General features: G+C 41.8%; 50 protein-coding genes and 1 pseudogene (2 of these 51 cut by a window edge). 26 read left to right on the top strand and 25 right to left on the bottom strand.

Features of this window, described 5'->3' with window-relative positions; genetic code table 11:
• The 7 genes from RMY00_RS05115 to purC form a co-directional block, all read right to left on the bottom strand.
• Positions 1-1,192 carry the 5' portion of a DNA cytosine methyltransferase gene (locus RMY00_RS05115; RefSeq protein ID WP_322646511.1) on the bottom strand. It extends 62 nt beyond the left edge of the window, so only the first 1,192 of its 1,254 coding nucleotides appear in the window; its start codon is at positions 1,190-1,192; its stop codon lies beyond the left edge, outside the window.
• A 110-nt stretch (positions 1,193-1,302) separates the two neighbouring features.
• Entirely contained in the window at positions 1,303-2,472 is a 1,170-nt protein-coding gene (gene lpxB, locus RMY00_RS05110) for a lipid-A-disaccharide synthase (protein ID WP_322646510.1), read from the bottom strand.
• Positions 2,473-2,573: 101 nt separating this feature from the next.
• Positions 2,574-3,392, bottom strand: a complete 819-nt coding sequence (lpxA, locus tag RMY00_RS05105) for an acyl-ACP--UDP-N-acetylglucosamine O-acyltransferase (protein ID WP_322646509.1) — start codon at positions 3,390-3,392, stop codon at positions 2,574-2,576.
• A gap of 314 nt (positions 3,393-3,706) precedes the next feature.
• A complete protein-coding gene (gene fabZ / locus RMY00_RS05100; protein ID WP_322646508.1) occupies positions 3,707-4,228 on the bottom strand; it encodes a 3-hydroxyacyl-ACP dehydratase FabZ in 522 nt (173 codons plus the stop codon).
• 99 nt (positions 4,229-4,327) lie between these two features.
• Positions 4,328-5,173 carry a UDP-3-O-acyl-N-acetylglucosamine deacetylase gene (lpxC, locus tag RMY00_RS05095; protein ID WP_322646507.1) on the bottom strand — a complete coding sequence of 282 codons (846 nt, stop codon included), beginning with the start codon at positions 5,171-5,173 and terminating at the stop codon, positions 4,328-4,330.
• A gap of 240 nt (positions 5,174-5,413) precedes the next feature.
• Positions 5,414-7,987 carry a BamA/TamA family outer membrane protein gene (locus RMY00_RS05090; RefSeq protein WP_322646506.1) on the bottom strand — a complete coding sequence of 858 codons (2,574 nt, stop codon included), beginning with the start codon at positions 7,985-7,987 and terminating at the stop codon, positions 5,414-5,416.
• 180 nt (positions 7,988-8,167) lie between these two features.
• Complete coding sequence (gene purC / locus RMY00_RS05085; RefSeq protein ID WP_322646505.1) at positions 8,168-8,905, bottom strand: phosphoribosylaminoimidazolesuccinocarboxamide synthase; 738 nt, start codon at positions 8,903-8,905, stop codon at positions 8,168-8,170.
• A gap of 1,010 nt (positions 8,906-9,915) precedes the next feature.
• On the opposite strand from purC, the gene RMY00_RS05080 reads away from it, so the two are divergent.
• A complete protein-coding gene (locus RMY00_RS05080; protein WP_322646797.1) occupies positions 9,916-10,191 on the top strand; it encodes a hypothetical protein in 276 nt (91 codons plus the stop codon).
• A gap of 138 nt (positions 10,192-10,329) precedes the next feature.
• Here RMY00_RS05080 and RMY00_RS05075 read toward each other — a convergent pair whose 3' ends face one another.
• From RMY00_RS05075 to RMY00_RS05060, 4 genes are all read right to left on the bottom strand, one after another.
• Positions 10,330-12,951 (bottom strand): GAF domain-containing protein, encoded by a 2,622-nt coding sequence (locus RMY00_RS05075; RefSeq protein WP_322646504.1) that lies wholly within the window; start codon positions 12,949-12,951, stop codon positions 10,330-10,332.
• Between the two features lie 92 nt (positions 12,952-13,043).
• The gene (locus RMY00_RS05070) at positions 13,044-14,189 is read right to left on the bottom strand and encodes a glycosyltransferase family 1 protein (RefSeq protein WP_322646503.1); all 1,146 of its coding nucleotides are present in this window, start codon (positions 14,187-14,189) and stop codon (positions 13,044-13,046) included.
• 230 nt (positions 14,190-14,419) lie between these two features.
• Entirely contained in the window at positions 14,420-15,574 is a 1,155-nt protein-coding gene (locus tag RMY00_RS05065; protein WP_322646796.1) for an NAD-dependent epimerase/dehydratase family protein, read from the bottom strand.
• A 175-nt stretch (positions 15,575-15,749) separates the two neighbouring features.
• Positions 15,750-16,268: a hypothetical protein gene (locus tag RMY00_RS05060; protein WP_322646502.1), complete on the bottom strand. Its 519-nt coding sequence runs from the start codon at positions 16,266-16,268 to the stop codon at positions 15,750-15,752.
• Between the two features lie 222 nt (positions 16,269-16,490).
• Here RMY00_RS05060 and RMY00_RS05055 point away from each other — a divergent pair, with 222 nt between their 5' ends.
• The 4 genes from RMY00_RS05055 to RMY00_RS05040 all read left to right on the top strand — a co-directional run bounded on the left by RMY00_RS05055 (position 16,491) and on the right by RMY00_RS05040 (position 19,983).
• A complete protein-coding gene (locus RMY00_RS05055; protein WP_322646501.1) occupies positions 16,491-17,300 on the top strand; it encodes an FHA domain-containing protein in 810 nt (269 codons plus the stop codon).
• 226 nt (positions 17,301-17,526) lie between these two features.
• Entirely contained in the window at positions 17,527-17,880 is a 354-nt protein-coding gene (locus RMY00_RS05050) for a hypothetical protein (RefSeq protein ID WP_322646500.1), read from the top strand.
• Between the two features lie 100 nt (positions 17,881-17,980).
• Positions 17,981-19,492 carry an AAA family ATPase gene (locus tag RMY00_RS05045; RefSeq protein ID WP_322646499.1) on the top strand — a complete coding sequence of 504 codons (1,512 nt, stop codon included), beginning with the start codon at positions 17,981-17,983 and terminating at the stop codon, positions 19,490-19,492.
• A gap of 140 nt (positions 19,493-19,632) precedes the next feature.
• The gene (locus RMY00_RS05040; protein WP_015136553.1) at positions 19,633-19,983 is read left to right on the top strand and encodes a DUF1257 domain-containing protein; all 351 of its coding nucleotides are present in this window, start codon (positions 19,633-19,635) and stop codon (positions 19,981-19,983) included.
• A 139-nt stretch (positions 19,984-20,122) separates the two neighbouring features.
• Here the strand turns inward: RMY00_RS05040 and RMY00_RS05035 are convergent, their stop codons facing one another.
• Positions 20,123-20,941, bottom strand: coding sequence for a GIY-YIG nuclease family protein (locus RMY00_RS05035; RefSeq protein WP_322646498.1), 819 nt, complete (start codon positions 20,939-20,941; stop codon positions 20,123-20,125).
• Positions 20,942-21,128: 187 nt separating this feature from the next.
• On the opposite strand from RMY00_RS05035, the gene RMY00_RS05030 reads away from it, so the two are divergent.
• Positions 21,129-21,515: a hypothetical protein gene (locus RMY00_RS05030; RefSeq protein WP_322646497.1), complete on the top strand. Its 387-nt coding sequence runs from the start codon at positions 21,129-21,131 to the stop codon at positions 21,513-21,515.
• Between the two features lie 61 nt (positions 21,516-21,576).
• On the opposite strand, the gene RMY00_RS05025 is transcribed toward RMY00_RS05030, so the two are convergent.
• The 3 genes from RMY00_RS05025 to RMY00_RS05015 are packed head-to-tail and all read right to left on the bottom strand — an operon-like array spanning position 21,577 to position 22,968.
• On the bottom strand, positions 21,577-21,912 hold the full coding sequence (locus RMY00_RS05025) for a XisI protein (RefSeq protein ID WP_190913376.1): 336 nt from the start codon (positions 21,910-21,912) through the stop codon (positions 21,577-21,579).
• Complete coding sequence (locus tag RMY00_RS05020; protein WP_100899418.1) at positions 21,900-22,316, bottom strand: XisH family protein; 417 nt, start codon at positions 22,314-22,316, stop codon at positions 21,900-21,902. The genes RMY00_RS05025 and RMY00_RS05020 overlap by 13 nt, the downstream gene beginning before the upstream one ends.
• Positions 22,317-22,362: 46 nt before the next feature.
• Positions 22,363-22,968 carry a Uma2 family endonuclease gene (locus tag RMY00_RS05015; protein ID WP_322646496.1) on the bottom strand — a complete coding sequence of 202 codons (606 nt, stop codon included), beginning with the start codon at positions 22,966-22,968 and terminating at the stop codon, positions 22,363-22,365.
• Positions 22,969-23,041: 73 nt separating this feature from the next.
• Here RMY00_RS05015 and RMY00_RS05010 point away from each other — a divergent pair, with 73 nt between their 5' ends.
• The 5 genes and pseudogenes from RMY00_RS05010 (at position 23,042) to RMY00_RS04990 (ending at position 26,299) form a co-directional block, all read left to right on the top strand.
• Positions 23,042-23,722: an NADPH-dependent F420 reductase gene (locus tag RMY00_RS05010; protein WP_322646495.1), complete on the top strand. Its 681-nt coding sequence runs from the start codon at positions 23,042-23,044 to the stop codon at positions 23,720-23,722.
• A 101-nt stretch (positions 23,723-23,823) separates the two neighbouring features.
• On the top strand, positions 23,824-24,321 hold the full coding sequence (locus tag RMY00_RS05005) for an SDR family NAD(P)-dependent oxidoreductase (RefSeq protein ID WP_322646494.1): 498 nt from the start codon (positions 23,824-23,826) through the stop codon (positions 24,319-24,321).
• Positions 24,322-24,429: 108 nt separating this feature from the next.
• Positions 24,430-24,735, top strand: coding sequence for an SDR family NAD(P)-dependent oxidoreductase (locus RMY00_RS05000; RefSeq protein ID WP_416212036.1), 306 nt, complete (start codon positions 24,430-24,432; stop codon positions 24,733-24,735).
• Positions 24,736-24,741: 6 nt separating this feature from the next.
• Positions 24,742-25,680 carry a gluconolactonase gene (locus RMY00_RS04995; protein WP_322646493.1) on the top strand — a complete coding sequence of 313 codons (939 nt, stop codon included), beginning with the start codon at positions 24,742-24,744 and terminating at the stop codon, positions 25,678-25,680.
• A gap of 64 nt (positions 25,681-25,744) precedes the next feature.
• A pseudogene (locus RMY00_RS04990) lies at positions 25,745-26,299 on the top strand (antibiotic biosynthesis monooxygenase).
• A 113-nt stretch (positions 26,300-26,412) separates the two neighbouring features.
• Here the strand turns inward: RMY00_RS04990 and RMY00_RS04985 are convergent.
• The 3 genes from RMY00_RS04985 to thrB form a co-directional block, all read right to left on the bottom strand.
• Positions 26,413-28,026: an NAD(P)H-quinone oxidoreductase subunit 4 gene (locus RMY00_RS04985; RefSeq protein ID WP_322646492.1), complete on the bottom strand. Its 1,614-nt coding sequence runs from the start codon at positions 28,024-28,026 to the stop codon at positions 26,413-26,415.
• A gap of 362 nt (positions 28,027-28,388) precedes the next feature.
• On the bottom strand, positions 28,389-28,898 hold the full coding sequence (locus RMY00_RS04980) for a hypothetical protein (protein ID WP_322646491.1): 510 nt from the start codon (positions 28,896-28,898) through the stop codon (positions 28,389-28,391).
• A 42-nt stretch (positions 28,899-28,940) separates the two neighbouring features.
• Entirely contained in the window at positions 28,941-29,852 is a 912-nt protein-coding gene (gene thrB / locus RMY00_RS04975) for a homoserine kinase (RefSeq protein ID WP_322646490.1), read from the bottom strand.
• Between the two features lie 220 nt (positions 29,853-30,072).
• Here thrB and RMY00_RS04970 point away from each other — a divergent pair, with 220 nt between their 5' ends.
• The gene (locus RMY00_RS04970; RefSeq protein ID WP_322646489.1) at positions 30,073-30,312 is read left to right on the top strand and encodes a hypothetical protein; all 240 of its coding nucleotides are present in this window, start codon (positions 30,073-30,075) and stop codon (positions 30,310-30,312) included.
• Positions 30,313-30,424: 112 nt separating this feature from the next.
• Here the strand turns inward: RMY00_RS04970 and RMY00_RS04965 are convergent, their stop codons facing one another.
• Complete coding sequence (locus RMY00_RS04965; RefSeq protein ID WP_322646488.1) at positions 30,425-32,113, bottom strand: NAD(P)H-quinone oxidoreductase subunit 4; 1,689 nt, start codon at positions 32,111-32,113, stop codon at positions 30,425-30,427.
• A gap of 125 nt (positions 32,114-32,238) precedes the next feature.
• Positions 32,239-32,958 (bottom strand): response regulator transcription factor, encoded by a 720-nt coding sequence (locus RMY00_RS04960; protein WP_322646487.1) that lies wholly within the window; start codon positions 32,956-32,958, stop codon positions 32,239-32,241.
• Between the two features lie 578 nt (positions 32,959-33,536).
• On the opposite strand from RMY00_RS04960, the gene RMY00_RS04955 reads away from it, so the two are divergent.
• Positions 33,537-34,631 (top strand): hybrid sensor histidine kinase/response regulator, encoded by a 1,095-nt coding sequence (locus RMY00_RS04955; RefSeq protein ID WP_322646486.1) that lies wholly within the window; start codon positions 33,537-33,539, stop codon positions 34,629-34,631.
• A 370-nt stretch (positions 34,632-35,001) separates the two neighbouring features.
• On the opposite strand, the gene RMY00_RS04950 is transcribed toward RMY00_RS04955, so the two are convergent.
• Positions 35,002-35,184 carry a CsbD family protein gene (locus tag RMY00_RS04950; RefSeq protein WP_322646485.1) on the bottom strand — a complete coding sequence of 61 codons (183 nt, stop codon included), beginning with the start codon at positions 35,182-35,184 and terminating at the stop codon, positions 35,002-35,004.
• Between the two features lie 524 nt (positions 35,185-35,708).
• Between RMY00_RS04950 and RMY00_RS04945 the strand changes: the two genes are divergently transcribed.
• From RMY00_RS04945 to RMY00_RS04920, 6 genes are all read left to right on the top strand, one after another.
• Positions 35,709-37,346 (top strand): hypothetical protein, encoded by a 1,638-nt coding sequence (locus RMY00_RS04945; RefSeq protein WP_322646484.1) that lies wholly within the window; start codon positions 35,709-35,711, stop codon positions 37,344-37,346.
• Positions 37,347-37,540: 194 nt separating this feature from the next.
• Entirely contained in the window at positions 37,541-37,714 is a 174-nt protein-coding gene (locus RMY00_RS04940) for a hypothetical protein (RefSeq protein WP_322646483.1), read from the top strand.
• A gap of 179 nt (positions 37,715-37,893) precedes the next feature.
• Positions 37,894-38,217 carry an RNA recognition motif domain-containing protein gene (locus tag RMY00_RS04935; protein WP_109006946.1) on the top strand — a complete coding sequence of 108 codons (324 nt, stop codon included), beginning with the start codon at positions 37,894-37,896 and terminating at the stop codon, positions 38,215-38,217.
• A gap of 117 nt (positions 38,218-38,334) precedes the next feature.
• A complete protein-coding gene (gene rpsU, locus RMY00_RS04930) occupies positions 38,335-38,523 on the top strand; it encodes a 30S ribosomal protein S21 (RefSeq protein WP_012407716.1) in 189 nt (62 codons plus the stop codon).
• Between the two features lie 298 nt (positions 38,524-38,821).
• Complete coding sequence (locus RMY00_RS04925) at positions 38,822-40,582, top strand: serine/threonine protein kinase (protein ID WP_322646482.1); 1,761 nt, start codon at positions 38,822-38,824, stop codon at positions 40,580-40,582.
• A 304-nt stretch (positions 40,583-40,886) separates the two neighbouring features.
• The gene (locus RMY00_RS04920; protein WP_322646481.1) at positions 40,887-41,501 is read left to right on the top strand and encodes a PEP-CTERM sorting domain-containing protein; all 615 of its coding nucleotides are present in this window, start codon (positions 40,887-40,889) and stop codon (positions 41,499-41,501) included.
• Positions 41,502-41,509: 8 nt separating this feature from the next.
• Here RMY00_RS04920 and RMY00_RS04915 read toward each other — a convergent pair whose 3' ends face one another.
• Positions 41,510-42,574: an acyltransferase family protein gene (locus tag RMY00_RS04915; RefSeq protein WP_322646480.1), complete on the bottom strand. Its 1,065-nt coding sequence runs from the start codon at positions 42,572-42,574 to the stop codon at positions 41,510-41,512.
• Positions 42,575-42,925: 351 nt separating this feature from the next.
• Between RMY00_RS04915 and glp the strand changes: the two genes are divergently transcribed.
• Positions 42,926-44,188: a gephyrin-like molybdotransferase Glp gene (gene glp, locus RMY00_RS04910; protein ID WP_322646479.1), complete on the top strand. Its 1,263-nt coding sequence runs from the start codon at positions 42,926-42,928 to the stop codon at positions 44,186-44,188.
• Here glp and RMY00_RS04905 read toward each other — a convergent pair.
• Positions 44,185-45,417, bottom strand: a complete 1,233-nt coding sequence (locus tag RMY00_RS04905; RefSeq protein WP_322646478.1) for a cysteine desulfurase-like protein — start codon at positions 45,415-45,417, stop codon at positions 44,185-44,187. The two genes, glp and RMY00_RS04905, sit on opposite strands and share 4 nt — an antisense overlap.
• A 456-nt stretch (positions 45,418-45,873) precedes the next feature.
• Between RMY00_RS04905 and RMY00_RS04900 the strand changes: the two genes are divergently transcribed.
• Positions 45,874-46,095, top strand: coding sequence for a DUF4327 family protein (locus RMY00_RS04900; RefSeq protein WP_322646477.1), 222 nt, complete (start codon positions 45,874-45,876; stop codon positions 46,093-46,095).
• A 411-nt stretch (positions 46,096-46,506) separates the two neighbouring features.
• Here the strand turns inward: RMY00_RS04900 and RMY00_RS04895 are convergent, their stop codons facing one another.
• The gene (locus RMY00_RS04895; protein WP_322646476.1) at positions 46,507-46,758 is read right to left on the bottom strand and encodes a hypothetical protein; all 252 of its coding nucleotides are present in this window, start codon (positions 46,756-46,758) and stop codon (positions 46,507-46,509) included.
• A gap of 412 nt (positions 46,759-47,170) precedes the next feature.
• A complete protein-coding gene (locus RMY00_RS04890; RefSeq protein ID WP_322646475.1) occupies positions 47,171-47,293 on the bottom strand; it encodes a hypothetical protein in 123 nt (40 codons plus the stop codon).
• A 170-nt stretch (positions 47,294-47,463) separates the two neighbouring features.
• Between RMY00_RS04890 and RMY00_RS04885 the strand changes: the two genes are divergently transcribed.
• The 5 genes from RMY00_RS04885 to pgmB form a co-directional block, all read left to right on the top strand.
• Entirely contained in the window at positions 47,464-51,345 is a 3,882-nt protein-coding gene (locus RMY00_RS04885) for a PAS domain S-box protein (RefSeq protein WP_322646474.1), read from the top strand.
• A 47-nt stretch (positions 51,346-51,392) separates the two neighbouring features.
• Positions 51,393-51,902, top strand: a complete 510-nt coding sequence (locus RMY00_RS04880) for a beta-lactamase hydrolase domain-containing protein (protein ID WP_322646473.1) — start codon at positions 51,393-51,395, stop codon at positions 51,900-51,902.
• A 393-nt stretch (positions 51,903-52,295) separates the two neighbouring features.
• Positions 52,296-54,707 (top strand): sucrose synthase, encoded by a 2,412-nt coding sequence (locus tag RMY00_RS04875; protein WP_322646472.1) that lies wholly within the window; start codon positions 52,296-52,298, stop codon positions 54,705-54,707.
• Positions 54,704-55,027: a hypothetical protein gene (locus RMY00_RS04870; RefSeq protein ID WP_322646471.1), complete on the top strand. Its 324-nt coding sequence runs from the start codon at positions 54,704-54,706 to the stop codon at positions 55,025-55,027. Before RMY00_RS04875 ends, RMY00_RS04870 begins: the two co-directional genes overlap by 4 nt.
• Positions 54,976-57,671: the 5' portion of a beta-phosphoglucomutase gene (gene pgmB / locus RMY00_RS04865; protein WP_322646470.1), read on the top strand. Its footprint extends 340 nt past the window's final position; the window shows 2,696 of its 3,036 coding nt (coding positions 1-2,696); its start codon is at positions 54,976-54,978; its stop codon lies off the right edge, out of view. Before RMY00_RS04870 ends, pgmB begins: the two co-directional genes overlap by 52 nt.

Here is a 57,671-nt window from a genome sequence, read left to right as displayed (position 1 = left end):
CCAACTTGTATCCAAAACTCGGTTTAAGAGGCGAAATATTCAAATTGCGAATAATTTCTGCCGCCACAGCCTTTGCTAGTAACGGTGGTACAGAGTTTCCAACCTGCCGAAATCCGTGCCATTTGGTTACATGAAATCTAAACCAATCTGGGTAAGAATGCAATCGCGCCGCTTCCCTAACTGTAATACAGCGCGGCGTAATTGGATGAATCGGTCTAGGAGATGTAAAAGAACCTCTATACTTGTCTGTTCCTGCTCTTAAAGTATTACAGACACCAGCAGGATGTAGCTTATAAAAACGACTAATTTTTTCTCTCTCGCCTTGTTGAGTATCCTGAAAACGTTGAATAGTTTCCGCAGAATGTTTTGTCCTTAAACTTGAATAAAGTATTCGCAAATCATATTCTCGTTTATAAGAATAATCATCATCTAAACATTTGATACCGCGAAGTACAAGAGCATAGTTACTAGGCTTTTCGTATTCTGCTAAAACCCAATCTCTTGTTAATAATTCTGAATATTTTTCTATTTCAGGCAAATCTCCAATTGCATCCAATACTGTAGGACTCAATGGAATATCAGATATTTTTTTAGAAGTTAAATTATTTGGTAATGCTTGTTTAGTAATCGGCTGAGGGTATTTTGGTAACTCTACATCTTCTCTTGCACCTATGAGAAATAATCTCTCACGGAACTGTGGTACTCCGTAATGTGCAGCGTTGAGAACTTGATAGTTTTCTTCTACTTTATAGCCGTGAATTCTAAACTCGTTAATTAAGGATTGGAGAATTTGTTTATGTTCGCCAACTGTAATCCCCCGAACATTTTCCATTACAAATAACTTTGGTTTTAGCTCAAAAACCAGCCGATGAAAGTGAAACACTAAAGAGTTTCGAGGATCATCAATAGCCCGTTTCCCAATTAGAGAAAACCCTTGACATGGTGAGCCACAAATTACCACATCAATTTCGCGATCGCCTATCTCAGACCGACTCCTAATTTCGTCCCCGGTTGTATCCACAACACTTTTACATAACACTGAGCAATAAGGGAAGTTAAACTCATGTGTTGCACAGTGGATCGGGTCAATTTCCACAGAGGCTAGCACATCAAAGCCAGCTTGTTCAAAGCCAAGAGTCATACCTCCCGCACCGGCGAATAAGTCAACAGCGATCGCTCTTTGTTTTTTCATCTCATAAGCCATGACACCTCTAAAGAGATTGGGATTGGGTATCACGTATTAAATATACAAAATTTTCCCTACTCCCCACTTTGTACAGACGCGATTAATTGCGTCTCTCCCTACTTCCCAGCCCCCGCCACCATTTGCAAAATTTCTTGAGCAACGCGATCGCAAACCCCAACTTCTCCTAAATTCTGCCGCATTTCTTGATAATCCGCCAAAGTTTGCGCTCTGCGACTAGGATTGAGTAGTAGTTCCATCGCTGCTTGGATAACATTCTCTGGTGTGGCTTGCTCTTGTAAAAATTCTGGCACAATCGGCTTCATTACCACTAAATTAGGTGGTGATGCAAAGGTTACAGAACCTTTGAGGATTTTACGAGCTATCCAAGCAGTCAGGGAACTTAAACGGTAAACTACAACTTGCGGCACATTTAACAGAGCAAGTTCTAGGTTGACAGTACCAGATTTACTAATGGCTAAATCAGCAGCAGCAAAAACTTCCATTTGTTGACCTGATATAATTGTCGCCCGTAAACCGTAACGCTCAATAGCCTGCTCAATTGGCTGTCTATAAACTTCCAGCGACAGAGGAATCCAAAAATGAACTTCAGGTAATTTCGCTTGAATAGTTTGGGCAGCTTGAAAAATTACTGGTAAAAGATATTTTAGTTCTTGGCGGCGAGAGGCGGGGAGAAGTGCGATCGCAATTTGTTCTGGTGCAATTCCCAATGTTGCACGGGCTGCTTCCCTACTAGGAGCGTCTTGGATTCGGTCAACCAAAGGATGCCCTACCCAAGTAACTTCTGCCCCTTTCTCACGAAAGTAACGGGCTTCTTGTGGAAAAATTGCCAACAGCTTATCTGTAAAACCAACAATCCGGTTAGTTCTACGCAAACTTATTGACCAAGCCCACTCTTGGGGAGCAATGTAATATACCACAGGCACATCTGGTAATTGCTGTTTCATATAAGTCCCAATTTCCAGATTGGGAGTCATATAATCGATCAGCACCACCAAGTCTGGTGGATTTTGTTTTAAGAAAGCGATCGCCTGACGCTGCACCTGGAGAGTTGGTAAAAGATAAGGCAAACCTTCTAATATACCCATTGAGCCAATACTACTGGTATTTCCCAACAGAATTGCCCCAGCCTCCAGCATTTTTTCGCCACCCAGCGCCACAATCTCTAATTCCAACCCAATCGCCACAGCTTGACGCTTCAGCGCTGTAATTAGTAGTGATCCTTGTAAATCACCAGATACTTCGCCAGTGCTGATAAATATCCGCATTTGATAATTGGTAATTAGTAAAAATTAAGAGTTAGGAACTATAAGTTAGGAGTTAAAAATTTGAGTTATCAACTCATAACTCCTAACTCCTAACTTATAATTCACGATTCATCACTCACGCCTTTTCTTCCTCTACCGGGAATTAAACCACGCCTTCCAGGCATCTGAGAAAGTAGCAGAAAACGTCGCAGATGCTGCAAATGTTCGCTATTCCCTAACAATTCCAACTCTTCTAAAGCATCCTTAAAGGGCAAATTAGAGCGGTAGAGAATGCGGAAGGCTTTTTTGAGCATTTGTAAATCTGTAGAGTCCATACCAGACCGTTTAAGTCCGACAAGGTTGAGGGTTCGTACCCGCGCCGGATTTCCCTCCACCAGCATATATGGGGCCACATCCCGGTCAATTCGTGCCATGCCTCCCACCATTGCCTGTCTACCAATATGCACAAATTGATGGACACCTAAAACCCCACTCAGCCTAGCGCGTGACTCTATATGGACATGACCTGCCAACGCTACAGAGTTAGCAATCACCACCTGGTCTTCAATCACGCAGTTATGAGCCACATGGGCATAAGCCATCAGTAAGTTACCATCACCAATCACTGTTGCTTCACCAGCACCAGTAGCGCGGTTAATGGTAACGTACTCACGAATCAAGTTGTTATCACCAATTTTGACCCAGGTTGGTTCTCCCACAAACTTAAGATCCTGGGGTTCCATACCGATGGCTGCACCTGTAAAAATCTGATTTTGCGCCCCAATTTCACAAGGCCCCTCTAACACGGCATGAGCACCGATTATTGTTTCAGGGCCCACTTTGACATGCGCTCCAATCACAGCATAGGCACCGACTTGCACTGTATGGTGGAGTTCCGATTTCGGATGAATTACAGCAGTTGGATGAATTAGCGTTTTCAAGGGTGAATCTCCAGAACTGTCTTGATAAGCCAGCGCCGGGTAGGGGTTTTAAAGCAGTGCGTTACCCTGGTTAAGAGAGTTATACTGACTGCCATCCCATTTGAGGCGACTGGCATTGTTGAGCGTTAAGTATTTCAGTGAACGAAAGTGTCGGGCAAAGCAAGTTAAGTGTGTTCGTGAGTGCGTCTCGTAAAGAGGGCGTCGAAAATCAATAAATTATTCAGATGCTGTTGTGGATTTTTTTTAACTGCGATCCTTTTTCAGGATTCAGTAAAGGCATTTCACGGCTATGCCAATACCACGAAAGCAAACTTTTAATTAACTAGAGAAAACATTAATTCCCCTTCACAGGCAAGTTGACCGTCAACTTCGGCACGACCTTGCATCTTACCGAAACGACGTTGTTTTACCCATAACAGTTCCACTGTCATTACTAGTTGATCCCCCGGTACAACCTGGCGGCGAAAACGAACTTTATCGATCCCAGCGAAGACAAACAGTGCGTCTTCTACCGGAGACATTTGAGTAAGAACAATGCCCCCAACTTGTGCCATTGCTTCGACAATTAGCACCCCTGGCATCAGTGGACGTCCTGGGAAATGTCCTGGAAAATGGGGTTCGTTGATAGTAACATTTTTAACTCCAACAGCTTTTTTACCTGGAACGTAGTCAATTATTTTGTCTACAAGTAAAAATGGGTAGCGGTGGGGTAGCAATTTCTGAATTTCTTCAGATGTAAAGGTTGTTTTAATCTCAGATATGATTGTAGTCTCATTTATAGCTTCTGATTCGGTAGATGTAGGTGTAATGGTATTCACTTCAGTAAGGATTGACATTGGCCGTATAGTTGATTTTTCATCTGAAAGTTGAGTAGACAAGCGTATGTCGAAAGCCTTAATAATCTTAAATTTTAAATTTTAGATTAAATCTAAAATCTAAAATCCAAAATCTAAAATTCTCTGAGCCAGTTGAATGTGTAAATTGTGGCTGGCTTTATACGCTAAGAAATGAGCAATAGGAAAAATTCCTAGTAAACTTAAATCTCCTACTAAATCCAAGATTTTATGACGGACTGGCTCATTTGCAAATCTTAATGGTGGATTTAACCACCCTTCTGGCCCACAAACGAGTGCATTATCCAAACTGCCACCTTTAATTAACCCTGTTTTTTGTAAGTGTTCAATTTGATGCAGTAACCCAAAAGTCCGGGCGGGAGCAATTTCTGTAGCAAAGCTAACAGAAGCTTTTTCTAGTTCAGTAGTTAGTGACCAACTGTACCATTGATTACCAATGGCGGGCAGATCAAAATCAATACCGTAACTAAAGCGGGTTTCTGGTGCTGGGATGGCACATACAAAGGCATCGCCTTGATAAACCCATATTGGTTCTGTAATAGCCTTGGGAACTTGGTTGTTGGGCTGTGATACTAAGCCAACTTGGGCAATATTAGCTGTCCATACACTTGCTGAACCATCTAAAAGTGGAACTTCTGGGCCATCAATTTCAATCCGGGCATTATCCACACCCATACCCGAAAGCGCAGCCAACAAATGTTCTACCGTACGGACGGCTACCTCACCCTTGCCCAACTGAGTTGAGAGAACAGTATGACTAACTGCTGCAACTTGGGCTGGAATGATCGGCAAATCCGGTAAATCTACCCGCACAAAGTAGCGTCCACTTCCCGCCTCAGTTGGTAGTATCCGCACTTGGGTACTAATACCGCTATGCAATCCCACGCCTATTTGGGTAATTTCCCCGCCTAGAGTGTGCTGTTGCATAGCCGAAAAGTCAGTATATTTCTTTTAGTATTGTTCATCGTCTGTTTTGGTAAAATCCCTGATATTTCCCAGAAAATGTGATTAATTCCTTTATCGGAATAGTATTGAGGTAAATGTAAAAATTAGCAAGCTAATCCAAAAAAGTTAATTGTCATTTGTCATTTGTCCTTTGTCCTTTGTGATTCACCAACGATCATTGTACAGACGCGATTAATCGCGTCTGTACTGACCAATGACAAATTAAAATCTTTCGCCAATACCAAAATTAATTCGGCTATCACCATCATCGTTGATACCGTAGTCAATCCGAATTGGCCCTAGTGGAGATTGGACGCGAACGCCAAGACCATAACCAAAGCCACTACCATTTTTATTCAAAACTTCAGCCGCCCTAGTACTAGTTCCTAGATCGCTACCGAGATCAAAAAATAGTGCGCCACTGACTACTGAAAAAACTGGAAACCGATACTCTACTGATGCTTGCACATAAGATCGTCCACTACCTAATACTCCTTCGTCATAACCTCGAACAGAGTTGCTACCCCCAAGGGTAAAAGCTTCGTAGGGAGGTAAGTCACCAAGGATGGTTCCTGCTTGCAGGTTAAATGCTAAAGTTTGTGCGCCTTTAGAGAGACTAATCAGCTTGATGGGTAAATATTGGCTGTAGCTTCCCCGAAATCTGGTGAGTAAGACGTTGCCTAGCCCGATGGGAACCGACTGATCGACTCCGAAGCGGAGATAAGAACCCTTAGTAGGTTGCAATGGGTTATTACGGAGATCGCGCTGTGCTCCCAGTTGCAACAGTAGTAAATCGTCTTGACCACCGCTAGATAAGGTTAGTGGAATTTCGTCACTGATGCGGTTGCCGTTATCATCAAATACGGCTCCTGTTTTTCTGAGATTGCCATCAGCATCACGCGCAGAAACTCGTTGATACTGTAAACCTGCTGAGGCAGTCCATACAGAACTTTTGTAAGGATTGGCAGAAAGAGGACGGGTAAAGGTAACACCACCACCTAGACGGAGAATCCGGGGGCGATCCTGAGCATCTGTATTAGTAGGATTACCTGGGTCAAACGTCCTAATATCTTGATCTTGACCATCAAATATCAACGAAATGGAACTGCGACGAAAAATATTGGTTGTGTAGGAAGTCCGGTAAGGATCTCCGGCAATCCAGGGGTCTGTAAACCGCAAGTCAAATAGCAGTTCCCGTTCTCCCACTTGTACTTCTGCTCCCAGTTTTTGGTTTCTACCGTTCAGGTTTTGCTGTTGATAGCTAACTGTTCCAAAAAGTCCGCTAGCAGAACTAATACCTGCCCCAGCCGCAATAGAACCACTGCTGCGTTCAGCTACATTCACTACTACATCCACCTTGCTGGGGTCAGTACCAGGGTCAAGGGAGACATTCACATCTTCAAACAGTCCTAGCCCATACACGCGCTGTAGGTCTTTTTGTACTGTGTTGCGATTGAATACTTGTCCTGGCTTCAACTCCAATTCTCGTGTAATGATGTAATCCTGTGTCCGCCCCCGAATTGGTTGCCCTTTCTCGTTTGTCTCTTGACCTTCTTTATTGCGGAACCGGACTCTAATATTTTCTACTACACCTTCTGCTATTTGCAAGGTAACAACTCCGTTTTCAGAGACTTGTGGCGCTCCAATCACGTTAGCTAGTACGTAACCTTGGTCTTGATACCGCTTGTTTAACTGCTTGATTCCTTCTTGCAAGTCACGCAAGTTAAGGATTTTGCCATACTGCTCCCGAAAGACTTCATCCACAGTATTCGCGGGGAGTACAGAAGCAACACCAGTGCCAGGATTGGCTTGCACTTCTACTTTGGTTAGGACGGGGTTAGGCTGTACAACAAAGCTCACCCGCACTCCCAAGGGGGTGTCTTCTGGCGATGCTTGCACGTTGGAGAAAAAACCAGTACCAAAGATGGCGTTAATATCTTCTTGCAGCTGGCTGCGGGTTGTCGTTCGTCCTGGTTGGGTACGAATTACTCTATAAACTTGGTCTTCCAGTCCTGCTGGTAGTTGCCCAGTCTGTGCTCTAACTACTACTTCCGACACCAGTACGCGAGGGTCATTAGCTTCTGGAGCTGTGTTGGGTTGAGTGTTTCCCGGAGTTGTCGGCGGGTTAACATTCTGCGGACTGGGAGTTGCATCTGGGTTTGGGGCAGGTGTGTTGGGTTGAATATTTCCCGGAGTTGTCGGCGGGTTAACATTCTGCGGACTAGGAATAGTGCCTGGGTTTGGAGCAGGTGTTCTTTGTTGACTACCTGGGAACGGAAGATCAGGAGTGGCAGATGGTTCTGGAGTTGTGGGTAATAAAGGCTGTGTTGTCGATGGGTTTACATTTTCTGGGACTGGAGTAGTCTCAGGAGTTGGGGAAGGCGTTGGTTGTTGAATTTCTGGCGGTGGAATGTCCGGAGCAGGAGATGGCTGTTGAGTAGAGTTAGGATCTATTGGAGGGGTTTGTGCAGTTTTTGGCGTTGTGGAGGTTGGCACGATTACCCCTGAAGTTGCGTAGACGTGGCCCGCCGCAAGCATCGTTTCTGGATTGACAAGGTAAACTGCGGCAATGTGGGGTTTATCCGCCTTCATAACCTTGGCGGGGTTAGGTCGAGATTTGAAACTTTTACTATCAACCTGATCTGTATTCTTTTCTGACTGCTGATTTGTTTCTAGTGTCAAAACTTTTGTTGTCTGTTTTGAACTGTTGGCGGTTTCTGCATTTGCACTCAATGATGAACCGCCCAAAGGGGCTGCAATTGCTACTGCTGCCAGCAACATGGGAGATAAACGCATTTTACTTATAATTCCTCTTCACGACCACACACACAAAAAGTCATTAGTCATTAGTCATCGGTCATTGGTCAGTAGAGACACGATTAATCGCGTCTGTACAATGATTGTTGGTGAATAACAAAGGACAACTGACAACTAGACTTTGGACAATCCACACGAGTTTAATTGATTTTTACCCACTTAATTATTACTCTCTACTGCTTTTAGCACTCTTTGTAAAACCTCCTGGTAGGCATTTTCTACATTTCCTAAGTCCCGGCGAAAGCGGTCTTTGTCCATTACCCGGCGGTTTGAGTCCTGTTCTGCGGTATCCCATAAACGGCAGGTATCGGGGCTAATTTCGTCTGCCAAGAGCAACTGCTGGTGTGAGTCCAAACCAAACTCTAGTTTGAAGTCTACTAGGGTAATGCCGCATCGTTGCCAAAAGTTCTTGAGAAATTCATTGATTTGCAATGCTAGATGTGTAATTGCATCTACTTGTTCCGCAGTAGCTAGTTCTAACAGGTACAGGCGATCGCGTGTCAGCAAAGGATCTCCTAACTGATCGTTTTTGTAATAAAACTCTACCATTGGCTGTTTTAGAATTGTACCCACTGGTAAGCCTGTTTGCTGAGACAAACTGCCAGCAGCAATATTTCTGATAACTACTTCTAAGGGTAAAATTTTTACTGCCTTCACCCGCATCTGATTTGGGGTAGGGTTGTCGATAAAGTGAGTTTTTATACCTTTTGCTTCCAACTGTTTAAAAAGCTGGCTGGAAATGCTACAGTTAATTTTTCCCTTCTCCTGAATACTGCCACGTTTTTGGGCGTTAAACGCCGTGGCGTCGTCCTTAAAATCGGCCAACAAGACTTCCGGATCGTCCGTTGTGTAGAGGATTTTGGCTTTGCCTTCGTATAACTTGGAATTAACAGACATGGTGGCAGGTAAAGTTCTAGGCGATGGACAAAAGTTGTCCTTTGAGGCTTCACCATTTTATCTTTAGTTATTAACTATTAGCCATTGGTAATTATTTAAGAGGGTAGGGGCACACGGTTAATTGTGCAGAGGTACATGGCAGGAACCCGTAAGGAACTTTCAATTAAAAAATAATCAATCGCTGTGTAGGCAGGGAGAAGGGGGCAGGGGGAAAAAATATCATCATAAATTGGGTAATTTATTCTCTGGAAGTCCGTAACATTAAGAAGAAGACAGATCGCCATAGAGAAAATTTTCCCATTCTGCTCTGCTTAACCTTTATACCAGTTCTCCAAAAGGAGGCAACAGATATAAATCACGAAAGTCTTACTGCATCTAAGTTGCTTAATTGCGTACAGCCCTGCGGGCATGAAAACAGCAAAGCGGGGCGTTAGTAAGAGTGCGAATTGCGTTAGTAAAGCGGGGCGTTCGCTTTTAGCGTCTCCAAGAGTTGCCCATTGCGAATTGCTATTACCTGTTTTTGATCACGCCCCAGCAGGAAGTTGCTAAAAATTCACAGATGAATCTCTAACTTTTAACAGACGATAATTTGCATTAAGCCATAGTATGTTTGCCTAAGTACTTTTACCCTACGAAAATCTGTCACTATTTTTGCAATAATGATAACTCATATATTATAATACTGGTATTTTTTAATATACTATGACTCAGGGTTTAAACTGAAGTTAATTACAGCCAGAAATTCATAAATTAAGATGAGATAAATTGACAACTGGGAGGTAAGTCAAATATTCTCTTTAGTCACTTTAGTAGAAAATTTTTTTGTAACTTTTACTGTAAAAGTATTTCAAGCTTTGTTTTCTAGTCTCAAAATCTAAATCAACCAATTTCCGCATCGTTAATTGGAAAAGGAGTTCGATGGTTCGATTTACCACAGTCTAACGACAGTAAAGATGGCGGTAGCTAATGATTCAGCTTTAGAGATTCAAACACAAGGAGAGTTAAATAAATTGGAGAACAAAATAGTGAACAAAGATGATTTTCTTTACCCTCGCGGCCGCTACTATGGCCAGGTAAAGCCAGAAAACTTGGTTTTTAATGCAAATCTACAAGAATTTGCCCAACGAGTAAGCTACATTTGCAACTTAGAAACAAATGGAAAACTGCCTCCAGGTGAAGCTTACGAACAAATCAAGGATCTATGGAAACAGTTGAAACGCTCAAAAAAAGAGCTAAGAATTGGCGAAGATCCGTTTCAGAATGACCAGGGGGAGGCTGAAGATTGAAGGGGATGAGGGAGCAGAGGGAGCAGAGGGGACAAGGGGACAAGGTGACAAAAGTTTAGAACTTCCAACAAGTCTTTCCCCTTGTCCCCAATTCTCAAGAGTCCCCAAGTCCTCTTTCCCATGCCCAATGCCCAATGACTATTTATTAAGCATTGTCCAAATACCATCCCAGGATTCTGGGGGTGGCGTTTGTTGGTAAGTACGCGCACGTTCTAGGTGGATATCAACAGCTTGGTCTTGGGGTTGGATGCATTTGGCGGCTTCAAAACAGGCGATCGCTTGTGAGAAGTTACGCGATAAATAAGCCGAGCGTCCAGTATGATATTGGAATAAAAACTCTTGAGTGTTGGCGTCTAGAGGGATGGTGCGATCGCCAATTAACTCGTAGATATTAACCGCCTGGTGTTTCCCTTTAACTCGAATTTTATCTAACTGGCGTACCCAAATGCGATCGCTGCAAAGCTGATAAGTAAATTCGCTTAAAATTATATCACAACCATAATCCTTAGTTACCGCTTCTAAACGCGAACTCAAATTTACGCCATCTCCAATTACGGTATAATCCATCCGTTTACGGGAACCAATATTACCCGAAACCACATCCCCAGAACTAATCCCAATGCCAATATGGATTTGTGGCTGCGCCTGGATAATTCGTCGCTGGTTAAATTCCTCTAACCGTTGTCGCATATCTAATGCTGACTGCACAGCCCTCCAAGCATGATTTTCTGTAAGTGGTAACGGCGCACCAAATACCGCCATTAAGGCATCACCAATAAATTTATCGAGAGTGCCTTCATGATTGAAAACCGCCTCTACCATTGTTTCAAAATACTGATTGAGCAGCAATACCACTTCAGCTGCACCAAGATTTTCTGTAAGTGTGGTGTAGCCTCGGATATCAGAAAACAAGATAGTTACTTCCTTGCGCTCACCCACCATTAAAGCATCTTCTCCCAAAGCCATAACTTGTTCGGCTACATGGGGTGTTAGGTAGCGGGACATAGTAGTTTTCATCCGTTTTTCCTGGCTGATGTCTTCCAACACTACCAAACCACCCCGGACACCGCCTTCGGGGTTAGTTAAGGGATTAACAGTGAGATTTGTGCTGCGTTCTAATTTTTGTACTTCATCAGCAGTGAGAAACTCAGATTGGGAAGTCAGGGGTAGATTCCAGGGAATAAACACATCGGGGTTAGTGCGATCGCGGACTGCTAAAATTGAATCCTGAGTCCTAAATTTTGATTCTTGAGTCTCACTTTTAACTTCTAACCCTTCGGCAGGCTCAGGGCGACGCTCTTCACTATTAACTTGAGAAATTCCTACTATCAAACTTTGCTCTGGCACATAATGTTTAGCCCCAGTTTTTAAACTATCTTCTAGTCGCATCTGGAGATTTTCAATTGGTACAACTTCCCAAACTAGGCGACCAATCAAATGTTGTTCCCACGAAAGTTTGTTATTCTTACTATTAGCATCTTTTATAGGACAGCCTAGCAACTCTAGCGCTGCATCATTTATCGTAACGATGCGTCCTGCCATATCGGTAGAAATCACTGCATCTGATAAACTTTGTAAAATATCTTTTTGATACTGTTTTTCTAACAGCACATTTTCAAATAGGCGAGCATTTTCTAAGGCAACTCCTGCCTGAATATTAAAAGCCCGCATAAACTCTTCATCAGAAGCAGTAAAACTGCTTTGTTGCTTATTAATTAATTGTGTAACGCCTATTAATTCATTTGCCGAATTAAATACTGGCAAACACAGGATATTGCGAGTTACATAGCCAGTTTTTCTATCTGTAGTCGGGTCAAAGCGGGGATCTTTATAAGCATCGGAAATATTTAAGGCTTCCCCAGTAGAAGCCACATAGCCAGCAATGCCACGGTTAGCGGGAATGCGGATTTCTATCAAGTTTGTGCCATCTGCCGCCGCCGCAACTTTCGTCCAGAGTTCGCTCATCTCTTTACGATATAAAAATAGTGTGCTGCGGTCTGCTTGCATTAAAATTCGAGCTTGCTCCATGACTATCTGCAAAGTTGCTTCTAAATCCAAACTTTGCCCTAGTGTCTGAGTTGCCCGCAACAAAGCCGTTGCGCCTCTTTGATTACGAGCGGCTACATAAAAAGATTGGCAGCTTTCCAGAATAATACCAATAGAAGCGGCGAAGTCTCGAAACCGTTCTTCATCATCAGAATTAAACGGAATATTCCCGGTTTTATTAGCCAGTTGCACTACTGCTACAGTCTGGTTTTTGCTACTGATAACAGGCATACATAAAATATTATGAATTTTGTAGCCCATTTGTTTTTCAAGTTCTGGGCTAAATAAGGGATGAGTAGAAGTTTCAGATATATTTAGATATTCACCTGTACTGGCAACATGACCGGGGATACCCACTGTGATGGGAGTCCGAATTTCTAAGAATTTTTGGGTATTATCTTGAGGAACTTTTGACCACAGTTGACCTTTGTCATAGTCAACTAAAAAAATAGCTGTGTGTTCTGCTTGCAGGATTTGACCAATTTTGAGTGTGATAGCTTCTAGTACCTTCTCCAACATAGTTTCTAGAGCTTCATTATTGATCAGTTCAATAGCTCTCAGAAATTGCTGGAACTCAGCAGTTATGAAGTCGAGTAAGCAAACAAATTCATTAACAGATAAGTCTTTGACACGACGCAATAGGGCGTGAGTACGATTAACTTGAGTCAGTTCAGTTAATGTAGCCAAGACGCTGCCAGAGTTGGGGAGTGTCACGTCGCTTTGCTCCGAATTCAAAAGTCAAAAGTCAAAAGTCAAAAGTCAATAATAGTTCTTCTTCTTCTGCTCCCCCTGCCTCCTCTGTCCCCCTACTCCCTACTCCCTGATTTTGCCAACTTTTCAGAAAATAATACCTTTTGATAGTAATCTAATAGCTGTCTAGTAGCAGATGGCCAACCCCAACTTTCTGCTTCTTGGCGAGCATTTTGACGGATAATGTCTCGTTGTTGTTTTTGTTCTAACAGGCGAACAGTAGCAGCGATGGCTCCTTGAACATCTGCTGTTGGCTCAAATAGATATCCATTTACCCCATCTGTGACAATATCAGGAATCCCTCCGGAACGGGCTGCTACCACGGGACAGCCGGCAGCCATCGCTTCTAGTAATACTAAACCTAGTGTTTCTGTACGAGAAGGAAAGATAAAGGCATCAGCACTCGCAAAGGCAGAACCCAATTCTTGCCCCATGAGATACCCAACAAAATAAGTGTTTGTGCCAGCAAAGTGTTTTTGCAATGCTTCACGGTGCGGGCCATCCCCAACCAATGCTAACCGCGCTTCGGGAATTGCTTCTAAAATTGGTTTGATGCGCTCAATTTCTTTTTCAGCAGAAAGCCGCCCTACATAAAGTAGCAATGGACTTTCTGGATGATTTTGTGATAGGCGCGATCGCATCTCTACACTAGCTAAATCGGGATGAAATAGTTCCGTATCCACCCCACGCTGCCATAAATCTACACGTTCAATACCATGTGCCGTCAGTTCCTCCACCATTGCTGTGGAAGTACACAGATTTAAAGCTGCTTGATTATGAGCGCCTTTGAGCAGTTCCCAAAGAAAACCCTCCAGCATCCCTAAGCCGTAATGTTGGAGATATTGGGGTAAATGCGTGTGATAAGACGCTACTAAGGGTATTTTGAGGATTTTGCTATAAAATATCCCAGACAAACCTAAAACGGCTGGATTCACGACATGAATAATATCTGGCTTAAACTCTTCCAAAGCGTACCCAATGGCTGGGCGGGGAAGTGCCATTTTCAATTCTGGATACAATGGCAGAGGAAAGCCAGTAACGCCGTAAACTTTAGCGCCTTTGTGTTCTGTGATGCCTCCATCAGGGGCAATTACCAGCACTTGATTACCACTGCGCTGTAGATGGTCAACAGTATGGCGTAGGCGCGTTACAATGCCGTCAACCTTGGGTAAAAAGGTTTCGGTGAATAGGGCAATTCTCATATAAAACTATTCAGTCCAGGCAGATAATCTCAGCTTAGAGTGCATTTTGCTATAAAACCAGAGTAAACTGTCTCGCGTGTTGTAATCAATTCTGCACAGTCAAAATAACTGTGGTAAACGCAAATTTAGTAATAGCTGGAGATACGCCTGATAAATAATAACTAATTGGTCGTCATATTGTGCTAAGACATGACGACCACTGTTAAACCCACGATTTACTGGGATTTATCCTAATTTCTGTGCCAAGAGACTTTGGGCAGAATTTGTTTGTGATCAACTCGCGTCTGATACTTGATGGCAAAGTTTAACAGAGAATCGAGTAAAGAATCAGAAAGCAAGTGAGGCTGTAAACCTAAATCGAGCAATTTAGTGTTTTTAGCGTTGAAGTAATGTTCTTCTTTCTCGACTCTGGGATTATCTAGGTGATTGATTTCTACATTCAATCCCATAGCGTTACCAGCTTTTTTCACCATCACTGCCAAGTCGCCGACGCTGAATTGTTCGGTAAATTGGTTAAATACGCGGAATTCACCAGCCTCGGCAGGGTTAGCGATCGCTAATTCTACACATCTGACTGTATCCCGAATATCCAAAAATCCGCGAGTTTGTCCACCTTTACCGTAGACAGTTAACGGATGTCCAATAGCTGCTTGAATACAAAAGCGGTTTAGTGCAGTACCAAACACACCATCGTAATCCAGCCGATTAATCAATAATTCGTCCATCCCCGTTTCTTCGGTTAAGACGCCATAAACTACACCCTGATTTAAATCAGTTGCCCGCAATCCCCAAATCCGGCAAGCAAAGTGGATGTTATGACTATCATGAACTTTGCTTAAATGGTACATAGAACCGGGCTGCTTGGGATAAGGTAGGGTATCCTTGCGTCCATTGTGTTCAATGGTGATATACCCTTCTTCGATGTCGATGTTGGGTGTACCATATTCGCCCATCGTCCCCAGCTTCACCAAATGACAGTCAGGGAAATCTTCCCGCATGGCGTACAACAAGTTCAACGTACCAACTACATTATTGACCTGGGTAACAACTGCATGTTCTCGGTCAATCATGGAAAATGGGGCCGAACGCTGTTCACCAAAATGCACCAGAGCATTTGGCTGAAATTGCTGTAATGTTTTATGGAGAAATTCGTAATTTGTAATATCGCCGATGAACAAATCGATAGATTTACCCGTCAAATCTTGCCAGCGCTGGAGACGTTGTTGAATTAGTGCGATCGGAGTGAGAGTTTCGACACCAAGTTCATTATCCCAATGCCGCCGCACCAAACTATCTAAAATTCCAACTTCATAACCTCGATTGGAAAGGTAAAGAGCAGTTGCCCAACCGCAATATCCATCACCACCAATAACCAGGACTTTCATCTTCACCAGTTTTTACTCGCTGATAGCTAAATCTATCAGGTTTCTGTCCCCTCTCAATCATCATTCTGAGAGAGATGTGGATTTTGGGAGCAAAGAACAGGGAAAAATGGTGGAAAATCAACGGAATTATTCTAACTTTTGTACAGACGCGATTAATCGCGTCTCTACTCCTCACTCAGGACTTCGGAATGCGATACTGCTGGGCAATGTAATAAAACAAACGATAATAATTTTGAAAATCTTGGCTTTTGCTTTGTCCCTGTAAACAGTATTTCACTTGACTCTGAGTTAGTGTCAGTGTCATCGAACCTATTTGTTGAGAAACTTCTACAACCAGCACCCCAGAGACTCCTTGGGCTGTCTGAAAGTTGGATTTTATCTTTTTCACCGACTCTCGATCATTTGGTAACTGCTGACTTGCCCACCCCCGAATTTCCACTGAGTTATCCTGGGGTGAAATAAACGCAATTCCATCATCATTTGCTGGCGCTGTTAAAGAAGTCCAGTTACTCGGATATGGAAATTCAAAGCCATAACGAGAGTTTTTATAAGTTTTCCAAGCGATCGCTCCAGCGTTAAAATCATTTGCAGTACAACCCCACAAAATTATTAACAGGGCAATAACTCCGCTAAGGCTGGCGACAAACCGATAAATTCTTCGCCCCAAACTACAGATTTTATTAGCAGTAGCCATTTACATTACACAATTTTGGCAAAGTCACTGATTTTATAAGAAGTGCCAGAAACTCAGATCAATACCTTCGCCAATTTACTAGCTATTATCAAATCCGTAAACTGCTGAAGAAACTGCACCAAAAGAGCGCTGGTTAAAAATTCAATAATATTCAGGATATTTACCATTCTCTTTTGAATTCTCAGTAGAGAAACTTATAAAGAGTGCTTTATCACACAATTTATGTACAGTGTATCTCAGACAGCCGAGCTAACTTTGGAACTTTTTCACTTCCAAACCAACACATCTTTGCAATTTCCAGCAAATCTTTCTGTAATTTCCATCGGTAAGCCAAACGAGCAAAAATCACCAGATATTGATATTTCTGGCTTACCAGATTCAGATGTGGCATCTCGCATCCACGCGCAAATTTGGATAAATGGGGATGAATACCATATCACCGATTTGGGCAGTTCTAATGGCACATACGTTAACGGTGCAAGACTTAAATCTCAAGTTTTTTTCCCACTGCATCCAGGAGATAGAATTTCCCTTGGGCAGGGAGACAAAATAACTTTCATGTTTAGAGTGCAGCAGCACTCTGCATCTGCCACAACAAATCCTTTGCCAAACTCTGCACCCACAAAAATTTCAGCGCCTACCATCGGCAAAGAAGAGGAACAAGTAATCCTTGCCAGCAAGCTCATTGGCTTAGGATTAATCCTCGCAGGCGTTACATTTTTAAGTACAAGTATTTATGTGAGCATCTACTTACGCAGCACGCCTGGTATTTTGCTGTGTATGGGAGGTATAGTAGCTCTAAATTGGGGTGGGCGCGATAATCGGATATTGGGATGGGTGCTGATTGGCATAGGAATTGCTTTATTCATCGCCAGTGGTGTTGTAATGGGTTCTGTGTCCCTTTTCTCTTTGCTGGTGTCATTTGCTGGCATATCTTGTGGATATCAGTTGTTTGCAACCGGAAAGGTGTTCAACTTTAATCCGCTTACGCTCCAAATAGTTAAAAAATCAACCAATTCAGGCAATCATTAAATTAGCGATCGCTAATTTTCATTCAGCCTTTAGGTTTTGAATACCTAAGTCCTGATTAATTCTCAGAGGTTTGTAATCAGCTATTTATCACTCAATAAACAGCATCTCAACCTCAAGTGTAAACAAATGTAACAATATTGGCGTCAAAACGTTTTACTGTCTTGACAACCAATAGAAGAACCGATAACTTGATATACATACCCGGGTAAGACCGTTAAAGAGTTATATGCAAACGCAAACTAAGCAAAAGGTTACTTTGTATTTATCGCCAGAGTTGCACAAAAAATTGAAGATTCGTTCAGCAGTCGATTCCGAACCAATGTCAGAGCTTGCAGAACGCGCCCTCGTTTTTTACCTATCTAATTCAGAATTGGTTGACGAGGTAGAAGATTCTTCTTATGGGCGGACTCATAGAGTTTATTCATGTCCAACTTGTGATAGCTCATTAGTATTACGTGATGGGGAACTAGTTGCTTTAGGCAATCAACCAGGAGTAGTTGGTCAACCACATCTTTCCATTGATGAAATGGAAGAAGATGAAACCAATCCCAAGGGTGAGGAAGAGTTAGTTCCTTGCTAGATAAATAGGAATCATGAATAGTAAATAATTCATAATTTCGATTGTCTTTACCAGAAGCAATGTCTCTACTGTCTCTATAAGGTCTCAAGTAGGTCGATGTATGAAAGAAGAGCTCAATATCCTAATTCAAGCTCAATACCCTTTAATCTACCTTGTGACCTCCGAGGAAGAGCGGGCCGAGCAAGCAGTTTCCACAATCGCCCAGTCGTTAAAGCCTCAACGTCGAGTATTTGTTTGGACAGTAACACACGGCATTGTGGAGTATGGTCAACCTCGGAATGTCACTCAACATAATACGGTGTCTCCAGAGGCGGCGATTGAGTGGATAATTCGCCAGAAAGAACCTAGTATATTTATTCTTAAAGATTTACATCCTTTTATTGATGCGCCTGCAACAAACAGATCGTTACGTGATGCGATCGCTAGCTTTAAAGGTACGCATAAAAACATCATTTTGATGTCACCGATGCAACAAGTACCTATAGAGTTAGAAAAAGAAGTTGTTGTTATAGATTTTACACTGCCAGATATGGCAGAATTGAATAAAGTACTAAGTCAGCACGTAGATCAAAATCGTGGTCGGCGCTTGACAACAGAAGCCAGAGAAAAGCTTCTTAGAGCAGCTTTAGGTCTAACTAAAGATGAAGCTGAGAAAGTCTACCGAAAGGCGCAGGTAACTACAGGGCGTTTGACGGAAGATGAAGTAGACATAGTTTTATCTGAGAAAAAGCAACTAATTCGGCGCAATGGAATCTTAGAATACATTGAAGAAGATGAAACCATTGATGCTGTAGGTGGCTTAGAAGAGTTAAAAAGATGGCTCAAGCAACGTTCTAACGCTTTTACAGAAAGAGCGAGAGAATATGGTTTGCCTCAACCAAAAGGGATGTTAATTCTCGGAGTTCCAGGTTGTGGTAAGTCATTAATTGCCAAAACTACTTCCAGGCTGTGGGGTTTACCACTGTTGCGGTTGGATATGGGGCGAGTCTACGACGGCTCAATGGTGGGACGAAGTGAAGCAAACTTGCGAAACGCCCTGAAAACAGCAGAATCTATTTCCCCAGCGATTTTGTTTATCGATGAATTGGATAAATCCTTTGCTGGTAGTGGAGGTTCCTCCGATTCCGATGGGGGGACTTCAAGTAGAATCTTCGGCTCCTTCCTTACATGGATGCAAGATAAGAAATCACCAGTGTTCGTGATGGCAACCGCCAATAGAGTAGAACGCTTACCTGGCGAGTTTCTGAGGAAAGGACGCTTTGATGAAATTTTCTTTGTGGATCTGCCAACACCAGAAGAACGGCAAGATATTTTCAATATCCACCTAACTAAGCGCCGTGAAGACATCTCTCGATTCGATCTTGAGCAACTAGCTAAGATGTCTGATGGCTTTTCTGGGGCAGAAGTTGAGCAAGCGATCGTTGCGGCAATGTATGAAGCTTTTGCCCAAGATCGGGAGTTCACCCAACTAGATATTATTGCTGCACTGAAGGCAACATTGCCGCTGTCTCGAACGATGCAAGAACAAGTAACGGCTCTGAGAGATTGGGCTAGACAGCGCGCACGCCCCGCAGCGTCCTCCGTAGCTGAATATCAGCGAATGGAGTTTTAAAAGCTTTCCTCTGCCATCCCAGGGGGAAAGGCTAGCTCCCAATGCTAGCAGTTTAAAAAAAAGCCGCATCCTGCTAACGCGGCTTCGCCCAAAACAAACCGTTGTCGTTTTTCTCAATCTTCTCATTGGAGGAAACCCAAATGTCTCACTTTAGCACCCTGCGTACCAAAATCACCGATGCCGAAATCCTCAAGGCTTCCTTGCGCGACCTTGGTATCAGCGTAAAGACTGAAGCTGATGTCCGTGGTTACAATGGTCAGCGTGTCCGTTCTGACATCGTTGCCGTATTGGAAGGCGAATATGACCTCGGCTGGTCTCGCAATAGCGATGGTTCTTTTGACCTAATCGCTGACCTGTGGGGCGTTGCTAAGAAGCACAACCAAACCGAGTTGATCAACTCCATCAACCAAAAGTATGCCGTTAACAAAACTTTGGCTGAAGTAAAACAGCGCGGTCTGCAAAATGCCAATGTGAAGTTGGTATTGCAATAACAATTTCTCTGCGCGTTCCCAAAGCTGCACGGGTTAACCATATAAATAGCGGTTAGCCCGCTTTTTTATCGGGACTGAGATGTATTTCTCAGTCCCTATTTTAATGCTTTATGTCATCATGGAAACACAAATATATAAGTTAAAGTAAATTGAATTCGCCTAAACGCAGCAATTCCTTGGCAAATGGGGAGCGCTCACAATTAGTAAATCCTAGTTTTAAATAGCTTCTTCTAAATTCATCAAATCCTGGTCTGTTGTTGAGGATTATATAAGGGTTGATAAAGACTTTGGATGTTGCCCCATAAACAACATAATTGTAATCGGGGCAGTCAGACTGATCTTCTTCATAAGGTACGAAACGACTTACAAGAAGATAAATTCTCTCATTGCTGTAGGAAGTAAGTTTAGATAGATTAGGATAATTTGCCATCTCATAATCTTCGTAATATCCAGATGCTATCAAAAATATAGGTCGCTCTTCTTCGATAGCTCTAGTCAGTAAAGATAATTTACTTGTGTTTATTGCCAATTCGTCCTCATCTTGAGCATCAAAATGTAAACAGTAGCCTTCTTCTCTAACTTTATGGATTTGAATATAAATTGGGCCATGTGATGTTTTATATCTTGGTTGATTTGGTAAGGGTGTGTAATTGAGAGGTGGCCTATAGTAATCTATGGATTGCTTCTCTAACCTAATTAAAGCGGCTTCCAAGTTTGAGATTTTAGTTAATAAATTCTTTGGTAAAATCTGGTAGCGTATAACGGGGTTATCAATACTTTCAAACTGTATCTGACGATGATGATTAATGTGGCGTTTTTTCAAATTGCGTGAAAGACCGATATACATAACTGGGCAATTATAATTACCTACGTAATAAATGCCAGGCACAGATGGCAGTTCTCTCCGATGAATATAGGATAAAACTGACATATCTTTATAGTTTAGATTTAACTTCATAATTTTTTATTTCCACCTAGTGATATAAAGGTTGCTTACTAAGTTAGTTTGCCCAAAATGTCTTAGTCTGTGATCGGTACAAATAATCTAATGAAGTTAAAATTACGCTCTTCAGTTTCTGTTCCCCTAAGATAGATATTTAATTAATAATTACAAGTGAGAATAGAGAGAAGTATTTGCAAGAGCTATGAGTACCCAAATCATCATTACCCTGCCAGACGATATTTACCAACGTGCAAAACGCTTTGCACGATTGGCAAATCGTGATGTCGCCAGCATTTTAGTAGATACTATTCAACTTTCAATTCCGCCCGTCAGCGGGGACGTTATCAACCTTGAGCCTGTCTCTGTCCTTTCTGATGAACAAGTCTTGGTGCTGACTGAACTGCAAATGGAATCTGAACAGGATGCTCGGTTGAGCGAACTGCTTGCTCGCCAACAATCAGGTGCTCTTAGTGAAGGCGATCGCTCAGAGTTACAAACCCTGATGCAGGTGTATCAAGAAGGACTTTTAAGAAAAGCCACTGCGTTAAGCGAAGCTGTCAAACGTGGGTTGATTGAACCCTTAAGCTAGTGAGCCAGATTCCTGAACAAGTCCGGGCGCAGATACGCATACAGGCAAATCATCAGGTGGTTTAACCAACAGCGAACTCGGTAAATTGCCGTTTAAAGGGGGAATGAAAAGCCAAAACGATGTCTTTTTTGGGTATACCTCGACTAATAAGTTCATTGGCAATACCTCCTTCTGTACCATCGTGTTGAATCCAAATTTTTTCGTTTTTAATATCTAAATGCAAAACACAACCATATACACGGCGCTTATTTGACCATCCTGCGTGAACAACTTGGTAGCGATCGCGTTCTCTATCAAAAATAACTTCTGCTTCGACTTCTTCGTTGCTGGCTTTGATTTCGCTGTAAGCTAGCAGCAGTTCTTGAATAAGTTGACGGTACTGTTCTACTTTTGCCATTTTATGATCGCCTCCTCTTCTGGATCGAAAACAATCAGCCGAACTTGGTAACGTTGGATTAATAAGCCTGGCAGTTCTAAAGTAAAAAAAGAACGATAGGTGTCTAAGGGAACTGCTAAATATAGAAGTCTCTCAGGTTGTTCTTCTTCAAGTGCTAATTGATATTTGAGATACTGTCCTAAAGCAGTACTAAATTCAGTTGTAGTAGATGGAGCAACAAAGCTTTTAACTTCAACGGCAATTTTTTCTTGATTTCGTTCAGCTGCTAAAACTTTTTCTGCACCAAGGTCGATATACATATCCAAACCACCAAAACGCAGAAAAAGCGGGTCATTAGTGATGAGCCAACCCTCTTTCTCTAAAGCGCGTTTTACTGCATCATGGAATATGTCTTTCGCCGCCATAGATTCCTAGAATTTTGATTTCGTTCTTATAAAACTAGCTTACTCCCTACCAAACCTGACTTAAATCCAAAACCAACCCAGGTAGCAACGGTTCACCATAAAGTGTCTTGGGATTATCTAATACCTCAACCGCAATATTAGGACGATAAATAAAAACTCGGCGCTGTTTTCTATCAATTAACCAACCAAGTTCCGTACCATTATCTATATACTCTTGCATCTTGTCTTGCAAAATTCGCAAATTATCGCTTTCAGAACGCAATTCAATCACAAACTCAGGACAAATCGGTGCAAATTTTTTTCGCAGTTCCATTGGTATCGCCTCCCAGCGATCGCGTTTTATCCACGCTGCATCAGGCGATCGCACCGCACCATCCGGCAAAGTAAACCCACCACTGGAACCAAATCCCACACCTGTACCATCTTGCTTTGTCCAAATACCTAACTGACCAATAATTTCAAAGTTACGTTGGCTAGTTTCCGCATCTGTTAGAGACGTAATCACTAATTCTCCCACAGCATTGCGTTCGATGCGAAAATCACGGTTTAGCTGACAAAATTCGTAAAACTGGTCGTCAGTTAGCGCGATCGCAGGTTGCAATTGCAAAACCATTGGTATAATTTCTGTGGCTACAGGTAAGTTGGTGGTCATAATTGCTTTGTGGCTACTTCACCTGCTTTAACTATAATCTTTTCACAATCTACGGTGGAATGAGGGTTAACTCATGAAGATTGGAATTATTGGCAGTGGAAACATGGGGCGCTCTCTAGGTATTCTCTGGGCAGAGCAGGGGCATGAAGTATTTTTTGGCTCTCGTGATGCCGAAAAAGGAAAAGCAACGGCAGAGTTGGCAGAACGCGGAACGCAAGGTGGTACAAACGATGAGGCGGCGGCGTTTGCTGATGTAATTTTGTGGACAGCACGCAACATTATGCCAAAAGAGTTGCTTTCTCATCCTGAAGTTCTCGACAGTAAAATTATTATTGATTGCAATAATCAGGATATTCCGGAAGGATTTGCTTATCCACCAATAGTAGAATCTCTAGCCGAAAAGCTTGCTAAAGATGTACCTCAAGCGCGGGTGGTAAAAGCTTTTAATACGATGGCGCAGGAAGTCTTTGAATTAGCACCCGAACCACTAAAGGATTATGGAGTTTCTGTTTTTGTTGCAGGAGATGATGAGCAAGCCAGAAAAATAGTGATGGGGCTTGCTGAAGAAATAGGATTTTTAGCAGTAGATTCTGGTATTTTACGTAATGCTCGATTGGTAGAAGGCTTGGGAGATTTTATTCGCCTGATCATGATTGGTCAAAAACAGGGCGTTTATGCAACTATCTCTGTCAATGTCTTACCTACAGCATCAGGACAACGCTTAGGTGGACGACAAGCTTCGAGTTTGAATTAAACGTAAGTAATCTCATTGATTGAAGATATCATTGCAATCAACTTGCTTAATTCACCGCATCTCAGTACAGTAAAATCACAAGCAGTTTCAAGGTCATAAAAATGACGACTGAAAAAAGGATTGCTGTGGTAACAGGCAGCAATCGAGGTCTAGGATATGCTATTTCCCGTCAATTATCCAAAATTGGCAACCGCGTAATTCTGACGAGTCGTAATGAAACAGATGGTCTTGCTGCTAAAGGGCAGCTTACCAATGAAGGGTTTGATGTTGACTATCACACCCTGGATGTCACAAATGATGGAAGTGTGCAAGACTTTACCGAGTGGCTGCGTGAAACTTACGGCAAGGTAGATATTCTGGTCAATAATGCAGGCGTAAATCCCACAACTAAGCTGGAGGAGTCCAGCTTACTGACTGTGCAACTGGAAACGATGCGATCTACCTTTGAAACCAATGTTCTAGCGGTACTCAGAATTTCTCAAGCATTAATTCCGTTGATGAAGCTGCAAAATTACGGTCGCATTGTCAATCTGACTTTTCACGGGAAGTCCTCAAGCCTTGAAAAAGCGTGGCTTTTTCCACAGCCTAATTATCAATAGCTCTGAATTAATGAAAATAGCTAACGGAAAAATCAGAGTTTAGGAAACCGCTAAAATAAGCTTTTCCACATGCCGTGAAAAGTCAGCATTGTCAATATCTCAACGGAAATGGCATCTCTAACATCAATTCCCACTGACTATTACCCTTTAGCGCCATCCTATCGACTCTCGAAGGTGGGAGTAAATGGACTAACTGTGCTTCTTGCTAAGGAACTCCAAGGTACTAATATTCTTGTAAATGCCTATTCTCCAGGTTGGATGAAGACAGACATGGGGGGAGATAATGCCCCATTTACAGCAGAAGAAGGAGCCGAAACTGCTGTATATTTAGCAACACTTCCCGATGGGGGAGCGCAAGGACTTTTGTTTGCAGAGATGCGAAAGTTTGGTGGCCCTATTCAATTACAATGGTAGGTTAATATGGGAAATTCCACAGGTTTACCGCCTATTTACGCAGATAAGCCGATTGAATTAGTACCTGCTAAAGTTATTGCCTCGTTCCCAGTTAATACTTTTTTGGAAAATCTAGCGATCGCATCAGATGGCACAATTTTTGTAAGTAATCATGAGGTCGGCGAGATTGTTCGCATTACCCCAGATGGCAATCAGCAAATTCATGCGACTGTTGAAGGCAAAGTAAGTGGCCTTGCTTTCACTAGCAACGGCGATCTGGTAGCAACAGGCTGGAATGCTGATTCTATACCCGTGGTTTCTCTAGTTAAAAGTGATGGCACGGTGAAAACGTTGTTGACACTGCCAGACGCAATGTTTCTCAATGGCATCACACCACTTTCTGACACTCAGTATTTAACAGCAGATTCCTATCGCGGTGCAATCTGGCTAATTGATATTACTCAACCCAATGGATCAATTTGGCTAGAACATCCAATGCTGGCTCGTAGCAATTCGGAGAGCGTGTTTCCGGCTGCAAATGGCTTGAAGCGTTTTGGTGATTTCCTGTACGTTTCAAATACGGAAAAAATGTTGCTGTTACGGATTCCTATTGATAGCACTAATAAACCAGGTGAGCCAGAAATTTTTGTTGAGCAGACCAATATTGATGACTTTGCCTTTGATGTAGAAGGCAACCTTTATGGAGCAACGCACATTTACAACAGTGTGGTACGAATTGCGCCTGATCGCACTACTACTATCATTGCTCAAGCCGAGTCAGGTGTAATTGGTAGCACAGCCGTGGCTTTTGGTCAACATGATGGCGATGTCTACGACGGGCTACGCCTACGCACTGCGATTTACGTTGTAACTAATGGTGGAATGTTTTTACCTCCACCTACTGGTGTCGTTCCTGCTAATGTTGTTCGGCTTGAAGTTGGAAAAACTGGGTATTCCTTAATTTGAGAATGACTCAACCATGCTACGGTTGTAAAAACTTACAACTATTAACTTGATGGTGACATAACTAATGGAGAGGGAACAGGACGAGCAATTTGTAACCGTGGTCATTACACAACTTGTCAAACCAGGATGCGAAAAGGCTTATGAAGTTTGATTAAAAGATATTACCAGTGTTGCCAGAACCTATCTAGGGCATTTGGGAACAAATGTGATTCGTCCCCAGCTTGGCGTGCGAAATGAATATGTAATCATTTTTCGGTTTGACAATTATGAAAATTTGAAAGTGTGGATGACATCGCGCGATCGCGAATATTGGCTCAATCAAGCCCAATCTTTGGTTGAATCTGACCCTTATGTTCAACAAATCTGTGGATTAGAAGCTTGGTTTTCTATTCCCGGCCAACCACTAAAAACCCCACCGCGCTATAAAACAGCCTTGTTGACTTGGGCTGCTGTATTTATATTGATTAATCTTTTGAGTACATTTCTAGTACCTCTACTTCGCGGTTTACCACATTTGATTATTTCGCTGATCGTTACCATTCTTATGGTTGTACTGTTGACCTACGTTGTCATGCCCAGAGTCAGCCGTTTGTTTCGTTGGTGGTTATATGCTAAATAAGAAAATTATCCTTTCAATAAATAATATAAAAAGTTTAGGGGTGGTTTCATAACCACCCCTTTATTCCTTTAATATTTAGAATTTACTTGCAGTCCCCTTAATGGGAAGTTAATTTACTCAGAAATATTAATCGAACTTTCAACTTGAGAAGTAGCTAATGTTGGTGCAGAGAAAATCCGCGAGTACAGACTTGATGGTTGCTGATGAGCAACAACTGGTAGAACTTCACGAGCATGGGCGGCTAATTCCATTGCTTTTACATCATAAGTCTGCGTTGCTAACTTGGGATAGAAACCGATACCGATGATTGGCAGTAACAAACAAGCAGTAATAAATATTTCGCGGGGTTTGACATCAGATATTACAGCATCCAAGTGCAACTCTTGACTTTGCTCACCGTAAAACACTTGACGCAACATCGATAGTAAATAAATTGGTGTCAAAATCACGCCAACTGCTGACAGCAGCACGACTACAATTTTGAAGCTAGAACTGTAAACATCACTGGTGGCAATACCGAGAAATACCATCAACTCACCCACAAAACCACTCATTCCGGGTAAGGCGAGAGAAGCCATTGAACCAATGGTAAACAGAGCAAAGGTTTTGGGCATTACCTTAGCCATACCACCCATTTTATCCATCATCAAGGTGTGGGTGCGATCGTAAGTCACGCCAGACAGGAAGAACAAGCTAGCAGCAATCAAGCCGTGGGAGACCATCTGTAGCACTGCACCACTGATACCTAGTTCTGTGTAAGAGGCAATCCCAATCAACACAAACCCCATGTGGGCAATTGAAGAGTAAGCCAAGCGGCGTTTGAGATTGGTTTGAGCAAAGGCACAGCAAGCACCGTAGACAATGTTCACTACACCCAAAATTGCTAACACTGGGGCAAAAGTAACATGGGCATTGGGCAACATTTCCACATTGAAGCGGATCAGAGCATAACCACCCATTTTTAACAACACACCAGCCAAAATCATTGAACCGGGTGCTGATGCTTCACCGTGGGCATCAGGTAGCCAAGTGTGTAAGGGAAAAATCGGTAACTTTACACCAAAAGCTATTAAGAAACCTGCATAAACCAACAATTCCAAGGTTTTGGGGTATTCTTTCATTCCCAGAGTCGCCATGTCGAAGGTGACGGTATCTCCAGAGAAGACAAGTGCAAAACCGGCAATCAAGATAAATATTGATGCGGCGGCGGTGTAAAGGATGAATTTGGTAGCTGCATAACGGCGGTTTTGTCCTCCCCAGATGGAAATCAGCAGGTAAACTGGCACTAACTCGATTTCCCACATTAGGAAGAACAGCAGCAAATCTTGGGCAACAAATACGCCAAGCTGGGCGCTGTACATCGTTAACATCAAACCATAAAATAATCGCGGCTTGGTGGTAACTTTCCAAGCCGCGAATATTGCGAGGGTATTTATTAAGCCTGTTAGAAGCAGCAAGGGCATCGATAAACCATCAACCCCCACAGCCCAATGCAAACCTAACTGCGGTATCCAAGGATAGTTTTCTACAAGTTGGAGTGTTGAACTTTGGAAGTCGTACTTGTACCAAAAGGCATAAATCATCAGTGCAAAGTCGGCGATCGCAACTCCCAGACCATACCACCGCACAGTTCTACCTTCTTTGTCTGGGATTAAGGGGATGGCTAAGGCAGCCACCAAGGGTAAGAGGATTATGGCTGTTAGCCAGGGAAATTCAATAGCATTCATCACTTCTGACAATCAATTTGCCTTATCTCTTTGGTTTTCATTATATTAAGGAATCTATACTTTTGTAAATATTCTTTAAATGTAGAATATTAAATTTTTGGCATAGATAGGAATATATACTCATCAAATGTCAAATTATCAGGATAAATAAGAATAAATACTTATCGTATTTTGACGCTTCCATTGTAAATGTAAACTTTTGCAACGTCAATAAAAAACGGCAGCTAAAGCCACCGTTACAATATCGTCATATTTTCTAGCCCAATTGTCAGGGCTATTTAGTCTACGCTTCTAAGTTGAGTCATAGACTAAACCCCCAGCCCCTTCCTATGAGTAAGGTCAAAAGTACTTGGGGCTGACCATTAAACAATCCGGTTGACAATTGTCCACACTTCCCCATCAGAGCGGACATAAGGGACGGAGATTGTCTTGAACCCAGTAATGAAGGGCTTGTAATAAATCCGCCAATACATTGGACTCAATTCATTGGCACAACGTTTAAGCAGACGGACTTCTGTCGCCAATTCACTTGCTAGTTGATTAATGCGTTGAGCATGAAACTGAGCCACTTCTTTGGCTTCTTCTAACTCTTGCTGTTGGATAAGTTCTTTTGATGCAACTTGCGATCGCACTAACTTACCTTGTTTTTGTTTTATTTGGGCTTCTAGGGCTGCGATCGCTGCATCTATGCCTTGGAGTTCAACTGATAATTGGGCATTTTCCCTGGCTTGACGGCGATACGCTTCCACCATTGCCTGGGGTGAATCATTTTCAGCAGAGATTACATTATTAACAGTGAGTGCAGCGCGTTCTTCTAGGAGAATCTGAATTTGAGATTTAAGCGCCGCCATTTCAGCCTGAATTTGCTCCATAAATCGAGTTTTAAGTGCTGAGTAAAATAGTCATCGGATTTTTTAAAAGCTTTTTGCGCCTTGGGTATCGAGAGAAAGCGATCGCACCTCGGCTGTAATTCCTTCTTCTTGCCAAGCAGCTAACATTGCCGCCTCCACAGCCTCTGAGTGTAATTTATCTGTCAAAGATAACAGTGTCGGCCCCGCACCACTAATCACCATACCATAAGCACCAGCACTAACGGCTGCGATGTTGAGAGCATCATAACCAGGAATCAAAGCTTTACGATAGGGCTGATGCAATCTATCTTGTAAAGCTGTCTTTAACCATTGTCCGTTACCAGTTTCCAAACCGCGTAACAATAACCCCAAATGTGCTGTATTAAAAATCGCATCGGCGCGACTCACTTCAGTTGGAAGAACGCCCCGCGCCTCTGAAGTGGAAAGTTCAAAATTAGGAATAGCTATAACTGGTACAACATCTTGATGCCAGGGAACATCACAAATTTCCCAAGCTGCGCCACTTGTAGCAGCCAGACGACATCCTCCCAACAAAGCTGGAACTACATTATCAGGATGTCCCTCCATTGCGATCGCTAATTCCATCACCTGCGACTGAGACAGAGTTGCACCCTCAAGTTGATTCGCAGCAACCAACCCACCAACAATTGCTGTTGCCGAACTACCCAAACCTCTCGCCAACGGTACACCTAACTTAATCTCTATTTTTACAGTTGGCGGCGTTTGCTCTATATATTGATAGAACTTGACAAAGGCTTGGTAAAGGAGATTGCTTTCATCACTTTGGACTCGTTCAGCTTCTGTACCAGTGACATGAATAGTTAGCCCACCTTCTTGGCGAGTGAACTTGAACTCGTTGTACAGCTTTAATGCTGCACCTATGCAATCAAAACCAGGCCCCAAATTCGCAGTTGTGGCGGGAACAATAACAGTGATAGCAGAAACAACAGACATTGGCAAAACTCACTAATCATCAACCAGCATCCCATGTAAGGGGTTGATTTGTTTATTAGTGATGCTAATTATCTGTTGTAGTTTTTCCATACTAACTACCGTACATCTCATGACACTACCGAACGGGCTGGTCGTTTGTGGAGTACCTCAGTAACAATGAGCATAACTCAAATGAGTTAAAACTAAAGTATCTAACTTTTAAAGACCACATTAATCTGTTATGGCTTTTTACGTATTGATTCTAAAAGAAAAGGAGGATGAGACCGACGTTACTTACCGCTTTGGCCCACATGAAGATCGTCTCGGCTCTTTATGGATAGATAAATTAAGTGGAGAAATCAAGGAACTTCAAGAAATTCCAGAGCAAAACTCGCAAGCATTTTTCCAACGAGCAGCAGTAAAGGTTTGGCAAAATTGGAAAAAAGGAGCTTTTCCAGAAAAAACATCTTGGGCATCCTGAGAATGATTTGGAATTGATAGCCTACCCATAGTGAGCAGCTATCAATGCTCTATTATTGCTCAGAAATATACTTAGCTTTGGCTGCTTTCAACAAGTCTATTAGTCAAAAACCTTACTTCAAAGTTCCCAAAACGGGCGCTACCTCAATCTCGGAAATTTGCGGAACCAAGAAACCCTTTGCATAAATCTGGGGATTTGTTTGCGAGACTATGGCATAAGACTGGCGAAGATTAGCATTGATTGCAACAGTCTTCACATCGTACATCTGCATCGCCATTTTGGGATAGAAACCAATACCAATAATCATCAACAGAAAACAGGCAGCGATAAAAACCTCACGCGGCCTAGCATCGTCGTAGACTGCTTCTTCTGGTACTACGCAGTCTGTACCAAAACAAACTGTTCCCTCATCTTCTTGGTTTTCTAAGCTGGCATTATTAATGTCGCATAGCAGTGCTGCATCTTTACCATAAAATACCTCTCGCAGCATGGAAAGTAAATAGATAGGTGTGAGGATGACTCCAACTGCGGCGAGAAAAACTGTGACGGTGCAGAAAGTTGAACTGTAAACATCACTGCTTGTCATCCCAACAAATACCGAGAGTTCGCCAGCAAAGCCACTCATACCAGGAAGTGCTAGAGATGCCATTGCTCCGATTGTAAATAGGGCAAAGACTTTGGGCATAGCTTGACCAATACCACCCATATCTTTCATTACCATTGTGTGGGTGCGATCGTAAGTAACACCTGCTAAAAAGAACAGCACCGATGCAATCAAACCATGCGAAATCATCTGCAACATCGCGCCGTTGATTCCCAAATCAGTGAAGGAGGCAATCCCAAGCAGCACAAACCCCATGTGGGAAATCGACGAATAAGCCAAACGCCGCTTCATATTCGTCTGAGCAAAGGAGTTCAATGCACCATAGATAATGTTGACAACACCAAAAATGGCTAGAACCGGCGCAAAGTAAATGTGTGCATCGGGAAGCAACTCAAGATTCAGGCGAATCAGTCCGTATCCGCCCATCTTCAGCAACACACCAGCTAATATCATCGATACAGGAGATGATGCTTCGCCGTGAGCATCAGGCAACCAGGTATGCATTGGGAAAACAGCAAGTTTTACACCAAATGCAACCAATAACCCTGCATAAAGTAGCAGTTGTAATCCAAGAGGATATTCCTTATTAGCCAGGGCGGTTATATCAAATGTCATATCACCGCCGCCGTATAGCCCCATTGCCAAGGCTGCCACTAAAATAAATATAGAAGCTGCTGCGGTATACAACAAAAACTTGGTAGCCGCATAGCGTCGCCTTTGCCCACCCCAAATGCAGACTAGTAGGTAAACGGGAATCAGCTCTACTTCCCACATAATGAAAAATAGCAGCAAGTCTTTGGCAACAAACACCCCTACCTGTGCCGAATACAGCACCAGCATTAAAAAATAGAAGAGACGGGGGCGGTGATCAACTTGCCAGGCTGAAAAAATCGAGAGTGTGGTGACAAATCCTGCTAGCAGCACAAGTGGCGCTGAAAGTCCATCAACCGATACTGCCCAGTTAAGACCCAACTGAGGCATCCACCCATAACTTTCCACCATCTGAAAACTAGCATTGCTAGCATCGTAATGCTTCCAAAAGGCGTAGCACATCAAAGCGAAATCTGCGATACCTACACCCAACGCGTACCACCGCACGCGCTTGCCATCTTTATCAGGCAGCACAGGAATAAGCAGGGAAGCAACTAGTGGCAGCAAAACAATCGCGGTAAGCCAAGGAAATTGATCCGCTATCATGTATATGAGGAAAAATACTTATTTGTTCGTCAATTATGTCATTTTACTAAACTGTGTAACAATTTCTTCATAAATCTTTGTACAGGTGATCTTTTTGACCGAAAAATAAGTATTAATACGTGTATTTACGGTACTAATCCAGCCCGCAAAGCACGGACGGCAGCCTGTGTCCGGTCAGCAACACAGAGTTTATTGAGAATACCTCGAACATGAGTTTTTACAGTACCGACTGTCAAATAGAGCCTTTTAGCAATTTCTGCATTGTCACACCCGGCGACAATTAACTCTAAAACATCCATCTCCCTATGAGTTAAAGGATAGGTGACTATACTTTTCTCAACATCTGGGTCAATACCTTCAATCAAGACTCTTTTTCCAGATGCACCTCTGCTACCATCTGGGAAATCTTGACGTATTTGTTGTAGTACAAGGTCTGCGATCGCTGGATCAATCCATGAGCTACCTGCATGGGTCGTTCGCACAGCCTCAACTAGTCTTTCAGTTTCGATATCCTTCATGCAATAAGAATCTGCACCTGCTGCAAATGCTGCTAAAACTGCCTGTTCGCTGTTCTGCATGGTTAAGATTAGCAGTTTTGTAGTATAATCTTCATTCTCTGCTTGATATTGCCTAAATGTGCGTGTTAGCTCAATACCATCCATGTCAGGCAAACCGATGTCAATAGTAGCAACATCCGGCTTAAGACTTTTCAGAAGCTTGATGCCTTCGGCTGCATTGGCTGCTTCACCAACAATGTTAAACTCTGACTGGGTTTGTAAGGCAGCCCGTAAGCCAATTCTCGTCAGGTTGTGATCTTCAATCACGAGGATATTGATTTCACTCATAGTTACTTAACTTTACTGTTATCTATCTCAAGTACAGATTAAAATAATCTCGTTCTTCTATCTGGGATCTTATACAAAAAGCAATGTAGTTGGTATTGTTCCCTTAACTTCATCTACCATTAGACATAAATAACCTTATCTCGTAAGTTTTTCTAAAGCAAGAGTTTCGGTATGACAATACTAAATTAATTAAAAAACATTTTTATACATTAATCTCAGGATAGATATTTCATGGTAACAATTTCTCATTGAAAATCTGGCAGCAAGTAAGAGTGGATAACTATTAAATAATTGTCCTTGGAGTGGCTACGATGCTTCAAATAAAAGAGGCTAACCTACCTTACTTTAAAATTCAGACACAGATATTGCTTGGATAATCAGACGGCTAGATATTTGTTTAGACAATAGTATGCTAATACATTTATTAAATAAACCCTCAGTGTAATCACTTAAAAAGGTTAGATTTTAATTTAGGAAACTTTAAACGAAAAGATGAATCCTTAATAATCTTAGTGCTGGTGAAGTAAGCTATTACTAGATTTGCGAGGGATAGCCAAGCACTTCTTTTTTATTTAGCCATGTCTTTAACTAAAACTGTCAAAAAAGATAAAATTCTCGTTGTCGATGATATTTTTGACAATTTACTGGTCTTAGAAGCTGTCCTAGAAGATGAGGGCTATGAAATTAGCTTAGTCGAAGATAGCAAAATTGCTCTGGCTATGGTTGAGGAGTCGCCGCCAGACTTAATTCTCTTAGATGTGATGATGCCAGAGATAGATGGCTATGAATTTACTCGACGCATCCGGCAGAATCCGGCGTTGCCATTTATCCCCATTTTGCTGCTCACGGCTCACTATGCATCTAGTGTTGTGGAAGGACTTGATGCTGGTGCAGATGACTTTATTCGTAAACCATTCGATCCTGATGAATTACATGCACGAGTGCGATCGCTCCTGCGCCTTAAGCATAGTATCGACGAACGAGATCAGATGGCTAACCTGCGGGCAGATTTTGTCTCCCGTTTTACTCACGACTTACGCATCCCACTAGTAGCCTCTAACCGCGTATTAAAATTGTTGCTGGAAGGCAGGTTTTGTAATGTTTCGCCACAATTGCAAGAAATAATTAATACCATGATTGGCAGTAATCAAGACTTGCTGGAAATGGTAAATACCTTACTAGAAGTTTATCGTCATGAAGCGGGTTGTAAAACCTTAAAAATTTCTCCCTACAATATTCAGGAATTAGTTGGTGAAGTTTCGCAAGAATTAACTCCTTTAGCTGAAGAAAAAGGATTAACTGTAAATATTGATCTAGATAAAACCGCAAGCACCGTCATGGGCGATCGCGTTGAACTGCGGCGAGTTTTAACAAATATTATTGGCAATGCCATTAAATTTACAGACAAAGGTTTTGTAGATATTCGCTGCTATCCTACTCCAGTAGCTGTGACTATTGATATCCAAGATACGGGCCCGGGAATTTCTAAACAAGACCAAGCAATATTATTCGAGCGGTTTCGCCAAGGAAAACACCAACGTTCTGGTAGCGGTTTAGGACTGTATTTATCTCGCTGCATTATTGAAGCACATCAAGGCACAATCGATGTGACATCTGAACCAGGCAAGGGTAGTACATTCACTATCCGTTTACCTGTAGCAGACGAAAACTAAAAGTAGGAATTTCTCAGAAAACGCAATCTGGGCTAAATTTCTCCCTTGTTAAACTAAATTTAGCGCCATCTGTGTTTTAATATTCTTTTTTGAAGTTAATTAATGCAATGCACATTTATGTGCCCTTAGATAACAAATAGGTTTTTTGCAAGCAAAAATAGTGTTCACAGACAAAATCCGTAAACACTAAAATAGAAAACTAAGATATGGGAGGAAGCAGACAAAAATAAATATTTTTACCAAGCAATTTTTGGAACAATATCAGGACGGTATTGGCAAAAGCCTGAAACCCAAGGCAAAACATAGATTGGAAAAAGAAAGAAGGCTTAGTAAATAATTATTTTACTTACACCTTCTTCCTAAATAAAGTTTAGTCTAAAGTCTTTTTAACTTCATCTTTGATATTCTCAGCACTATGGCGGACTTGAGCTTCAGCTTGTTTAGCTTTGCCTTCAGCCTTATCTTTAGGATCGCCGGTTACTTCACCAACCACCTCTTGGACTTTACCTTCGACATTTTTAGCAAAAGCTTTTGCTCTATCTTCGATACTCATATTCTTTCTTCCTAAGTATGTCAATTGTTGACTAGTTGTTTATTGCTCGCTTGAAAAGCGCTGCAATGTTTATAGATTACTTTTAGACAAGTTTTAATTCTTCTATCTGACGATGTTTTTATGAAGAATATTCGTATCCGTTGTACATAACTATTTAAAGGTTAAATTCATCTTGAGAATTCAACTAATATCCAAAAGAGAGAAAGCTATCATTATATTGTTATATCTTAAGATAAGATAATTTATAACTTCAGGTAGATATTAATGCAGAGAAAACGCAACTGGGCTTATTACAACTGGATATAATAAATATATCAACAGGGTGTGGAGGCTTTCAGGTTGGTGGTAGATAGTGCAATATTAGTGAGTCCGTATATTCAATTCCGGGTAAATGAGATGCTTTAAAATACTTTCGTCTTTAATCACTAAATGAGGTTAGTTAAATGTTTGAACTTACGGATGAACTTTAATATATTTTGGCTTGGTTAAATATTAATAAAAAAAGAGTTTGAATAAAAAGAATAATGAATTACTTATTTATAATTTGGGTGCTTATAGTCTCTTTAGTAGCTCCTAGTGTGGCGATCGCAGACGACAAGCCGCTTCATCAGCCCTATACTTTAATATCTGGGGTTGGGACAATCCACCATCCAGTTTCCACTTCTAATCCCCAAGCGCAAGAGTTTTTCGATCAGGGATTAAATTTGATTTACGCTTTCAATCATGATGAAGCGGTGCGTTCTTTTCAATACGCTGCCAAACTCGATCCACATTTGGCGATCGCATATTGGGGTATTGCTCTAGCTCTAGGCCCTAATATTAACTTAGCAATCGACCCCAACCGAGAATTAGCTGCTTACCAAGCGGTACAGCAAGCTTTAGCACTTTCCACCCAAGCATCTGCCCAAGAACGAGACTACATTACCGCCTTAGCAAAACGTTACTCCCAAGATCCTGATGCAGATTTGTTTCAACTAGCGCTTTACTACGCAAAAGCAATGGCAACCCTAGTCAAGCGTTATCCAGATGATTTGGATGCGGCGACACTTTATGCTGAAAGCTTGATGGATCTGCATCCTTGGCAGCACTGGACTAAAGATGGCAAGCCACAGCCAGATACAGAAGAAATTGTGACTATTTTAGAATCAGTTCTCAAACGTAATCCGAATCATACCGGAGCTAATCATTACTATATTCATGCAGTGGAAGCCTCACCTACTCCAGAACGGGCCCTTGTGAGTGCCAAAATACTAGCAACCCTAGCACCAACGGCGGGACACTTGGTACACATGCCAAGTCATATTTATTTTCGTGTAGGAGATTATGAAGGGGCAATGCAGGCAAACCAGCAGGCGATCGCTCAAGATGATATTTACATCAAAAAGTATCAAGTCCAAGGCACTTACGCCATGATGTACTACAACCACAACATACATTTTCTCATGGTGGCTAGTAGCATGGCAGGAAGATATAAAGATGCTCTCCAAGCCGCAGAGACGTTAGTCGCCAATGCTACTGCAATTGACCCCTATGCACCAATGCTTGAGGGATTTCTGGGCAGCAAGATGCTAATTCAGGCACGCTTTAGTGATTGGGATGCCATCTTAAAAACTCCTGCCCCCGATGCTAAATTGCCTACTACCACAGCACTTTGGCATTTTGCTCGCGGTATGGCAAGCGCAGCCACAGGCAAACTTGAAGATGCAACAAGTGAAAGTCGGGCATTACTGGCTGCCAAACAGAGAATTTCCACCGAAGCAACCATTGGCTTCAGTCCCGCTAGTCGCATTTTAGACATTGCCTCAAAAGTTCTAGACGCCAAAATTGCTAGAGAAAAGCATGATTATGAATCTGCTATCAAATTATTAGAAAAAGCAGTGGCAGTAGAAGATACCCTTGATTACGTGGAACCACCAGACTGGTACTTGCCGACACAGGAATCTTTAGGCAGTGTGCTTTTGGCTAAAAGTGACTATGCACAGGCTGAAAAAGTCTTTCGTGCTGATCTAGAAAAGTATCCCCATAATGGGCGTTCTCTATTTGGCTTGCAGGCAAGTTTACAGGCACTGGGCAAAGATAAGGCCGCTCAACTTGTCAAAGCTGAATTGGAAACAGCTTGGAAAGGTGATGATAAGCAACTTGACATAGCGAACATGTATTGAAGGAACGCCAAAAAATAAATTATCCAATTTTTGGAATCAAAACCACTTTTTCTCCCCCTGCTCCCTGCTCCCGTGCCCTAAAAGCGACGCACCAGAAAGCAGTTAGATAATTTTTATAACTCAAATTAGGATTGCTATACCCTTTATTTGTTGCCTGACTTTGCCTTTCATATTAAAATTTGGGAGTAATACTTTTGGTTAATACAGTCAAACGTTCAATTCGGATATTAAAGATGCGCCCCTGCATGTCTGATTTCCTTGATCACCCTACAGGATTTTTCTTCTTCCATTTCCAACCCTTTTCTGCGGTGGGCTGTACTTATGGTAGGTGGGGGCAGGCGATCGCCTTGGTGCGATCGCATCACTAGTTAATTATCTGTTAACGATCTACTGGATGCAGAGAGTTGGCTCGTATGTCATCCTAGATTAGGAGAGTTAATTTGGTGATGTCTTTGGTTTTAGTATTGAAAGGCTTTTTCCTTTTAGTATTTACAGACTAATCAGAGAAATTAAAATCTCTACACAGTGATGATTTTGGAGAGAATCGATGTCAATTTATGTAGGTAACCTCTCTTATGATGTTACACAAGAAGATTTAAGTGGTATTTTTGCAGAATATGGTACTGTAAAACGGGTTCAAGTGCCTACTGACCGTGAAACAGGTCGTCCACGCGGCTTTGCTTTTGTGGAAATGGGAACCGAAGCTGAAGAAGCAGCTGCTATTGAAGCTCTTGATGGTGCTGAGTGGATGGGTCGTGACCTGAAAGTGAACAAGGCTAAACCCAAAGAAGATAGGGGTGACAGAGGTTCCTTTGGTGGTGGTAGAGGAGGATACGGCGGTGGTGGCGGCGGTGGACGCAACCGCTACTAAGGTTGGAAACAAAAAAAATTTACCTAGAGTCTTAAGGTCAGACAAGGTGTCTGTCTTTTTTTTGTAATCTTAGTGCTTCCATAGCCATTGATGAAGTCAACTTAGTTAGGAGAGATAATGACCCAAGTAATTGTAGGTGACAATGAACACATTGAATCAGCCTTACGGCGATTTAAGCGAGAAGTTTCTAAGGCTGGAATTTTTCCAGACATGAGAAAGCATCGCCATTTTGAAACGCCCTTAGAAAAACGCAAGCGCAAAGAAGTTGCCAAGCACAGACAAAGTAAGAGAAGCTTTCGTAACTAAGGGCTGACATACATACGTTCGGTTAAGGAATTTCTTGGTTGAGGCAGGCAGGGGGGCAGGGGTAGAAGAGAAGCAGGGGGAGCAGGAAGATAAAGAAGCTGTTCTTGAGACAAAAATTACTGAACAATAACTTTCTTTCCTCCCCTGCCTCCCCTGCTTATCCAAACCGTATTTAGGGCTGACACATATATAAAGGAAAACCCTCATAGATTTTATGAGGGTTTTCCTTTTAGCTATTTTAAAATCAGGAAACCTAAAGAAACGCTAAAATCAAGTCAGCCTTTGTATTGTAGCGGTTGTGTCCCACATCACTCAGAGGGCGGTTCACTGTATAAATCCTGATTGTCAACGTCCTTATCCTCAGCCTTGGGGAAACAAATTTTGCAACAGTTGTGGCGCACCGCTAGAACTGTTAGACCGCTATGTTCCACTTCAGCCTTTGGGGTCGGGAGGATTTGCTCAAATTTACACGGTTTGGGATGAAAAAACTCAAACAGAGAAAGTGCTGAAGGTGTTGGTAGAAGATTCACCAAAGGCACTGGAGTTATTTACCCAAGAAGCGGCAGTTTTATCTAGTTTGCATCATCCAGGTGTCCCCAGAGTCGATGCCCAAGGGTATTTTCAGGTACAACTGTTTAACCCCAAACCGCACCAACTACCTTGTCTGGTAATGGAAAAAATTAATGGGCGGACTTTAGAAGAGATATTAAAAAAGTTTCCCCAAGGGTGTCCAGAAGATTTGGTTTTAAACTGGTTTGCCCAAGCTGTAGAGATTTTACAAGAATTACACAAACGTCAGATTCTTCACCGGGATATCAAACCTTCTAATTTAATGCTGGGTACTTCTTCGCCATCTTTAACCCCGTCTCAAGGGCAAACAGGGGGCGATCGCTTAGTATTAATTGATTTTGGCGGGGCAAAACAATTTAGCCCCTCTAAGCTGCGTTCTCAGTCCAGTTCCACCCGATTATTTTCTTCTGGGTACAGTCCACCAGAACAAGTGACTGGCGGGATTGTTGGGCCAAGTGCCGATTTTTATGCCCTTGGTCGAACGATGATTGAACTATTAACAGGTAAGTACCCGCTAGAATTGGAAGATCAACAAACGGGTAAATTGCGCTGGCGAAGTACGGTAAATGTCAACCCCCAATTGGCAGATTTGCTGGATGAGATGGTGCAAGAAGATGTGCGATCGCGTCCAGCAAATGCAACTATAATTCAAAAACGTTTGGCGAAGATTTCTCAACCATTACCGCCGCTAGGATTATTTGCTCAACTACGAGACAAGGGGAAACTTGTCTCAACGCAAGTCTCCCAAAGATTTACACAGCTAATACAAGCTATTGAACAAGTTTTAGCTAACTTTAGCCAAGCTGTAACTAAAAGCGTTATTTTTATCGCTCAGACAATTATCAAAATTTTCCTAGCTTGTTTGGCGACGATTTGGGCAATGCTCCTAGCTTATGTTGGCGCTTGTTTTGGTGCGATCGCTGGTTTTATTTTGGCATATCACACCAGCTTGGGTCGTCAGGTTGTGGAATTTATTTGGAGTCAGCAAAACCAATTAGTGCCAAATACTCAACCCGTCTTGGGGGCAGATATTTTGGTATTTGTCGCCGCAGGCTGGGGAACCGCTTGGGGATTGACAGTATCCGGGTGTTTTGGTCAGCATCGGCGCTTTTTAGTAGCGTCGCTGATGGGCATGATTAGCTATGGCTTCGGTTGGTTGATTTTGCAATTAATGACACCTAAAGATAGCGGTGAGGGCTTAATTGCAGTAATTTTAGTAGGAGTTTGCCTACTTACCCTAAGTTTAGGACTTCGCAGCCATCACATAGTTTACGCTGTGTTCGCTGCCTTTGGTAGTGCGATCGCCTATGCAGTTTTGATTCTTTTGAGGTTAGCGCCTCCGATTTTCCAATTCTCTAATCAACCAGGCTGGTCAGAGTTACAGTTACCTCTGATTTTTTTTGGTTCTGTGGGTGTCCTTATTAGCTTCTGGTTAGGAGTGAGTTACTACCTAATTGTCCCTGGATTGCGCTTTTTAGGGTGGCGTTAAACCAATTCGCAATGACGCTCGTTCCTCGCTTACGTGTTGTAACGGGGATAAAGACAAGAGCCACAACACTTGCGGCTTGATAGAAGCCGGGGACTTAAACCCCTACATTTTGTTAAATCAGTGAACAGTTATCAATTTTTAATCTGTTTTTGAGAAATATTCAGGACTTACGCAAAACACCTCTCAAACTCTTATTACTCCGTGTTCTCTGTACCTCTGTGGTTCGATTTCCGTTATCTCTATATGAGTCCTAATATTGTATTGTTATAGAAACTGAATTTTAATAAACTTTGAAATTGCATTTATGACACGTCTATTTACTAATATAGTGACGACTACTGCTTTAGGATTAGCGATCGCTATAATCACTAATGACATAGCTCATGCTGCTGAGTTTAACTTTAACTGGAAAGGAGACACTGGTTATTCGGCTAAAGGTTCATTTAACTACGATACAACAACTGCTCCAAGCGTCATTTCTGAATCAGGTTCGGGAGCTACGAAAAACTTGCAATCCCTCTCAATTTCCTTCTTTGATCCATTGAATACTCTCATAAATAGTTTTACTCCAGTGCTTAGTGGTGTATCTAAATACGGCTTTTTAAGATTCAACTTTGATAGCACTAAAGAGCAAATTTTTGGCCCCTTTGATATTGGCAAGGATGATGAGCTTCCTGGCGACACATGGCTTAATAATAATCTCGCACTCATAGACGAAGGTTTTAGCAATGAAGTTTTAGCTAAAGAATTTGGTTTTAACAATAGAAATGCAGTAGGTACAAAGCAAATACTAGATTTAAGTAACAATTCAGTTCAGGTATCCAAAGTCCCAGAAGGAAGCATAATTATAGGTTTATTAGCAGTGTGTAGTTTGGGATTGACCGTTTATAAAAATCTGGACGAAGCTACCCAAGAGTAAACTCAGTATTACTTTACAGTGTTGTAAGAATTACTCTTAGGTTGATTGATAGAGTGATTACCGCTTGAAATTCGACCAAATAGAAATTTAGAGACTAAAACATTGCGCTCAGAAATCTTACCAACTTGGAGTAAGCAAAAGCTCAATAAAAGGGCTGACATAGGATAAATAAAAAGTAAAAATAAAAAGTTATGGTGGAATGGATATTTAAATTTAGAGGCAAAGGTAAAAAAATATGTTTGGAGGATATATATATAAAGACTTCCTTTCCCGATTTCACATATAAACCAACGGAAAGATGTAGAACTAAAATTATAAAGTTCCCAAATGAGTCGCATTATCACAATAGATGCCACAAATCCACTAAAATAGCGAAGTATACTTGACCGAAAATTAGTCATTCCAGAAACGTATATATAAGTTTCTGTACTCCAAAGTAGGTAGCACAAAATTGTAAAAAAGAGAGCAGCAGCTAACAATAACTTACTCCTTTTTACTGCCTCTAATTGTAAATATTCTTTTTGCTGTGCAAGTAAATATCCAATACAAAAGAATGGAAAAGTATATTTAAAGAGAGGTATATTCCCTTTGTCTGGGATCATAATAACTACACAGAAGCTTAAAACTATTCCGTATAATCCATCATGCTTAAAGCGTTTAATTAAGGCTATTGTGACAATAGCGCCAAATAAGGCCCACAAAAACCACAAATTGCTAATTATATTATTAAGTAAATGTTGAAAGAAATTATTTGCTGAATATTCTTTTTTAGCTAAATAAAATGCAGTAGTGTAGATAATTGACCAGGAAACTATCGGTACAATAAGATTAAAGAAGCGTTTTTTTGTAATGTCAAAAAATGTAGTTTTTTGAATTGAATAAAAAGATAAAAAGCCACTAATAGCCATAAATAATGGCATATGAAACATGTATATAGCTTTGAAAATTTGGTCTTGAAAAAATTCCTTACCGTTGTATGCTACATATTGAATTGTGTGACCATACACTACCAGGAACATTAATATTCCTTTAGTGTAATCAAGAAACTGATTTCTTTGGTTTGTCGATTGCATAAATGTATAAAATAGTTTGATATTTAATATTTTTTTAATACATTTTCAATAGAATATTTAATCTACAAGTCTAAACTTTGATACAAGGATTCGGGTTAAATAGTAGAAATATAGCAGATTGCAGATTCATAAAGTACATTAGCAACAGTCTGTACAGTATTTTAGATGTTTAGGATTAATGAACTCAAGAGCCAGTGTCTTTTTTCTGTTTTACCTATTTACCGAAAAAGAATTATACTAAGTTTTAGGGAATACTACAATCTCTAAGATTACTAAATTTCCTCCTACTTTCCTTGAGGAAGTGCTATTACGGCGATTTAGGATAAAGGTAAAAAGTCGGAGGCGATCGCTATGGTATCAGTCAGCGATGCACAAGCAATTATTTTAAATTTAGTACAACCGTTAGATCATCAACGGGATACAGAAGTCGTTGATTTATTAGTAGCAGATAGTCGGATTTTGGCATTACCTGTCACCAGTCCGCTAGATTTTCCCCATTGGGATAATTCGGCAATGGATGGCTACGCAGTTCGCTACGAAGATGTACAGTACAGCAGCGAAAACCCAGCCGTTTTAGAAATTATTGAAGATATTCCGGCTGGGTATCAGCCCAAGTTTACAATTCAACCAGGACAAGCCGCACGGATTTTTACAGGTGCGGTGATCCCAGTAGGTGCAGATACTGTAGTCATGCAAGAAAAGACACGCCGCGAGGAAAACCGTGTATTTATTCTGGATGCGCCAAAACCGCAAGAATTTGTCAGACACAAAGCATCTTTTTATCAATCTGGAACACAATTACTACCAGCAGGAATTAAGTTAAATGCTCCAGAAATTGCCGTATTAGCGGCAGCACAATGTTCGCAATTAAGTGTTTACCGCCGTCCGCGTGTGGCAATTTTTTCGACTGGTGATGAGTTGATGACAGTTGAGCAACCCTTGCAACCAGGGCAAATTGTGGATTCTAATCAGTACGCGCTAGCAGCTTTGGTTAGACAAAGTGGCGCAGAACCAATACTTTTAGGTATAGTCAAAGATGATCCAATTGCTTTGAAGAAAGTTATTGCCCACGCCGTTGCGATCGCTGATATAGTTCTCTCTTCTGGTGGTGTCTCAGTAGGAGATTATGACTATGTTGATAAAATTCTAGAGTCACTAAAAGCAAAAATTCACATTCGCTCTGTGGAAATGAGGCCAGGTAAACCCCTCACCGTCGCCACATTCCCTAGTAGAGACGCGATTAATCGCGTCTCTACCCACTCCCCACTCTACTTTGGTTTACCAGGAAACCCTGCTGCTGTGTTGGTGACATTTTGGCGGTTTGTGCTACCAGCAATCAAGAAACTTTCGGGAATTACTGAAGGTTGGGAACCAGTGTTTTTGAAAGTGCGATCGCATCATGAGTTGCGATCAAATGGCAAGCGCGAAACTTACCTTTGGGGTAAATTGCATTTAATTGATGGAGTTTACGAATTTCATCAAGCTGATGGTAGTCAAAGTTCCGGCAATTTAATTAATTTAGCTCAAACCAATGCTTTAGCTGTTCTCCCGGTGGGTAAAACGTTAATTTACCCACAAGAAGAGGTGCAAGTTTTGCAGCTTAGTAATAATTAAAATACCTGCTCAAAAGCCTCAATTAAACTGTTAACTTCCTCAAGGGTGTTGTAATGCACCATACTCACTCGGACTATTCCACCTTGCGACGCTAAACCCAGGTAATCAATCAGCCGTTTAGCATAAAAGTCTCCGTAGCGAATCCCAATATAATGTTGATCAATTTTTACCGGAATGCTTGAGCTATTCATTTCATCTACTACAAAAGATATAGTTGGCACACGAAATTTACGGTCAGCCTTTGATTGACCAATCACTCGCACATTAGACTTGCTGTTGAGGTAATTTAAGAGGCGATCGCTAATTTTTTCTTCATGTATACTAATTAAATCAAACGCCTGCACCATTTGATTTCTCAAATCAGATGCAGTTTGCTCACCGTAGTGAAGTTGTGCTAATTCACTTAGATAATCACATAAACCCAACATTCCATAACTTAATTCAAAATTGACATTCCCCAACTGAAATTTATAAGGTATGTCTGTCTGCTCAATAAAATAATGATTAAGACCAGGTAATCTTAATAAATGTTCTTCTTTGCCATAAAGTAAAGCATGATGTGGCCCATAAACTTTATAAAAACTCAAAGTATAGAAATCAACATCCAAATCTTGGACATCAACTAACCTGTGGGGTGCATAAGCTACACCATCCACACAAATCATCGCGTTGCGATCGTGAACAAATGCAGCAATTTCTTTGATAGGATTGATGGTTCCCAGAACATTAGAAGCATGAGTCAAAGCTACTAATTTTGTACGCTGACTCATCAATGGTTCTAAATCTGCTAAATGAAGTTCTAAGGTATCTGGGCGAATTTGCCACACTTTAACCTTCACTCCTTGTTTTTCCAGAGCCACCCAAGCACCAATATTGGCCTCATGGTCACAATTAGTAACAATAATTTCATCACCAGGTGTAAAGGTTTGACCAAGACAAATAGAAAGGACTTTCAACATCATTGTAGTAGATGGGCCCATAACCACTTCTTTATAAGAATTGGCGTTAATGAAAGTAGCCATTCCCCTAGTTGCTAAAGCCAATCGTTCTACTGCAAGTTGAGAAACTGCATAAGAAGCTCCCAACTGAACATCAGAACTCAGAAGGAATTCGCTAATTCTATCTACTACTTTTTTCAGGGTTTGTGACCCGCCAGCATTATCAAAAAAAGTCCATTCACCAGCTAGGGCGGGAAAATATTGCCGAACTTTATCAAGATTCAAATACATAGTATAACTTTTTTAGAGAATGTTCTTTACCCTAGCCTACCTTTTAGCGAGTCGCCTAGAGAGCATCTACACCCTATCTGGTGTTTCAGCTTGTGATGCCAGTCTTATTATTCTGCAAGAATCTCTCTAGAGAGAGGGTATACTTAATAACTCAAAGAGGATCTTAAAAATATATCTTACTTAAAGCAAAGGTTAATGTCTTGATTCTTCACAACTCTCGCCGATTTTATTTGATAAGTTTAAGGTAGAGTCAAAGCAACTATACGACTACTATTTGATTTTTAAAAAGATAGGTAGAATATGTAGCTGCGAGAATACGGTATCAAATCCTTACGAATGGTGCGTTACGGATTCCATTTTAACGCACCCTACAGTACCTAATTTTTTCAAAAATCAAATAGTAATTTTATATTGTTGTTATTTTTAATTCCTTGATTGAAAACACAGGAACGGGCTATGAATACTACGGTAAAATATGACATCGAGCTGATCAAGCAAGAAGCACTACAACTTGTTAAGAAGAGGCTTGTTAACCGTCAGCAATCAATTTATACCCTGTGTAAATATATTCCTCCTTGTGACTGGGTTAATTTTGAACTTGAGTTAGAAAAAAACGAATTTTTACTCAGAGATAGAATTATCGATCTCCTGAACCACGAATCTTGGGAAGACGATTGAGACTGCATTTAGAAGCTGAACCTTATTAGCAGCATCTCAACAAAATTAAAATTGGAAATTCATTTTTCATTAAAAACCCTCGAATTAAGTTAGGGGTTATAAACAAGAGATTATTAGAGGTTATTTATATAAATTAATACGCTTGTTTTAGCGCCAAAAACCTTAAACTGTGTAGGCTGGAGAGCAACTGCGCCCTTGCGGTTTCCTAACTTGTAAGCCCTCTTTTAAGGAAGCTACGATGGCATACACAAGTCTTCTAAAGTTGCCCCACTGGCTTTTGATTCCCCCAACCCCTCGATAAATTGTTGTGTCAGGTAATACCTCATGAGAGAGCCACAGCCTTCCATCTTATAACGATTGATTGGTGGAATCAAGAAAAAATTATACTAAACAAATTTCAGTTACTTAGAATTAGGCAGACAATTCTTCTACCCCTATCCATTCTGTGATAGATTGCCATTGGCTAGCGTAAACAGTAGTATTTCTACGTTTTTCTTGTTGAGGCTTTCTAAGTATTTTCCCGGTGACAGCCTCGGTGAATGAACTGGATTGGTTCAGATTATAAACAGGCATTTCTTGCCAGCAGTGGCGACAAAACCAGTAACTTTCTGCACCGCGTACATGTTCTAAAAGTAGACTTGAGCAGCAAGGGCAGTAATTCATATTTTCTTAAATCCTGTTAATAAAAGTGTTATTGCAAATCGGGGTAGCTACTTGACAAGCCCGTAGGTATTTAAAACCATGTGTTTATATTTTGACTATAATCTTTAAATATGAGGAACTTGTGAGGAAAGTTGAAACATTTAATAATCTCGTATGTTTTATACATATTTCTTAAGTAATAACATCAAAGCTATAGGACTCATGTTTGATTTTTGAAAAAACTCGCCCTCAACTCGAAAGGGCTGATTCCTTACTCCCTACTCCCGTTCGGTTATGCTCACGGCAAGCCTATTACCTGTCTATAACGCTTGCGCTGTGCTTCTCTTTGCAGAGAGGCTTATCTGCGATACGCTCTGCGAACGCCAACGCGAACGCCCACCACGTAAATAAATTTAAAAATAAAATCGGATTGCTATTTAGCTATAGCACTTTGATGATTTGCTTTTTTAGCAAGAACTGCCTCCTTCAACAAAACAGCCGAAAGCACAATTTTTTTAGCGACGTTAGGAAGCAAGGGTTTAATATTTACACTCATTAATTAATTTCAAAGATTTACCAATAACAAAACTATAAGATCGTTAGTTAAAGTAATCTCTTGAGAGAGGTGATCTACCAGAGCAAGCGCATCTAGAGTATAAGAATCCTTTAAGAGCAAGGGTTTTAATATTTGATATCAGAAAGATTATAAAAACTGGCAACTTAACCATGCGATTCAACGATCAGCTGATTAACATACCTAGTTTAAATCATGTTATTAATCGTTCTCCCTTAACGATTAAGCCTGATAGTTTTGTAGTCGAAGCTATCTTCTTGATGAATCAGGAAAGCTGTAGTAATTATGCACCTCAAAGCTTAAATTTTTCATTAGATTCAAACCCCGTCAATCAACCATTAACAGGTTGTGTCTTGGTTGTGGAGGAAGTAAACTTATTAGGTATTTTTACTGAAAAAGATGTAGTTAGACTTATAGCTTCTGGAGTGGACTTATCCACGGTAACGATCGCACAAGTAATGACGCAGCCAGTAGTTACCCTTAGACAATCAGATTCTCAAGATATTTTCGTTGCTTTATCGTTATTGCGTCAGCATCAGACTCATTATTTGCCCGTTTTGGATGATCGCGGACAATTGCAAGGAATTATCACCCAGACTAGCTTACTACAAGCCTTTGACCTGCTAAAAATGGTTGGGGTCGTTGAAGGCTTGCAGCAATATCTACAAAAACCCGAAGATGAATCTAGGCAGGTTAATCAGCATACAGAGATAGAGCAAGTCCGTTGCCAAACTCAAAATAATTTAAAACTATGGGTTGAGTCACAATCAGCTGAAATCATGCAAGTTAATCAAGAACTTCAGCTAGCCCTCGAAGAACTTCAAGTTGTAGAAGAAGAACTGCGCGAACAAAATGAAGAGTTGTCCATTGCCCGTGAGCTAGTAGAATTAGAGCGCCAGCGTTACCAAGATTTATTCGAGTTCGCTCCAGATGGTTACTTGGTAACTGATACAGCAGGTATTATCCAAGAGGCTAACCAAGCAGCAGCAATCTTGCTGGCTGTCCGCCAAAAATATTTAGTGAACAAACCATTAGGTCTATTTATTGCTTACCAAGATCGCCAGACTTTTACTATTCGACTAAATAATAGACAGCAGGAACAGGAGTGGGAGATTTACCTAAGACCACGAGGAGGTAAAGTCTTCCCGGCCAGTATTAAAGCCTCTGCTATCTACGATTCAGAAGGTAGGCAAGTTGGCTGGTGCTGGTTAATCCGCGATATTAGCGAACGCCAACAAGCAAAGGAATCACTGCGCCAAGCAAACGAAGAGTTAGAACAACGAGTGGCAGAACGGACAGCAGAACTTGTAATGTCCAACTTCCTGTTGCAACAAGAAATTACTGAACGCCAACGTGCAGAAGTTGCATTACAACAGAGCGAAAACCTCTATCGCCAACTCGTGGAAAGCCAAATTGATATAATTATCCGCATTGATTTGCACTTTCAAATTACCTTTGCCAATGCCGTTGCTTGTCAAACCTTCGGTTGGAAAGAAGATGAGTTTCGTGGTCAATCATTTTTCCAGTTTATTCATCCAGATGACTTGCCTGAAGCGATGGAAGATGTAGCAGCTTTAGAATCTTCACCCCATCCCTTGACTAATCGTGAGCGACGTGTATTTACAGTTAATGGTATTCGCTGGTTTCAATGGAATGCGATCGCAATTCGTAATGATAAAGGAGAGGTTGTTGAAATCCAAGGGGTAGGCAGAGATATTACCGAACAGCAAGCGGCGCTATATGAACGCCAACTTGCAGAAGAGTCACTGCGCCAAAGCGATGAGAAATTTCGCACGATTGCCGAAAATGTCCACGCAGTCATTTGGATTGCTAGTGCAGATTCATTCCGAACCTTGTATGTTAGTCCGGCTTATGAAAAAATTTGGGGTCGCTCTTGCCAATATTTATTGGAGCATCCTGAGTCCTGGATAGAAACCGTTCATCCAGACGATCGCGAGCGAACAAGCAAAGCAGCAAAACAACAGCTTAGTGGTGAGTCCGCTTCAATAGAATATCGAATTTTACAACCTGATGGATCAGTGCGCTGGATCTGGGATCGGAGCTTTACTGTCTATAATGACCAAGGAAAAGTTCAGTATTATGGCGGTATTGCCGAAGATATCACCGAAAGAAAACTAGCCGAAGAGTCACTGCAAGAAAGTGAAGCGCGATTGAGTTTAGCTCTGGAAGCTGGCCAAATGGGTATATGGGATCGCGACCTGATCGCCAATACTAGTGTTTGGTCTGCCAATATGGGGCCGCTTTATGGTCTACCGAGCGCTACCTTGTGTCCAACCATAGAAGATTATCTTAATTTAATCCATCCAGAAGACCGCGAATTGGTGGCTGCGAGTATACCTCGCATGATTGAGGAAGGAAGGGCAACTACAGATTATCGAGTTGTCTGGCCCGACGGCAGCCTACACTGGTTAAACTGCAAAGCTCAGGTCTACTATAACGAAATCGGTGAGATGATCAGGATGATCGGCACAAATAAAGATATCACTGAGCGCAAGTTGGCACAACAAAAAATCTTTGAACAAGCCGCTCTACTTGATATCGCCACCGACGCGATATTAGTTCGAGATTTCCAGTTTCAAATTTTATTCTGGAATAAAGGTGCAGAGCGGATGTACGGTTGGCTCTCTTCAGAGGTTATGGGAAAAAACCTCCGGGAGATTCTGTACCCAGCAGCAATTCAGCCGCAACTGCAAGTACCGCTAAAAAGCGTAATTGAGAGTGGCTCGTGGCAAGGTGAGTTACATAAAGTTACAAAATCCGGTAAGGAAATTGTTGTGGAAAGCCGTTGGACATTGATGCGTGATTCTGAGGGAGAACCCAAATCTATCCTTACTGTTGACACTGACATCACCGAAAAGAAACAACTCCAAGAGCAGTTTTTTCGCACCCAGCGATTGGAAAGCCTTGGTACTCTTGCAGGTGGCATTACCCACGACTTGAACAATATATTGACACCAATTTTGGCCGCGGCTCAATTACTACAGGGAACATTTTTACAAGACGAGGAGCAGTCTGGACAAATGCTGGCACTTGTAGAAACCAACGCCAAACGCGGAGCAGCTTTAGTGAAGCAAATTTTGTCCTTTGCGCGAGGATATAAAGAAAAGCCGACAATTATTCAAGTCGAGTACCTGATTTCAGAAATTGTCCAAATTGCTAAACAGACATTTCCCAAATCTATTGAAGTTTCCACGGTTATCCCAGAAGACATTTGGGCTGTCACAGGCGAAGCAACACAACTGCATCAAGTGCTGATGAACTTGGTAGTAAATGCCCGCGATGCTTTACCAGATGGCGGCAATATCAAAATTTCTGCGGAAAATAAGTTTATTGATGAAGCTTATACCAGAATGAATCTCGATGCTAAAGTTGGACATTATATTGTGATTAGCGTTGCCGATAACGGAATTGGGATACCGCCAGACATATTAGATAGAATTTTTGAGCCGTTTTTCACCACAAAAGATGTCAACGCAGGTACGGGACTCGGACTTTCAACAGTGCTTGGCATTATTAGAAGCCATGATGGTTTTATTAAAGTGTCTACTAGTGTTGGTAGAGGCAGCAAATTTGACCTGTTTTTACCAGCAGTGCAAGCAACTCAAGCCTTCAGCATAGAAGAGATGGATTTGCTTTCAGGAGAGAGAGAACTGATTTTAGTTGTAGATGATGAAGCCCAAATTCGGGAGATTGCCACAATCATCTTAGAAAAGCACAACTACAAGATACTAGCTGCCAGTAATGGTATAGAGGCGATCGCACTCTATGCCCAATACAAGCATCAAATCAATGCCGTATTGATAGATATAGTGATGCCGGAGATGGACGGAATCACTGCTATTCGCACCTTACAAAAAATGAACAACCAAGTTCAAATTATTGTCTGTAGCGGACTGAACTCAATGGAATTCTTGGCTCAAGCAGCTGATGTTAGCGTGCAAGCAGTTTTATCAAAACCTTATACGACCAGAGAATTATTGCAAACTTTACACCACATATTTAGAGGCAGTTAGGAGTTAAGAGTACAGACGCGATTAATCGCGTCTGTTAAGAGTAAATATTGTATTGGGAAGAATTTAATCCCAATGCCCGATGCCCAATTCCCCAATCCCTCACAAGTTCCTCAAATTGCTTTGCTAACTTTAAAGTTGGAGCAATGTCCGGCAATATGGGGTTAATCCGGCTGATGAATATTGTTAGAAAAATTAATGATCAATTAGCGATCGCTGGACAAATTACAGTAGAGCAGCTAAAACAAATTGCTGATGAGGGTTATAAGTCTGTAATCAACCTACGTTTACCCGACGAAATAGACTTGCTGGCTAATGAACAGGAGAAGACAGAAGTTTTAGGATTGTACTACGTTAACTTCCCAACTAAAGCTGAAGACCTGAATCATCAAAGTACGCTCCAGATATATGAAACCATTATTGAATTACCCAAACCGATTCTGATCCATTGTGATAACTCAATTCGTTCAGCCGCGATCGCATTGTTGTATATCTGCATCAAGCAGGGCGTAACATTTGAAAAAGCACTGCAAAAAGTTATTACATTAGGCTTGATATAGCTATTAGTGAAGAGGCAGGGGGAGAAATCAATTCAAAATTCAAAATTCAAAATTCAAAATTCAAGAATTTCTGCCTCCTCTTTGCTAATGCCCCTCAGAGTGCTGAGTTCCGAGTGCTGAATGGGGAGTGGGCCGAGGGGAGAATAACTCCTAACTCAGCACTCAGGACTGTTTTGCTCAATGCCCCTTTCCTCTTTTTTGACTTTTGATTTTTGACTTCCTCAAAGAGGCTGACTCCCTCATTCCATAGATTTGAAGCCCTTGCAGCGTTTCATCCCAAAGCTAGACGCAGGTGGTTTCTATGTTTATATACCATTAAGCGGGGAATGTACCTCAGAAGACTGGAGATAAAAATGAGGTCGTGACCTAGCTAAAGTTCTGGGATTCGTCATCATGTATGAACTAGTTCAAGCTGTCTTCAACGGTGATGAAAAAACTGCTCTGCATCAGTTGATTTATACGTTGAGTGCTTCAGGGAAGCGTTACTTCCTGAGAAACGAAATTTTACAAGCTTTTGCCGATTACTGTCATCAATCCCAAAAGCCAGCCTATTTTTACTATTCTTCTTCTGTGGGTAAACTGATACAGTATACCCACGAAATAATTCTTGAAGAAGAAAGTACCTGGTTCGTGGTTCGTCCCAGAATTGCTAGTCAGGAAGTTTGGAAACTGACAGCCGATTTTAATAGTTTTGAGCAGATGACGCCGCAAACGCTGCTAGATGTAAGAGATCGCCTAGTCAACCGCTACCAACCTCATATCCTAGAAATTGACCTCCATCCGTTTTACGAAAGTTCCCCCAGAATTGACGATCCCAGAAATATTGGTCAAGGTTTAGCCTTTCTCAACCGTTACCTGTGCAATCAATTGTTGACTGACCCCCAATATTGGGTGGAAATGTTATTTCAAGCATTGCAGGGGTTACAACACGATGGAATTCGGCTGTTGTTGAGCGATCGCATTCCTTCAGGTATTCATTTAGCCAAACAAATTAAGCTAGCTCTGAAATTACTGAATGAGCTTAAGCCTAACGAACCTTATGAAAAATTCCGCTTCGATCTCCAAGAACTCGGCTTTGAGCCGGGTTGGGGTAACACTGCGGCGCGAGTCTCTGAAACACTTGAACTCTTAGACCGACTCATTTACTCCCCAGAACCTGGCATCTTAGAAACATTTGTGGCCCGCGTCCCCGCCATTTTTCGTGTCGTCCTCATTTCCATCCACGGTTGGGTGGGACAGGAAGATGTCTTAGGAATAGATGAAACACTTAGTCAAGTTATCTACGTCCTTGAACAAGCTCGCAGCTTAGAAAATGAACTGCGTGAACAAATCAAACTTGCTGGTCTGGATGTGCTGGGTATGAAACCCCATGTAATTATTCTCACCCGACTAATCCCTAACTGCGAAGGAACATTTTGCAACCTGCGCTTAGAAAAAGTCCAAGATACTGAAAATGCTTGGATATTGCGCGTTCCTTTTGGTGAATTCAATCCGGAAATTACTAACAATTGGATTTCTAAATTTGAGATTTGGCCTTATTTAGAACAATTTGCTCTAGATGCAGAAAAAGAATTGCTAACTCAATTCCAAGGTAAACCTCATCTTCTTATTGGCAACTACAGCGACGGTAACTTAGTGGCTTTTCTTTTATCGCGCCGGATGAAAGTTACCCAGTGCAATATTGCCCATTCCTTAGAAAAACCTAAATATCTATTTAGTAATTTATATTGGCAAGATTTAGAAGATAAATATCACTTCTCGGTACAATTTACCGCAGATTTGATTAGTATGAATGCAGCCGAGTTTATCATCACATCATCCTATCAAGAAATTGTCGGCACACCTGACACCATAGGTCAATACGAATCTTACAAATACTTTACGATGCCGCATCTGTATCGTGTGGTTGATGGCATTGATTTGTTTAGTCCTAAATTCAACTTAGTGCCGCCGGGAGTAGATGAAAAAATTTTCTTTCCCTATAGCCAAAAAGAAGACCGAAATATTAAGCTTGGCAAACAAATTCACGACCTCCTCTTTACCCGCAAAGATCCCCAAATATTTGGTCATCTAGATAACCTTAACAAGCGACCCATTTTTGCCGTTGCTCCCATCACTTCAATCAGAAATCTCACTGGTTTAGCTGAATGTTTTGGTCAAAGTCAGGCGTTGCAAGAGCGCTGTAACCTAATCCTTTTAAGTAGTAAACTGCATCCAGATGAAGCTACAAACCCAGAAGAAGCAGAAGAAATCCAAAAACTCTACAACATTATTGAACAATATCATCTCAATGGCAAAATTCGCTGGGTGGGGGTGCGTATCCCTAGCAGCAACATCAGCGAAGCCTACCGAGTAGTTGCAGATTCTCAGGGAATTTATGTCCACTTTGCCCGCTTTGAATCCTTCGGTAGGTCTATTTTGGAAGCAATGATTTCTGGCTTGCCAACTTTTGCTACTCAATTTGGCGGTTCTTTAGAAATTATCGAAAACCAAGAGAATGAATTTAATGTTAATCCTACAGACTTAGAAGGTACAGCAAAGAAACTTTTAGGCTTTGTTGAACAATGCAATACTCAAGATGATTATTGGCAAGAAGTCTCAGAATGGATGAGTCAGCGAATTCATAATAGATACAATTGGCATTTACATAGTAATAAATTACTCCAGCTTGCTAAAATTTTTAGTTTTTGGAACTTTGTTGCTCCAGAAAATAACGAAGCCAGAGATCGCTATATGGAAGCATTATTTCATCTGATTTATAAACCTAGAGCAGAAAAGATTTTGGAGAAACATAAGGGGGGATGAGGGAGTGGGGAGTGGGGAGTGGGGGGCAGGGGGGCAGGGGAGAGTTAGAACTGGGTTCATCCACCTTTGAACTGGGTTCATCCACCTTTGAACTGGGTTCATCCACCTTTGAACTCCGTTCATCCATCTCTGAACTCCGTTTATCCACCTTTGAACTCCGTTCATCTACCTTTGAACTCCGTTCATCTACCTTTGAACTCCGTTTATCCACCTTTGAACTCCGTTCATCCACCAAATTTCCCCATTCCCTACTCCCCACTCCCCATTTATGGACAAAAAAGGTCATTCTCGCAATTTTATCTACACAGACTGGATTTTAATCGAAACCCAGTTTGACCCTGAGCAATTGCACTCCAAAGAAACTGTCTTTACAATCGGCAATGGATACCTGGGAACAAAAGGCAGTTTTGAGGAAGGTTATCCTCATGCATTGCCAGCTACTTTTATCCACGGTGTCTACGACGATGTGCCGGTAGTATATACTGAACTGGCAAATTGCCCTGACTGGCTACCTTTGGTAGTGATTGTAAATGGCGAATCTCCTACGGAGACGCTACGCGAACGCTTTCGTCTCGATCAAGGTAAAATTTTGCGCTACGATCGCCAGCTTGATTTACGCTACGGACTTCTTAGCCGTTACTTACGTTGGCGCTCTCCCAGTGGAAAGACTATAGATATTCACTTTGAACGCTTTGCTAGCTTTGCAGATCAGCATGTGTTAGTGCAACGCTGCCATTTAACACCAGTAGATTTTGATGGGGTAATCGAAGTTCAGGGAAGTATTAACGGCTATCCAGAAAATCAGGGTTTTAATCACTGGGAAGGACTAGATCAGGGCAAGACTGACCAAGGAATCTGGTTGCAATGCCGCACCCGCCACTCCCGAATTGAACTCGGTATGGGCGCAACAATGAGAATCTCAGGTGCTGAAGCATCTTTACAAGTCAGTACCGCACCTGGTTATCCAACCTTGAGCATGAACTACCTGGCTAAATCAAAACAGACCGTAACGGTAGAAAAAATCGTGACAATTTTTACTTCGCGGGAGACTGAGACACCAGTTTCAGCAGCTAGAGAAAAACTCGCGCACCTGCCAGATTACGCAACACTACTAAGAGCCAATGAGCAGGCATGGGATGAGACGTGGCAGCAAAGTGACATCCTGATTGAAGGGGATAGCACAGCTGCTTTTGCTGTTCGCTACAATCTATTCCAGCTACTGATTGCTGGGTCACGCCATGATGACAAGGTGAGCATTCCGGCTAAAACTCTTTCTGGATTTGGCTATCGCGGTCATATCTTTTGGGATACAGAAATTTTTATGCTGCCCTTTTTTCTGTTTACCCAACCAGCGATCGCCCGAAATTTACTCAGTTACCGTTGGCACACTTTACCAGGAGCTAGACGCAAGGCTGCCCATTACGGCTATAAAGGAGCAATGTATGCTTGGGAAAGTGCTGATACCGGAGATGAAGTAACACCACGTTGGGGACTCAATAATGATTTTTATGGTGAAGATGTGCGGATTTGGTGCCGCGATCGCGAAATTCATATTAATGCAGATATTCCTTACGCCGCTTGGAACTACTGGCAAGCCACTGGTGATGATGAGTGGATGCAACAGCGCGGCGCAGAGATTATTTTGGATGCCGCTATCTTCTGGGGTAGCCGAGTCGAATTCAATTCTGAGCGCCAACAATATGAAATTCGGGGAGTAATCGGAGTAGATGAATATCATGAATTCGTCCACAATAACGCCTTTACAAATCGGATGGCGCAATGGCATTTAGAAAAAGCGATCGCAGTTTATGATTGGTTGGCTCACAAGTTCCCCGAACGAGCTGCTGAACTAGAAGAGAAACTAAAAGTTACACCACAAGAGCGATCGCACTGGCAAGATATTATCGCCAAAATCTTGTTTCTCCATGACTCATCAACAGAACTAATCGAGCAGTTTGAAGGATTTTTCCAATTAGAAGATATCGACTTAGCAGATTATCAAGGGCGCGATCGCTCCATGCAAGTCATCTTGAGTATTGAGAAAACCAATAAATGTCAAGTAATCAAGCAGCCAGATATCTTGATGCTGCTTTATTTAATGCGGGAATCAGCAGATTTTCCCTACAACAAAAAAGCATTGCAGACAAACTGGAACTACTACGCACCCCGCACAGACATTACTTATGGTTCGTCCCTTGGCCCAGCAGTTCACGCCATTTTAGCTTCCGATTTGGGCAAATCAGCAGAAGCTTACGAAGTGTTTATGCAAGCGTTAATGGTGGATCTTGAAGATAACCGAGGTAACACCAGCGATGGAATTCATGGTGCTACTGCTGGTGGCGTTTGGCAAGCTGTAATTTTTGGATTTGGCGGCATTCAACTCACCGAAAATGGCCCCGTAGCCAACTCTCATCTGCCTGATGGCTGGACACGCCTAAAATTTAAACTACACTGGCGCGGAAAATGGTACGACTTCGATCTGCATCGGGGACTGGGGGCTAGGGGCTGGGGACACAACCACTTGCTCAGTGCATCGCTGGGGACTGAGGAGAAGGGGACAAGAGGAATAACTAATCCCCAATCCCCAATCCCCAATCCCCAATCCCAGAGCGAAGCGACCCACAACCCCAACATCCAAGGATTCATCTTCGACCTAGATGGAGTGCTAACAGATACAGCAGAACTTCATTATTTAGCTTGGCAAAAGCTAGCAGATGAAGAGGGTATACCCTTTAATCACCAAGCGAACGAAGAGCTGCGGGGTATATCCCGTCGTGCTTCGCTGATGCATATTATTGGAGATAGACCATATTCGGAAGCACAAATCGAGGAGATGATGGAGCGTAAAAATCGCTACTATGTGGAATCGATCCAAAACATGACACCTAAGGATTTGTTACCAGGTGCGATCGCTTTCTTGGATGAATTGCGGCAAGCTGGGATTAAAATTGCTATTGGTTCAGC

It is taken from the genome of Nostoc sp. ChiVER01 (assembly GCF_034531155.1).
Lineage (GTDB): Bacteria > Cyanobacteriota > Cyanobacteriia > Cyanobacteriales > Nostocaceae > Nostoc.
The sequence above is the reverse complement of the archived record's forward strand: the minus strand, read 5'-3'. Positions and strand labels throughout refer to the sequence as shown.

Coding starts and splice junctions, on each gene's coding strand:
- lpxC (WP_322646507.1), bottom strand. CDS start 5,173: ATGCAACAGCACACTCTAGGCGGGGAAATTACCCAAATAGGCGTGGGA.
- RMY00_RS05035 (WP_322646498.1), bottom strand. CDS start 20,941: ATGAAGTTAAATCTAAACTATAAAGATATGTCAGTTTTATCCTATATT.
- rpsU (WP_012407716.1), top strand. CDS start 38,335: ATGACCCAAGTAATTGTAGGTGACAATGAACACATTGAATCAGCCTTA.
- RMY00_RS05040 (WP_015136553.1), top strand. CDS start 19,633: ATGTCTCACTTTAGCACCCTGCGTACCAAAATCACCGATGCCGAAATC.
- RMY00_RS05050 (WP_322646500.1), top strand. CDS start 17,527: ATGCAAACGCAAACTAAGCAAAAGGTTACTTTGTATTTATCGCCAGAG.
- thrB (WP_322646490.1), bottom strand. CDS start 29,852: ATGTCTGTTGTTTCTGCTATCACTGTTATTGTTCCCGCCACAACTGCG.
- RMY00_RS05070 (WP_322646503.1), bottom strand. CDS start 14,189: ATGAGAATTGCCCTATTCACCGAAACCTTTTTACCCAAGGTTGACGGC.
- RMY00_RS05025 (WP_190913376.1), bottom strand. CDS start 21,912: ATGGCAAAAGTAGAACAGTACCGTCAACTTATTCAAGAACTGCTGCTA.
- RMY00_RS04905 (WP_322646478.1), bottom strand. CDS start 45,417: ATGTATTTGAATCTTGATAAAGTTCGGCAATATTTTCCCGCCCTAGCT.
- RMY00_RS05010 (WP_322646495.1), top strand. CDS start 23,042: ATGAAGATTGGAATTATTGGCAGTGGAAACATGGGGCGCTCTCTAGGT.
- RMY00_RS05005 (WP_322646494.1), top strand. CDS start 23,824: ATGACGACTGAAAAAAGGATTGCTGTGGTAACAGGCAGCAATCGAGGT.
- RMY00_RS05030 (WP_322646497.1), top strand. CDS start 21,129: ATGAGTACCCAAATCATCATTACCCTGCCAGACGATATTTACCAACGT.
- RMY00_RS05020 (WP_100899418.1), bottom strand. CDS start 22,316: ATGGCGGCGAAAGACATATTCCATGATGCAGTAAAACGCGCTTTAGAG.
- RMY00_RS04995 (WP_322646493.1), top strand. CDS start 24,742: ATGGGAAATTCCACAGGTTTACCGCCTATTTACGCAGATAAGCCGATT.
- RMY00_RS04960 (WP_322646487.1), bottom strand. CDS start 32,958: ATGAGTGAAATCAATATCCTCGTGATTGAAGATCACAACCTGACGAGA.
- RMY00_RS04945 (WP_322646484.1), top strand. CDS start 35,709: ATGAATTACTTATTTATAATTTGGGTGCTTATAGTCTCTTTAGTAGCT.
- RMY00_RS04965 (WP_322646488.1), bottom strand. CDS start 32,113: ATGATAGCGGATCAATTTCCTTGGCTTACCGCGATTGTTTTGCTGCCA.
- RMY00_RS04970 (WP_322646489.1), top strand. CDS start 30,073: ATGGCTTTTTACGTATTGATTCTAAAAGAAAAGGAGGATGAGACCGAC.
- RMY00_RS05055 (WP_322646501.1), top strand. CDS start 16,491: ATGTACAGTGTATCTCAGACAGCCGAGCTAACTTTGGAACTTTTTCAC.
- RMY00_RS04980 (WP_322646491.1), bottom strand. CDS start 28,898: ATGGAGCAAATTCAGGCTGAAATGGCGGCGCTTAAATCTCAAATTCAG.
- RMY00_RS05015 (WP_322646496.1), bottom strand. CDS start 22,968: ATGACCACCAACTTACCTGTAGCCACAGAAATTATACCAATGGTTTTG.
- RMY00_RS05090 (WP_322646506.1), bottom strand. CDS start 7,987: ATGCGTTTATCTCCCATGTTGCTGGCAGCAGTAGCAATTGCAGCCCCT.
- RMY00_RS04900 (WP_322646477.1), top strand. CDS start 45,874: ATGAATACTACGGTAAAATATGACATCGAGCTGATCAAGCAAGAAGCA.
- RMY00_RS05045 (WP_322646499.1), top strand. CDS start 17,981: ATGAAAGAAGAGCTCAATATCCTAATTCAAGCTCAATACCCTTTAATC.
- RMY00_RS04885 (WP_322646474.1), top strand. CDS start 47,464: ATGCGATTCAACGATCAGCTGATTAACATACCTAGTTTAAATCATGTT.
- purC (WP_322646505.1), bottom strand. CDS start 8,905: ATGTCTGTTAATTCCAAGTTATACGAAGGCAAAGCCAAAATCCTCTAC.
- RMY00_RS04870 (WP_322646471.1), top strand. CDS start 54,704: ATGAGGGAGTGGGGAGTGGGGAGTGGGGGGCAGGGGGGCAGGGGAGAG.
- RMY00_RS05000 (WP_416212036.1), top strand. CDS start 24,430: ATGGCATCTCTAACATCAATTCCCACTGACTATTACCCTTTAGCGCCA.
- RMY00_RS04985 (WP_322646492.1), bottom strand. CDS start 28,026: ATGAATGCTATTGAATTTCCCTGGCTAACAGCCATAATCCTCTTACCC.
- RMY00_RS04920 (WP_322646481.1), top strand. CDS start 40,887: ATGACACGTCTATTTACTAATATAGTGACGACTACTGCTTTAGGATTA.
- RMY00_RS04950 (WP_322646485.1), bottom strand. CDS start 35,184: ATGAGTATCGAAGATAGAGCAAAAGCTTTTGCTAAAAATGTCGAAGGT.
- RMY00_RS05065 (WP_322646796.1), bottom strand. CDS start 15,574: ATGAAAGTCCTGGTTATTGGTGGTGATGGATATTGCGGTTGGGCAACT.
- lpxB (WP_322646510.1), bottom strand. CDS start 2,472: ATGCGGATATTTATCAGCACTGGCGAAGTATCTGGTGATTTACAAGGA.
- glp (WP_322646479.1), top strand. CDS start 42,926: ATGGTATCAGTCAGCGATGCACAAGCAATTATTTTAAATTTAGTACAA.
- RMY00_RS04955 (WP_322646486.1), top strand. CDS start 33,537: ATGTCTTTAACTAAAACTGTCAAAAAAGATAAAATTCTCGTTGTCGAT.
- RMY00_RS04890 (WP_322646475.1), bottom strand. CDS start 47,293: ATGAGTGTAAATATTAAACCCTTGCTTCCTAACGTCGCTAAAAAAATT.
- RMY00_RS04895 (WP_322646476.1), bottom strand. CDS start 46,758: ATGAATTACTGCCCTTGCTGCTCAAGTCTACTTTTAGAACATGTACGC.
- RMY00_RS04875 (WP_322646472.1), top strand. CDS start 52,296: ATGTATGAACTAGTTCAAGCTGTCTTCAACGGTGATGAAAAAACTGCT.
- RMY00_RS04935 (WP_109006946.1), top strand. CDS start 37,894: ATGTCAATTTATGTAGGTAACCTCTCTTATGATGTTACACAAGAAGAT.
- RMY00_RS05060 (WP_322646502.1), bottom strand. CDS start 16,268: ATGGCTACTGCTAATAAAATCTGTAGTTTGGGGCGAAGAATTTATCGG.
- RMY00_RS04915 (WP_322646480.1), bottom strand. CDS start 42,574: ATGCAATCGACAAACCAAAGAAATCAGTTTCTTGATTACACTAAAGGA.
- fabZ (WP_322646508.1), bottom strand. CDS start 4,228: ATGTCAATCCTTACTGAAGTGAATACCATTACACCTACATCTACCGAA.